66 protein-coding genes are annotated in these 50,853 nt (G+C 64.3%); 36 read left to right on the plus strand and 30 right to left on the minus strand.

From position 1 onward, the window contains the following. Positions 1-231: DUF2239 family protein (locus GPJ75_RS12870; protein ID WP_163268738.1), on the plus strand; the 231-nt coding region annotated here is incomplete at its 5' end. A gap of 328 nt (positions 232-559) precedes the next feature. Here the strand turns inward: GPJ75_RS12870 and GPJ75_RS12875 are convergent. Continuing rightward, complete coding sequence (locus tag GPJ75_RS12875; protein ID WP_163268740.1) at positions 560-1,453, minus strand: hypothetical protein; 894 nt, start codon at positions 1,451-1,453, stop codon at positions 560-562. A 145-nt stretch (positions 1,454-1,598) separates the two neighbouring features. Here GPJ75_RS12875 and GPJ75_RS12880 point away from each other — a divergent pair, with 145 nt between their 5' ends. Then, positions 1,599-2,081 carry a hypothetical protein gene (locus GPJ75_RS12880; protein WP_163268742.1) on the plus strand — a complete coding sequence of 161 codons (483 nt, stop codon included), beginning with the start codon at positions 1,599-1,601 and terminating at the stop codon, positions 2,079-2,081. 140 nt (positions 2,082-2,221) lie between these two features. Here GPJ75_RS12880 and GPJ75_RS12885 read toward each other — a convergent pair whose 3' ends face one another. Both GPJ75_RS12885 and GPJ75_RS12890 read right to left on the minus strand, forming a co-directional pair. Continuing rightward, a complete protein-coding gene (locus GPJ75_RS12885) occupies positions 2,222-2,509 on the minus strand; it encodes a YciI family protein (RefSeq protein WP_163268744.1) in 288 nt (95 codons plus the stop codon). Between the two features lie 79 nt (positions 2,510-2,588). Next, positions 2,589-3,230, minus strand: a complete 642-nt coding sequence (locus tag GPJ75_RS12890; RefSeq protein ID WP_163268746.1) for a TetR/AcrR family transcriptional regulator — start codon at positions 3,228-3,230, stop codon at positions 2,589-2,591. 377 nt (positions 3,231-3,607) lie between these two features. On the opposite strand from GPJ75_RS12890, the gene GPJ75_RS12895 reads away from it, so the two are divergent. Both GPJ75_RS12895 and GPJ75_RS12900 read left to right on the plus strand, forming a co-directional pair. Further along, positions 3,608-4,000: a hypothetical protein gene (locus tag GPJ75_RS12895; protein WP_163268748.1), complete on the plus strand. Its 393-nt coding sequence runs from the start codon at positions 3,608-3,610 to the stop codon at positions 3,998-4,000. 109 nt (positions 4,001-4,109) lie between these two features. Beyond that, positions 4,110-4,919 carry a methyltransferase, TIGR04325 family gene (locus GPJ75_RS12900; RefSeq protein WP_163268750.1) on the plus strand — a complete coding sequence of 270 codons (810 nt, stop codon included), beginning with the start codon at positions 4,110-4,112 and terminating at the stop codon, positions 4,917-4,919. On the opposite strand, the gene GPJ75_RS12905 is transcribed toward GPJ75_RS12900, so the two are convergent. Further along, on the minus strand, positions 4,900-5,397 hold the full coding sequence (locus GPJ75_RS12905) for an Lrp/AsnC family transcriptional regulator (RefSeq protein WP_163268752.1): 498 nt from the start codon (positions 5,395-5,397) through the stop codon (positions 4,900-4,902). The genes GPJ75_RS12900 and GPJ75_RS12905 overlap by 20 nt on opposite strands. Before the next feature lie 103 nt (positions 5,398-5,500). Between GPJ75_RS12905 and GPJ75_RS12910 the strand changes: the two genes are divergently transcribed. Continuing rightward, complete coding sequence (locus GPJ75_RS12910; RefSeq protein WP_163268754.1) at positions 5,501-6,370, plus strand: EamA family transporter; 870 nt, start codon at positions 5,501-5,503, stop codon at positions 6,368-6,370. A gap of 8 nt (positions 6,371-6,378) precedes the next feature. Here GPJ75_RS12910 and GPJ75_RS12915 read toward each other — a convergent pair whose 3' ends face one another. The 4 genes from GPJ75_RS12915 to GPJ75_RS12930 all read right to left on the minus strand — a co-directional run bounded on the left by GPJ75_RS12915 (position 6,379) and on the right by GPJ75_RS12930 (position 9,252). Continuing rightward, positions 6,379-7,104, minus strand: coding sequence for an amino acid ABC transporter ATP-binding protein (locus tag GPJ75_RS12915; protein ID WP_163268755.1), 726 nt, complete (start codon positions 7,102-7,104; stop codon positions 6,379-6,381). Further along, positions 7,082-7,741: an amino acid ABC transporter permease gene (locus GPJ75_RS12920; protein WP_163268756.1), complete on the minus strand. Its 660-nt coding sequence runs from the start codon at positions 7,739-7,741 to the stop codon at positions 7,082-7,084. The genes GPJ75_RS12915 and GPJ75_RS12920 overlap by 23 nt, the downstream gene beginning before the upstream one ends. Further along, the gene (locus tag GPJ75_RS12925) at positions 7,738-8,409 is read right to left on the minus strand and encodes an amino acid ABC transporter permease (protein WP_163268757.1); all 672 of its coding nucleotides are present in this window, start codon (positions 8,407-8,409) and stop codon (positions 7,738-7,740) included. The genes GPJ75_RS12920 and GPJ75_RS12925 overlap by 4 nt, the downstream gene beginning before the upstream one ends. 75 nt (positions 8,410-8,484) lie before the next feature. After that, positions 8,485-9,252 carry a transporter substrate-binding domain-containing protein gene (locus tag GPJ75_RS12930; protein WP_246249057.1) on the minus strand — a complete coding sequence of 256 codons (768 nt, stop codon included), beginning with the start codon at positions 9,250-9,252 and terminating at the stop codon, positions 8,485-8,487. Between the two features lie 329 nt (positions 9,253-9,581). Between GPJ75_RS12930 and GPJ75_RS12935 the strand changes: the two genes are divergently transcribed. The 4 genes from GPJ75_RS12935 to GPJ75_RS12950 all read left to right on the plus strand — a co-directional run bounded on the left by GPJ75_RS12935 (position 9,582) and on the right by GPJ75_RS12950 (position 13,496). Further along, positions 9,582-10,361 carry an NIPSNAP family protein gene (locus tag GPJ75_RS12935; protein ID WP_163268759.1) on the plus strand — a complete coding sequence of 260 codons (780 nt, stop codon included), beginning with the start codon at positions 9,582-9,584 and terminating at the stop codon, positions 10,359-10,361. A 194-nt stretch (positions 10,362-10,555) separates the two neighbouring features. After that, positions 10,556-12,448, plus strand: a complete 1,893-nt coding sequence (locus tag GPJ75_RS12940) for an ABC transporter ATP-binding protein (protein ID WP_163268760.1) — start codon at positions 10,556-10,558, stop codon at positions 12,446-12,448. 240 nt (positions 12,449-12,688) lie between these two features. Next, positions 12,689-12,901, plus strand: a complete 213-nt coding sequence (locus GPJ75_RS12945) for a cold-shock protein (protein WP_159593408.1) — start codon at positions 12,689-12,691, stop codon at positions 12,899-12,901. A gap of 382 nt (positions 12,902-13,283) precedes the next feature. Then, positions 13,284-13,496 carry a cold-shock protein gene (locus GPJ75_RS12950; protein WP_159593410.1) on the plus strand — a complete coding sequence of 71 codons (213 nt, stop codon included), beginning with the start codon at positions 13,284-13,286 and terminating at the stop codon, positions 13,494-13,496. A gap of 285 nt (positions 13,497-13,781) precedes the next feature. On the opposite strand, the gene GPJ75_RS12955 is transcribed toward GPJ75_RS12950, so the two are convergent. Beyond that, positions 13,782-14,492, minus strand: coding sequence for a hypothetical protein (locus GPJ75_RS12955; protein WP_205602530.1), 711 nt, complete (start codon positions 14,490-14,492; stop codon positions 13,782-13,784). 406 nt (positions 14,493-14,898) lie between these two features. Here GPJ75_RS12955 and GPJ75_RS12960 point away from each other — a divergent pair, with 406 nt between their 5' ends. Beyond that, positions 14,899-15,387 carry a BA14K family protein gene (locus GPJ75_RS12960; RefSeq protein WP_163268762.1) on the plus strand — a complete coding sequence of 163 codons (489 nt, stop codon included), beginning with the start codon at positions 14,899-14,901 and terminating at the stop codon, positions 15,385-15,387. 97 nt (positions 15,388-15,484) lie between these two features. Here the strand turns inward: GPJ75_RS12960 and GPJ75_RS12965 are convergent, their stop codons facing one another. The 3 genes from GPJ75_RS12965 to GPJ75_RS12975 all read right to left on the minus strand — a co-directional run bounded on the left by GPJ75_RS12965 (position 15,485) and on the right by GPJ75_RS12975 (position 17,641). After that, positions 15,485-16,126: an MBL fold metallo-hydrolase gene (locus GPJ75_RS12965; protein ID WP_163268763.1), complete on the minus strand. Its 642-nt coding sequence runs from the start codon at positions 16,124-16,126 to the stop codon at positions 15,485-15,487. A 226-nt stretch (positions 16,127-16,352) separates the two neighbouring features. Further along, entirely contained in the window at positions 16,353-16,628 is a 276-nt protein-coding gene (locus GPJ75_RS12970; protein WP_163268764.1) for a hypothetical protein, read from the minus strand. Positions 16,629-16,747: 119 nt separating this feature from the next. Continuing rightward, complete coding sequence (locus GPJ75_RS12975; protein WP_163268765.1) at positions 16,748-17,641, minus strand: branched-chain amino acid aminotransferase; 894 nt, start codon at positions 17,639-17,641, stop codon at positions 16,748-16,750. 237 nt (positions 17,642-17,878) lie between these two features. On the opposite strand from GPJ75_RS12975, the gene GPJ75_RS12980 reads away from it, so the two are divergent. Continuing rightward, the gene (locus tag GPJ75_RS12980; protein WP_163268766.1) at positions 17,879-18,412 is read left to right on the plus strand and encodes a MarR family winged helix-turn-helix transcriptional regulator; all 534 of its coding nucleotides are present in this window, start codon (positions 17,879-17,881) and stop codon (positions 18,410-18,412) included. After that, positions 18,409-19,146, plus strand: coding sequence for a response regulator (locus tag GPJ75_RS12985; RefSeq protein ID WP_163268767.1), 738 nt, complete (start codon positions 18,409-18,411; stop codon positions 19,144-19,146). The genes GPJ75_RS12980 and GPJ75_RS12985 overlap by 4 nt, the downstream gene beginning before the upstream one ends. A gap of 124 nt (positions 19,147-19,270) precedes the next feature. On the opposite strand, the gene GPJ75_RS12990 is transcribed toward GPJ75_RS12985, so the two are convergent. Both GPJ75_RS12990 and GPJ75_RS12995 read right to left on the minus strand, forming a co-directional pair. Then, a complete protein-coding gene (locus GPJ75_RS12990; RefSeq protein ID WP_163268768.1) occupies positions 19,271-19,636 on the minus strand; it encodes an SPW repeat protein in 366 nt (121 codons plus the stop codon). A 373-nt stretch (positions 19,637-20,009) separates the two neighbouring features. Further along, positions 20,010-21,212, minus strand: a complete 1,203-nt coding sequence (locus GPJ75_RS12995; RefSeq protein ID WP_163268769.1) for an MFS transporter — start codon at positions 21,210-21,212, stop codon at positions 20,010-20,012. Positions 21,213-21,495: 283 nt separating this feature from the next. On the opposite strand from GPJ75_RS12995, the gene GPJ75_RS13000 reads away from it, so the two are divergent. From GPJ75_RS13000 to GPJ75_RS13010, 3 genes are all read left to right on the plus strand, one after another. After that, positions 21,496-22,959 carry a sensor histidine kinase gene (locus GPJ75_RS13000; protein ID WP_163268770.1) on the plus strand — a complete coding sequence of 488 codons (1,464 nt, stop codon included), beginning with the start codon at positions 21,496-21,498 and terminating at the stop codon, positions 22,957-22,959. 19 nt (positions 22,960-22,978) lie between these two features. Next, a complete protein-coding gene (locus tag GPJ75_RS13005; protein WP_163268771.1) occupies positions 22,979-23,338 on the plus strand; it encodes a GFA family protein in 360 nt (119 codons plus the stop codon). Between the two features lie 136 nt (positions 23,339-23,474). Further along, positions 23,475-24,023, plus strand: coding sequence for a DUF2380 domain-containing protein (locus GPJ75_RS13010; protein WP_163268772.1), 549 nt, complete (start codon positions 23,475-23,477; stop codon positions 24,021-24,023). Positions 24,024-24,039: 16 nt separating this feature from the next. Here GPJ75_RS13010 and GPJ75_RS13015 read toward each other — a convergent pair whose 3' ends face one another. The 3 genes from GPJ75_RS13015 to GPJ75_RS13025 form a co-directional block, all read right to left on the minus strand. Next, positions 24,040-24,393, minus strand: coding sequence for a tRNA-binding protein (locus GPJ75_RS13015; RefSeq protein ID WP_163268773.1), 354 nt, complete (start codon positions 24,391-24,393; stop codon positions 24,040-24,042). Between the two features lie 4 nt (positions 24,394-24,397). Then, positions 24,398-24,898, minus strand: coding sequence for a type III secretion system chaperone family protein (locus GPJ75_RS13020; RefSeq protein WP_163268774.1), 501 nt, complete (start codon positions 24,896-24,898; stop codon positions 24,398-24,400). Between the two features lie 329 nt (positions 24,899-25,227). Continuing rightward, the gene (locus GPJ75_RS13025) at positions 25,228-25,524 is read right to left on the minus strand and encodes an accessory factor UbiK family protein (protein ID WP_163268775.1); all 297 of its coding nucleotides are present in this window, start codon (positions 25,522-25,524) and stop codon (positions 25,228-25,230) included. Between the two features lie 262 nt (positions 25,525-25,786). On the opposite strand from GPJ75_RS13025, the gene lgt reads away from it, so the two are divergent. Both lgt and GPJ75_RS13035 read left to right on the plus strand, forming a co-directional pair. Then, positions 25,787-26,638 carry a prolipoprotein diacylglyceryl transferase gene (gene lgt, locus GPJ75_RS13030; RefSeq protein WP_163268776.1) on the plus strand — a complete coding sequence of 284 codons (852 nt, stop codon included), beginning with the start codon at positions 25,787-25,789 and terminating at the stop codon, positions 26,636-26,638. A 127-nt stretch (positions 26,639-26,765) separates the two neighbouring features. Then, complete coding sequence (locus GPJ75_RS13035; RefSeq protein WP_163268777.1) at positions 26,766-27,866, plus strand: class I SAM-dependent methyltransferase; 1,101 nt, start codon at positions 26,766-26,768, stop codon at positions 27,864-27,866. Positions 27,867-27,897: 31 nt separating this feature from the next. Here the strand turns inward: GPJ75_RS13035 and GPJ75_RS13040 are convergent, their stop codons facing one another. Then, the gene (locus GPJ75_RS13040; RefSeq protein WP_163268778.1) at positions 27,898-28,284 is read right to left on the minus strand and encodes a type II toxin-antitoxin system VapC family toxin; all 387 of its coding nucleotides are present in this window, start codon (positions 28,282-28,284) and stop codon (positions 27,898-27,900) included. Further along, positions 28,281-28,526, minus strand: coding sequence for a type II toxin-antitoxin system Phd/YefM family antitoxin (locus tag GPJ75_RS13045; protein ID WP_163268779.1), 246 nt, complete (start codon positions 28,524-28,526; stop codon positions 28,281-28,283). The genes GPJ75_RS13040 and GPJ75_RS13045 overlap by 4 nt, the downstream gene beginning before the upstream one ends. A gap of 180 nt (positions 28,527-28,706) precedes the next feature. Here GPJ75_RS13045 and pgeF point away from each other — a divergent pair, with 180 nt between their 5' ends. From pgeF to GPJ75_RS13060, 3 genes are read left to right on the plus strand one after another with little or no spacing between them, the layout of a single operon-like run. After that, positions 28,707-29,501: a peptidoglycan editing factor PgeF gene (gene pgeF / locus GPJ75_RS13050; RefSeq protein WP_163268780.1), complete on the plus strand. Its 795-nt coding sequence runs from the start codon at positions 28,707-28,709 to the stop codon at positions 29,499-29,501. Further along, the gene (locus tag GPJ75_RS13055; protein ID WP_163268781.1) at positions 29,501-30,652 is read left to right on the plus strand and encodes a M24 family metallopeptidase; all 1,152 of its coding nucleotides are present in this window, start codon (positions 29,501-29,503) and stop codon (positions 30,650-30,652) included. Before pgeF ends, GPJ75_RS13055 begins: the two co-directional genes overlap by 1 nt. Positions 30,653-30,700: 48 nt before the next feature. Further along, positions 30,701-31,273 (plus strand): hypothetical protein, encoded by a 573-nt coding sequence (locus GPJ75_RS13060; protein ID WP_205602531.1) that lies wholly within the window; start codon positions 30,701-30,703, stop codon positions 31,271-31,273. Between the two features lie 46 nt (positions 31,274-31,319). Here GPJ75_RS13060 and GPJ75_RS13065 read toward each other — a convergent pair whose 3' ends face one another. Beyond that, the gene (locus GPJ75_RS13065; protein WP_163268782.1) at positions 31,320-31,730 is read right to left on the minus strand and encodes a hypothetical protein; all 411 of its coding nucleotides are present in this window, start codon (positions 31,728-31,730) and stop codon (positions 31,320-31,322) included. 467 nt (positions 31,731-32,197) lie between these two features. Here GPJ75_RS13065 and GPJ75_RS13070 point away from each other — a divergent pair, with 467 nt between their 5' ends. After that, positions 32,198-33,130 (plus strand): ribose-phosphate pyrophosphokinase, encoded by a 933-nt coding sequence (locus GPJ75_RS13070; RefSeq protein ID WP_159587054.1) that lies wholly within the window; start codon positions 32,198-32,200, stop codon positions 33,128-33,130. A 10-nt stretch (positions 33,131-33,140) separates the two neighbouring features. Here GPJ75_RS13070 and GPJ75_RS13075 read toward each other — a convergent pair whose 3' ends face one another. Further along, positions 33,141-33,527: a DUF488 domain-containing protein gene (locus tag GPJ75_RS13075; protein WP_163268783.1), complete on the minus strand. Its 387-nt coding sequence runs from the start codon at positions 33,525-33,527 to the stop codon at positions 33,141-33,143. A gap of 248 nt (positions 33,528-33,775) precedes the next feature. Here GPJ75_RS13075 and GPJ75_RS13080 point away from each other — a divergent pair, with 248 nt between their 5' ends. From GPJ75_RS13080 to GPJ75_RS13110, 7 genes are all read left to right on the plus strand, one after another. Next, on the plus strand, positions 33,776-34,447 hold the full coding sequence (locus GPJ75_RS13080) for a 50S ribosomal protein L25/general stress protein Ctc (protein WP_163268784.1): 672 nt from the start codon (positions 33,776-33,778) through the stop codon (positions 34,445-34,447). Positions 34,448-34,477: 30 nt separating this feature from the next. Then, entirely contained in the window at positions 34,478-35,191 is a 714-nt protein-coding gene (gene pth, locus GPJ75_RS13085) for an aminoacyl-tRNA hydrolase (protein ID WP_163268785.1), read from the plus strand. Between the two features lie 160 nt (positions 35,192-35,351). Further along, complete coding sequence (locus tag GPJ75_RS13090; RefSeq protein ID WP_163268786.1) at positions 35,352-35,711, plus strand: hypothetical protein; 360 nt, start codon at positions 35,352-35,354, stop codon at positions 35,709-35,711. After that, complete coding sequence (locus GPJ75_RS13095) at positions 35,698-36,141, plus strand: PIN domain-containing protein (protein WP_163268787.1); 444 nt, start codon at positions 35,698-35,700, stop codon at positions 36,139-36,141. The genes GPJ75_RS13090 and GPJ75_RS13095 overlap by 14 nt, the downstream gene beginning before the upstream one ends. A 14-nt stretch (positions 36,142-36,155) precedes the next feature. Further along, positions 36,156-37,259, plus strand: a complete 1,104-nt coding sequence (ychF, locus tag GPJ75_RS13100) for a redox-regulated ATPase YchF (protein WP_163268788.1) — start codon at positions 36,156-36,158, stop codon at positions 37,257-37,259. Between the two features lie 98 nt (positions 37,260-37,357). Then, the gene (locus GPJ75_RS13105) at positions 37,358-37,822 is read left to right on the plus strand and encodes a MaoC family dehydratase (protein WP_163268789.1); all 465 of its coding nucleotides are present in this window, start codon (positions 37,358-37,360) and stop codon (positions 37,820-37,822) included. After that, the gene (locus GPJ75_RS13110; protein WP_163268790.1) at positions 37,819-38,286 is read left to right on the plus strand and encodes a MaoC family dehydratase; all 468 of its coding nucleotides are present in this window, start codon (positions 37,819-37,821) and stop codon (positions 38,284-38,286) included. The genes GPJ75_RS13105 and GPJ75_RS13110 overlap by 4 nt, the downstream gene beginning before the upstream one ends. Positions 38,287-38,339: 53 nt before the next feature. Here the strand turns inward: GPJ75_RS13110 and GPJ75_RS13115 are convergent, their stop codons facing one another. The 5 genes from GPJ75_RS13115 to GPJ75_RS13135 all read right to left on the minus strand — a co-directional run bounded on the left by GPJ75_RS13115 (position 38,340) and on the right by GPJ75_RS13135 (position 42,297). Further along, positions 38,340-38,885: an adenine phosphoribosyltransferase gene (locus GPJ75_RS13115; protein WP_163268791.1), complete on the minus strand. Its 546-nt coding sequence runs from the start codon at positions 38,883-38,885 to the stop codon at positions 38,340-38,342. Positions 38,886-39,077: 192 nt separating this feature from the next. After that, a complete protein-coding gene (locus GPJ75_RS13120) occupies positions 39,078-39,902 on the minus strand; it encodes a cytochrome c1 (protein ID WP_163268792.1) in 825 nt (274 codons plus the stop codon). A gap of 29 nt (positions 39,903-39,931) precedes the next feature. Continuing rightward, entirely contained in the window at positions 39,932-41,209 is a 1,278-nt protein-coding gene (locus GPJ75_RS13125) for a cytochrome b (RefSeq protein ID WP_163268793.1), read from the minus strand. Between the two features lie 20 nt (positions 41,210-41,229). Beyond that, the gene (gene petA, locus GPJ75_RS13130) at positions 41,230-41,793 is read right to left on the minus strand and encodes a ubiquinol-cytochrome c reductase iron-sulfur subunit (RefSeq protein ID WP_163268794.1); all 564 of its coding nucleotides are present in this window, start codon (positions 41,791-41,793) and stop codon (positions 41,230-41,232) included. 192 nt (positions 41,794-41,985) lie between these two features. Beyond that, on the minus strand, positions 41,986-42,297 hold the full coding sequence (locus GPJ75_RS13135; RefSeq protein WP_163268795.1) for a DUF6665 family protein: 312 nt from the start codon (positions 42,295-42,297) through the stop codon (positions 41,986-41,988). Positions 42,298-42,380: 83 nt separating this feature from the next. Here GPJ75_RS13135 and GPJ75_RS13140 point away from each other — a divergent pair, with 83 nt between their 5' ends. Both GPJ75_RS13140 and GPJ75_RS13145 read left to right on the plus strand, forming a co-directional pair. After that, entirely contained in the window at positions 42,381-42,725 is a 345-nt protein-coding gene (locus GPJ75_RS13140) for a cupin domain-containing protein (protein ID WP_163268796.1), read from the plus strand. Positions 42,726-42,759: 34 nt separating this feature from the next. Further along, positions 42,760-43,392 carry a LysE family translocator gene (locus tag GPJ75_RS13145; RefSeq protein ID WP_163268797.1) on the plus strand — a complete coding sequence of 211 codons (633 nt, stop codon included), beginning with the start codon at positions 42,760-42,762 and terminating at the stop codon, positions 43,390-43,392. On the opposite strand, the gene GPJ75_RS13150 is transcribed toward GPJ75_RS13145, so the two are convergent. The 3 genes from GPJ75_RS13150 to hemF are packed head-to-tail and all read right to left on the minus strand — an operon-like array spanning position 43,389 to position 44,869. Further along, positions 43,389-43,658 carry a helix-turn-helix domain-containing protein gene (locus tag GPJ75_RS13150; protein ID WP_163268798.1) on the minus strand — a complete coding sequence of 90 codons (270 nt, stop codon included), beginning with the start codon at positions 43,656-43,658 and terminating at the stop codon, positions 43,389-43,391. The two genes, GPJ75_RS13145 and GPJ75_RS13150, sit on opposite strands and share 4 nt — an antisense overlap. Next, a complete protein-coding gene (locus tag GPJ75_RS13155; RefSeq protein WP_163268799.1) occupies positions 43,648-43,911 on the minus strand; it encodes a BrnT family toxin in 264 nt (87 codons plus the stop codon). The genes GPJ75_RS13150 and GPJ75_RS13155 overlap by 11 nt, the downstream gene beginning before the upstream one ends. A gap of 43 nt (positions 43,912-43,954) precedes the next feature. Continuing rightward, positions 43,955-44,869 carry an oxygen-dependent coproporphyrinogen oxidase gene (gene hemF, locus GPJ75_RS13160; protein WP_163268800.1) on the minus strand — a complete coding sequence of 305 codons (915 nt, stop codon included), beginning with the start codon at positions 44,867-44,869 and terminating at the stop codon, positions 43,955-43,957. A 103-nt stretch (positions 44,870-44,972) separates the two neighbouring features. On the opposite strand from hemF, the gene GPJ75_RS13165 reads away from it, so the two are divergent. Continuing rightward, complete coding sequence (locus GPJ75_RS13165) at positions 44,973-45,230, plus strand: hypothetical protein (RefSeq protein WP_159587070.1); 258 nt, start codon at positions 44,973-44,975, stop codon at positions 45,228-45,230. Between the two features lie 131 nt (positions 45,231-45,361). On the opposite strand, the gene GPJ75_RS13170 is transcribed toward GPJ75_RS13165, so the two are convergent. Next, a complete protein-coding gene (locus GPJ75_RS13170) occupies positions 45,362-45,823 on the minus strand; it encodes a tRNA (cytidine(34)-2'-O)-methyltransferase (RefSeq protein WP_163268801.1) in 462 nt (153 codons plus the stop codon). Between the two features lie 295 nt (positions 45,824-46,118). Here GPJ75_RS13170 and GPJ75_RS13175 point away from each other — a divergent pair, with 295 nt between their 5' ends. The 5 genes from GPJ75_RS13175 to GPJ75_RS13195 all read left to right on the plus strand — a co-directional run bounded on the left by GPJ75_RS13175 (position 46,119) and on the right by GPJ75_RS13195 (position 50,816). Further along, entirely contained in the window at positions 46,119-46,400 is a 282-nt protein-coding gene (locus GPJ75_RS13175; protein ID WP_163268802.1) for a hypothetical protein, read from the plus strand. A gap of 30 nt (positions 46,401-46,430) precedes the next feature. Continuing rightward, on the plus strand, positions 46,431-48,281 hold the full coding sequence (locus tag GPJ75_RS13180; RefSeq protein ID WP_163268803.1) for an ABC transporter ATP-binding protein: 1,851 nt from the start codon (positions 46,431-46,433) through the stop codon (positions 48,279-48,281). A gap of 2 nt (positions 48,282-48,283) precedes the next feature. Continuing rightward, positions 48,284-50,164, plus strand: a complete 1,881-nt coding sequence (locus GPJ75_RS13185) for an ABC transporter ATP-binding protein (protein WP_163268804.1) — start codon at positions 48,284-48,286, stop codon at positions 50,162-50,164. Positions 50,165-50,232: 68 nt separating this feature from the next. Continuing rightward, positions 50,233-50,523, plus strand: coding sequence for a ribbon-helix-helix protein, CopG family (locus tag GPJ75_RS13190; protein ID WP_163268805.1), 291 nt, complete (start codon positions 50,233-50,235; stop codon positions 50,521-50,523). Then, the gene (locus tag GPJ75_RS13195) at positions 50,520-50,816 is read left to right on the plus strand and encodes a type II toxin-antitoxin system RelE/ParE family toxin (RefSeq protein WP_163268806.1); all 297 of its coding nucleotides are present in this window, start codon (positions 50,520-50,522) and stop codon (positions 50,814-50,816) included. The genes GPJ75_RS13190 and GPJ75_RS13195 overlap by 4 nt, the downstream gene beginning before the upstream one ends. Positions 50,817-50,853 lie beyond the last annotated feature (37 nt).

Genomic DNA, 50,853 nt, shown 5'->3' on the forward strand with positions numbered 1-50,853 from the left:
CTGGTCGAGGCGGCGCGCGGGAGCGAGGCCGGGCGCGCGGGCGCCCGCAAGGCGCAGGCGGCCGGCGACCGCTTCATGATGGCGATGGCCGGCGACCTGCCGGGATACGAGGAAGCCGCGCGCGCCCTCTACGCCGCCGACGCCGACCGCTTCCGCCACCACATCGCCGGCTGGCCGGCCGACGTGCGGGGGTATGCCGAGCGGCTGGCGGGGGCGGCGTTTGGGGCGTGAGGGGGAGGAAGAGGACCGCGGCGCGCAACGGCCGGCGGGTTGTGGGGTGTGGCGGGCGCGCTGGACCCGCATGCCGCCGAGGATTCGCCACCAGCCATGTCCCGATGTGCAAAGGCTCCAGCTTTGGGAGGCGCAGCGCGTCGGCAAAAATCTGACCCCATTCCGGTCGTTACAGTGAACTAGCCGATCGGCTGCTTTGGATGGAAACTTGCCGTCCCGGCCAACTGCCGAGAACGACAAATAGATCAAGAATTCCTGACCTTTCTGACACGCGTCCGAACTCTTTTAAAAGAGCCATCGGCTAGCGACAGGGGCGCTGGAACCAGTTCTACTCGATTTCTGAAGGAGCGGGGATTTCCGAACCTTGCAACCCGTCGGGAATCTCGGGCTCAGCTTCGATGTTGAGCCCTTGCACCGCCGACAAGATCTCGGCAGATCGCTTCAAAGTGGCATTGTCGAGGGCTTTTCCGTCGAGCATTTCCATTATCGCGTTAAGTAGCTTCTGCTCGAGTTTATCGAGCAAGTGGTAGTAGCCAGAGAAGCCGAATTTTTCGATGTAGTCCTTGTATTCAGGCAGCGCCACGAGCATCAGCGGCTTCAGCGTATCCTCCTTCTTGAGGACTTTCGTCGTTCCGAGAGCGAGGCTTTTGAGGATTACTACCGAGTGTGTCATCACACCCGTGTAAGCGGAGAAAAGTGCCCAGACATCAGGCGACAGAAACGGTTGCTCGGAAAGGGCTGACGCCTGCGATGCCGCCTTCTCCAGATCAACCCCACTCATCTTGTCTAACATCGCTCCGAGGGCCTGAGTTCTGGTGTCGCCTTTATCGGCCGCCTTGAATAGCTCCTCCAAATTTACGCTGGATAAAAGACCTGCTGCGAGCTTCATGCGATCGATCGCGATTTTGGCTGCCCAGAGCTTTTCCACCGCTTGCAATCGACGGGCATCCAGCGCCATTTGTCGGGTTGATCGCAGTGAGAGAGTGGTGTCACTCAATGTCCTAAGCTGACGGTCTCTTTCCCTCAGATCGGCGGCGAATTGTTCCTCGCTGCGTCGCAGTTCAGATTTCAATGTCTCAATCTGCTGATCAAAATGGTGCTGTACGAACCCGGCAACATATTTCCCAACGGCCACGCGGATGGCGGGCACTGCTAGCGGCAAGAGTATTGTAGCAACCGTGCCGAGGACCATAAGAACCCATGTCCATATCGTTGAACTCATGCTCAGCTCCCTCAAATTCAACCTCTTGATATTCAACCTAAACCTAGCGTAGTCTTAAGAGGCGAACGTTCCTAGATATCAAATCTCTGAACTTGCTAGCAACGACGGCGGCAGTCAGATCGATCTTCGCCCGGAATCGCGCTGAATGTTTGAGTTGGCTGCTCCGTCATGGCTTACCGCCGCAGGGATTGCTTGTGACATTTCAGGAGCGGTCGCGCTTGCAAGAGGGCTGTTTTTTGTCCCAGATGAGAAGCTGAGGCGACAGGCCGGCAGCTACTACGGTTCGAATCCATCGGCATATCGAGCATTTGTCGAGCAGCGGCTTGATACCCGCTTCGGCCTAGCTCAACTCGTGGTCGGCTTCACGCTTCAGGCAGTTGCCGCCGTGGGGGTTTCAGTTCCCTTCGCCGTCGCTGCCGTGATTGCGGGACTTATCCCCTTTGCTTGGTTGATCTATTTGCACAATTTTTCCTACTGGGTGGTGCGTGACACGCTCCAAATGACCGTGCGCGAGGACAGTCTTGAGCGGATCTGGCGAGAGGAGCATTTCCCTGACATTCCAGATTTGTTGTGGGCGCAGGTCATCTGGAATGAGGGCATTACATTTGCAAAGGGGCCTGACCAGTAACCCTGTTGCAAAGCGCGCGTCACGTCTCGGCAGGTTAGCACTGAATTCCTGGCACCGGAGTGTGCAGCCGCAGCGTCGCCTCAAACATCCGCGCCACCAACTGTAGGCGCGATGCTGGCACCCCACCTGCCTCACCCCATTCACCCCAAGAGAAACCCCAGCCGCTCCTCCGCCCGGTTCGGCGTGATTTCCAGGATTTCCGCGCCGACCACGTTTTCCGCGACGAACGGGTCCTCGTTCACCCTTGCCTGGAGCGCTGGGAGGGTGGTGGCGTGGGCCAGGAGGGCGCCGCCGGCGTTGGGCTGGAGGCTGCCGACGAGCAGAAAGACGCCGTCTTCCATGCCGCGCTGGATCCATGCCTTGTGGCCTTCCATGAATTGCGGGGCCTTTGCCTTGTTTTCGGAGAACCTGAGGAGGACGACGAACATGGGGGGTTCCTTTGGGTTTTTCGGGTGGGATCGGCGGTTGTGGTGAGGCGGGGTTTTGCGGTTGCGCCTTCGGGGCGGATCATCGTTTCGGGGGATCGGCGATCCGGTGCGGCCCGTTGTCTCGCCGCGATTTCGGGCGGGGGAGCGGTTGCCGCTTTTGCCGGAATTGCTCCAGCCAGGCGCACATCTGGTCGACCTCGCTGCGGATGAAGCTTTCATCGTGGAAGGCGTTGGCCAGCGTGGCGACGCCCTGGCTGCGGGCGAGGATGTGCATTGCGAGCGCATCGGCTTCGGCCTTTAGCCCCAGCAATGCGAACTGGCGGCGCAGCCAATCGCGGAAGAGGGTGAAGATCCTGCCAGCCTCGGCCTGCGCGACGTGATCGAGCTTGGCGAGCTCGGCGCAGAGCGTGCCGACGGGGCAGCCGTAGAGCATGATCTTCGTGCGGTTTGCGACGAGGATTTGGATGAAGCTTTGGATGCGGTCGGCGGGGTGTGCGCCTTCGGCCTCCCACCGGTCCAGCATCTTTTGGGTGTTGGAGAGGCGCAGGGCGATGACGGCGTCGAGGATGTCGTCCTTGGTCTTGAAATGATAGTAGAAATTCCCGCGCGAGATGTGCACGGCCGCGGCTATGTCGGCGAAGGAGGTGTGCTCGTAGCCCTTCCGGTAGAAGAGCTCGTCGGCTGCCTCGACGATGTGCTCGCGGGTGGTCGCCGCGCTCATGCTGGGGCTCCGGTTTGGGGCGGTTGCGTTGGGTGGGAGATTAGGACGGGCGTCCTAGGGCGGTCAAGGGGCGGATTTGCGGTGTCGTTGGTTTTGGAAATCGGGAGGGGCGGCGCCCCTTCGCCGGGACCCCCACTCCTCACCACAAGGGAGGGAGGCCTCGACGCCTCAGAAATCCCCTCCCCCTTGTGGGGCGCGGCGGTGAATCGTCGCTATGAAGCTGAGACGCATCCGGTTAGCCCCGCACCCACCAACGTGCCTCGGACTAGCGCCCTACCCTCCACGAATGGGGTAGAGGGATGCGGCGGGTTGGCCACTTCACCGAATTGACCGCCCGCGACCGTGAAGCCACCATTCAGGCCGCGGAAACCGTTTGAATGTTGGGGGCGATGGTCATTGGGCGGATAGCGGGACTTGTTGTCGTTGCACTCGTTGCGATGGTCTTCTCGGCCCAGCTCGCCTCGGCGCATGGGAGCGAGGACCACGCCGCCGAGCTTCGCCCGCAAGCGGCCGATGTGGGGATGGAAGATCCGCATCCGCGGCCCGCGGGGGTGTGCGCTTCGGCTGGTGGCGCCCAGATCCTGGAGCCGCGCCATCCCTGGTTCGATAGCGGCTTGTGTTTTTACAGTTGCGCCTCGCCGGCGGGCCTGTTGCACGAAACGGCCTTCTCCATCGCCCGCTCCGGCCCGGTTCCCTCGGGGCCGGCCTCCATGCGGCTGGCCAGCCAGGACACCTCCCCTCCCCGCAAGCCTCCGCGCTCCGGCGGCTGACAAGACACCTCATCCGAAAGTGTTCATTCAGCAGCGGCGCGTGCCCGCCTTTTCGCTGTGTCGCCCGGAAAAACCGCCGGGGGCGCCGCGCCGCAGGGGAGTTAAGCCTATGAGATCACTGATGCACTTCAATGCGTCCGGCATCAAGAGAGCGGCGCGGCCGCTTCGATCCGCCGTCGCCAGGCTGCACATGGTTGCCCGCCGCGCCGAACTGACGGGAACCTATCCGGACTTCGACAGCGCGCTGGCGGCGGTGCCGAAATGGGCGGTGGCCGGCTACGACAATGACGAGACCGTCGGCGTGGGGCTGGAAAAGATGAGCAGGATCATCGACTGGGATTACCCGGTCATGTTCTGGCTGGAGCGGGAGTTGCTGGCGCGCGGGAACGGGTGGACCAATCTGCTCGATGCCGGCGGGCATATCGGGACGAAATACCGGGCCTTCAGCCGCTTGATGGACCTTTCGCGGGTGAACTGGGAGGTCTACGATCTTCCTCCCATGATCAGGGCCGGTGCCGAGATGGCGCGGCGGGATGGGCTTGAAGGGAAGCTTTCGTTCTGCAGCGACGTTGCGAAATCCAGGAAGGCGCACATCCTCCTGTGCTCCGGCCTTCTGCAGTATCTGGACGAACCCTTCCCGCAGTTCATCTCCCGCCTCCCCGCGCCCCCCGAGGCGATGATCCTGAACAAGGTCGCCCTCAGGGACGGCAAGACGATCTTTTCGCTGCAAAGGGGCGGCCCGGCCTTTCTTCCCTACCAGATCCGCGAGAAAGGGGTGTTTTTGAACGATCTGGAAACGCTCGGTTACGATGTCGTCGATTGCTGGCAGATACAATACCTCGCCCACGCGATCGCCAGCCACCCCGAGCTCGGCTGCAGCGAAAGCTGGGGGTTCATGCTCAGGAGGAGGGTGGGGTAGCCGGAGTGTCCGGCAGCCTGAGCGGCGGCAGGCGGCGGGGGACGGGGGAGGACTGGACGATGGAGGTGTTGGTCATGGCGAAGGGCATCACCTTGTCGATGAGGCGCTCCAGGTCCTCCACCGAGGCGAGGAAGGCGCGGGCGATGAAGCAGTCCTCGCCGGTGACGCGGTCGCATTCGACGATCTCCGGCAGGCCGGCGAGCACCTCGGCCACCTTGGGAAGCTGGCCCGGGACCGGGCGGATGCGCAACCAGGCGGCGAGCGGCAGGCCGAGGGCGGCGGGGTCGATCTCCACCCTGTAGCCGGCGATCACGCCGACCTCCTCCAGCCGGCGGATGCGCTCGGCCACGCTCGGCGCCGACAGGCCCACCCGCCGGGCGAGCGCGGCGGTGCTGATTCGCGCATCGGCGGCAAGCGCGGCGAGGAGCTTCATGTCGGTCGGGTCGAGCGGGCCGTTTTCATATCGAAGGCGTTTCATGCCGGTGGCCTTATATTTGGGTGGTAAGGCTTGGGTTTTTCCTTTCGGTGGATATATGCACAAGGATATTCACCTTTCATAGTGATGGCAAAGGAGTTTTCCGATGCCATCTTCGACGGGGACGCTGGAAAGGGCGGCAGAGACCGTTCCGCCGCATGCCTGGTTCGGGGTCAGCGCCGTCTTTCATTATCTGGGGCCTTCGTTCGCGGTGCTTTTGTTTCCGGCGGTGGGCGTGCTCGGCGTTGCCTGGTTCCGCATCGCCTCGGCGGCACTGATCTTCGCGCCCTTCACGCGGCCGTGGCGGACCTTTCGCGAGGCGGACGGGCGGACGCGGCTCTTGCTTGTTGGGCTGGGCGTGTGCCTGGCGGCGATGAACACGGCCTTCTACCTGGCGCTCGACCGGCTGCCGATGAGCCTGGTGGCGGCGATGGAGTTCGTCGGCACGCTGGGCGTCGCGCTCTACGGGCTTAGAACGCGGCGCAACCTTGCGGCGCTGGTGCTTGCGGTGGCCGGCGTGGCGATCCTGATCGACGTGAGGTGGGCGAGCGACCCGCTGGGGCTCGCCTTTGCGGCTTTGAACGGGGCGCTGTTCGTCGGCTATATCGTGCTCGGCCACGCGGCGGCGGGGAGCGGGGCCGGCGCCGGGGTGGAGCGGCTGGGGGCGGCGATGACTGTCGCCCTCCTCATCCTCATGCCGATCGGGTTTGCGGAAGCCGCGCGCGCTTTCGGTACGATTGAGCTGGTGCTGGCGGGTATCGGCGTCGGCGTGTGCTCGTCCGTCATCCCCTATATCGCCGACCAGCTCGCCATGTCGCGGCTGCCGCGGGCGACGTTCGCGCTGTTCCTGGCGCTGTTGCCGGCGACGGCGACGGTGATCGCGGCGATCGTGCTGGCGCAGGTGCCGAGCGGGCGGGATATCCTCGGCGTGGCGCTGGTGATGGCCGGGATCGCGGTGCATAGAGCGCCGGGGTGAGTTCTATCTCATTGGACCCCGAGGAATTGCTTTAATTCCGGCGTTTTCGGCTTGGCGAAGACGTCTTCGGGCGGGCCGATCTCGTGGACGCGGCCCTGGTGCATGAAGACGACGCGGCTGCACACGTCGCGGGCGAACTTCATCTCGTGGGTGACCATGAGGAGGGTCATGCCTTCGGCGGCGAGTTCGCGGACGACGGCGAGGACCTCGGCCACCAGCTCGGGATCGAGCGCCGAGGTGACCTCGTCGCACAGAAGGGCGATGGGCTCCATGGCGAGCGCGCGGGCGATGGCGACGCGCTGCTGCTGGCCGCCGGAGAGCTCGTCCGGATAGGCGTCGAACTTCTCGGCGAGGCCGACGCGCTCCAGCATCTTCCGCGCCATGGCCTCGGCCTCGCGCTTCGGCGTCTTCTTCACCACGGTCTGCGACAGGATGACGTTGCCGCCGGCCGTCAGGTGCGGGAAGAGGTTGAACTGCTGGAAGATCATGCCGACCTTGAGGCGCAGCGCCTTCAGGTGCACCTCGTCGGGCAGGAGTTGGCTGCCGGCGACGGAGATGGAGCCGCCGTCGATGATCTCAAGGCCGTTGATGCAGCGGAGAAGGGTGGATTTGCCGGAACCGCTCTTGCCGATGATGGCGATCACCTCGCCCGGCTTCACGTCGAGGTCGATGCCCTTCAGCACCTCGTTGTCGCCGAAACGCTTGCGGACGTCAGTGATTTCGATGAGCGGCATTGAGCTTCCTCTCCAGTGCCTGGCTCGACTTCGAAAGCGGCCAGCAGAGCGCGAAATAGATGAGGGCGACGAGGCCGTAGACGGTGAAGGGCTGGAAGGTGGCGTTGGTGACGACGGTGCCGGCCTTGGACAATTCGACGAAGCCGATGATGGAGGTGAGCGCGGTGCCCTTCACCACCTGAACGGAGAAGCCCACCGTGGGCGGGATGGCGACCTTCAGCGCCTGGGGCAGGATGACGTAGCGCATCTGCTGCACATAGCCCATGCCGAGGCTGGCCGACGCCTCCCATTGGCCGCGGGCGACCGCCTCGACGCAGCCGCGCCAGATCTCGGCGAGGAAGGCGGCGGTCCACAGGACGAGCGCGATGCCGGCGGCAAGCCAGGCCGGCACGTTGATGCCGAAAAGGCCGAGGCCGAAGAAGGCGAGGAAGAGCTGCATCAGCAGCGGCGTGCCCTGGAAGAGCTCGACATAGTATCTCGTGAAGGCTGTCGAGATGCGGTTTCCGCCGATGCGCAGGAAGAGAAGGAGCGCGCCGACGATGCCGCCGCCGAGGAAGGAGACGAGCGAGAGGACGATCGTCCAGCGGGTGGCAAGCAGCAGGTTGCGCAGGATGTCCCAGGTGGAGAACTCCATCATCGGGCCGGCCTCCGCGCGAAGATCATGGCGCCGATGGCGGCGAGCGCCTGGCGCAAGAGGATGGCGAGGGCGAGGTAGATGGCGGTGGTGACGAAATAGGCCTCGAAGGCGCGGAAGGAGCGCGACTGGATGAAGTTGGCCGCGAAGGTGAGATCCTCGGCGGCGATCTGCGAGACGACCGCCGAGCCCAGCATGACGATGACGACCTGCGAGGAGAGCGCCGGCCAGATGCGCTGGAGCGCGGGCACCAGCACGACATAGCGGAAGGTCTGGATGGGCGACATGGCAAGGCTGGCGCCGGCCTCGAACTGGCCGCGCGGGGTCGCCTGGATGCCGGCGCGGACGATCTCGCAGCTATAGGCGCCGAGATTGACGACCATGGCAAGGTTGGCCGCCTCGAGCTCGGAAAGCCTCAAGCCCAGCGAAGGCAGGCCGAAGAAGATGAAGAAGAGCTGGATGAGGAAGGGCGTGTTGCGGATGAGTTCGACATAAGCCGAGACGAGCGGCTTCAGCCAGGCCGGGCCGAGGGCGCGCGCCCAGGCGCAGGCCGTGCCGAGCGCGACGCCGAAGAGGCCGCCGACGGCGATCAGCTCGATGGTGACGAGGATGCCCTTGAGGAGGACCGGGTAGTACTCGGTCAGCCACGTGAAGCTGAAGGTGTAGGTCACGGGAGGTGGCCTCTTGGCATGAAATCGGTTGCGGAGAGGCCGGCGCGGAGGGCGCCGGCCTCTGCATCTTCTGGGTTACAGCTCTTCCGGCAGCCCCGCGCCCAGCCATTTCTGCGAGATGGCGTCGAGCGAGCCGTCGGTTTTCGCCTCGGCGATGATGGCGTTGACCTTTTCGACGAGCGCCGGCTCGTTCTTGTTGAGGCCGATGTAGCAGGGTGAGTTCTTGATCAGGAACTTCATCTCCGGGCGCTTCGGCGGGTTTCTTTCCAGGATGGCGGCGGCGACGACGTTGCCCGTCGCGACGACGTCCACCTGGCCGGAGAGGAAGGCGGAGATGGTGCCGTTGTTGTCCTCGTAGCGCTTGATGACGGCGTCGGACGGGGCGATCTCGGTCAGCTCCAGGTCCTCGATGGCGCCGCGGGTGACGCCGACGGTCTTGCCGGCAAGGTCTTCCGCGCTCGACACGGCGACATCGTCGGGGGCGAAGACGCCGTTGAAGAAGGGGGCGTAGGCATCGGTGAAGTCGATCACGGCCTCGCGCTCGGCGTTCTTGCCGAGGCTGGAGATGACGAGGTCGACCTTGCCCGTCTGCAGGTAGGGGATGCGGTTGGCGCTCGTCACCGGCACGAGCTCGGCCTCAACGCCGAGCTTTTCGGCGATGAGATTGGCCATGTCGATATCGTAGCCGACGGGCGCCATGTCGGTGCCGACGCTGCCGAAAGGCGGGAAATCCTGCGGCACGGCGACGCGCAGAACACCGCGCGACATGACATCTTCAAGCGCATCCGCCATGGCGGGCGCGGGCGCGACGGCGACGGTGGCCATGATCGCTGCACCGGCCATTCCCAACAATGTCCGACGGTTCATCTCGGTCTCTCCTGTTATTTGTTCCGGGTTATTTGTTCTGCCTATCCGCTGCCCTTCTGCAACTGGCGTGCCAGCTGCCCCAGGCTGCGGTGAAAAGGCCGTACTTTGCCGGTGCGGGGAGGAGATCGCGCGGGCCGGATGTGGCCGGGAGGCGGCGCAAGCCTGCACAATTGGCTGCGTGCCTAAAAATTAGGCAGCGGAAGAGGCCGGAGTGCCACACCCGGCGCCTGCTCCGTCCTCCTGAACGAATGGTGTCAGCAGGCCTCCGCTATTGTCGGGTTCCCTTTCCTGAACCGGATCCGCCCATGACCGCGTTGCAGACCGACACCTCCCCAGCCGCGTCCCCGGAGCGGGAAGGCCCCTTTCAGACGGTGGTCGAGTTGCGCAGCTACCGGCTGCGCCCCGGGCAGCGCGACACGCTCATCGCCCTCTTCGACCGCGCGTTCGTGGAGAGCCAGGAGGCTTGCGGCATGTCCGTGCTGGGCCAGTTCCGCGACCTCGACCGGCCGGACGAGTTCGTCTGGCTGCGCGGCTTTGCCGACATGGAGACGCGCCGCGCGGGGCTGGCCGCCTTCTACGGCGGCCCGGTCTGGAGCGCACATCGCGACGCCGCCAACGCGACGATGATCGATTCCGACGACGTTCTTCTCCTCAAGCCGGCGGGCGATGGCGCCGGGTTCGACCTGGCGGGCGTGGAAAGGCCAGCGCCGGGCGGAGGCGAGGCTTCTCCCGCCGTCTTTGCCGTCTGCGTCTTTCCGCTGGCGCTCCATAGGGCCGACGCCTTTCCCGCGTATTTCTCGCAAAGCCTGATGCCGGCGTTCGCCGAGGCCGGAGCGCCGGCGGGTGCGCGCTTCGTGACCGAGGAGAGCCCCAACACCTTCCCGCGCCTGCCGGTGCGCGAAGGGGAGCGGGTTTTCGTGTGGATCGCGCGCTTCGACGACGCTAAGGCGCACGCTGCCTTCACGGCACGTCTTGCCGAGACCGCGGGATGGCGGGAGGCGCTGGAGAGCGGCTTCGGCGGCCATACGGCCGGGCCGGCGATGCGGTACAGGCTTTCCCCTACCATGCGATCGTTGCTGCGGTAGCACGATTTTTTTTTTGCCGCGCCCCTTCGCGCCCCCCTCTGTCCTGCCGGACATCCTGAATTTCAGGCGATCTTGCCCACTGCCGCAACCTGTGCTCTATTCGCCGCCCTCGAGTGAGCTCGAACGGGAGAGTGAAATGAGAGCCTTCATGTCCGAAAAGAAAGCCGTTTATCCTCAACAGGACATGAAGCGTTATGCATTCACGACTCCGGAAGGCGGCGTCGCTAGGAGACGCGCCCCGTAGCCTACTGAAGAGCCGGCTGCCGCAGGCAGCCACCGTCAACCCATCGGCTGAAACCGAACCAGTCCAGAGCCCGACATCCGCGACCCGGCCTGAAGACCCGGCGGCGCCTTCGCGCGCGCGGAAATTCCTGTCCTACTACAGGCCGCACCTGCCGCTGCTGGCGGCCGACCTTGCCTGCGCGTTGCTGGTTTCGGCAACGGCGCTCTTCCTGCCTCTGTGCGCCAACTACATCACCAAGAGACTGGTGCAGCTTCCCGACGCGCCGGAGGCGCTGAACCAGATCTACCTGGTGGGCGCGGCCATGATCGGCCTTCTGGTGCTGGAGGTGCTCGGCACCCTGTTCGTCGATTATCAGGGGCACGTGATGGGGGCGAAGATCGAACGGACGGTGCGCAAGGAGCTGTTCGAGCACTGCCAGAAGCTGGCCTTCAGCTTCTACGACCGCCAGCGCGTCGGCCAGCTGATGAGCCGAATTACGAACGATTCGTTCTGGCTGGGCGAGCTCTTCCATCATGGACCGGAGGATCTGGCGATCGCCGTGCTCAAATTTACGGGCGCGATCGCCATCCTCGCCTATATCGACCTGCCGCTAACGCTGCTCATCCTCGCCGTGACGCCCTTTGCCGTGCTCTTCGCGCTGCATTTCAACCGGCGCATGAACCGGGCGCTGCAGCGCAGCAAGGAGCGGATCGCGGCGGTGAACGAGCGCGTCGAAGATTCGCTCGCCGGCATCCGGGTGGTCCAGTCCTTCGCCAACGAGCAGCTCGAGATACGCCGCTTCGAGGAGGAGAACGCCCGCTTCTTCGACAGCCGCAGGGACGGCTATCGCAGCGAAGCCTTCTTCTCCGTCGGGAACACGACCTTCGCGCAGCTCATCACCATCGCGGTGATCGTCATCGGCGCCATCCGCGTGGTGAACGCCGAGCTCGGAGTTGCCGACATGCTGACCTTCCTTCTGTGCGTGGCAGTGCTGGTCGACCCCGTTCAGCGCCTGGCGAATTTCGTGCGGCTCTGGCAGGAGGGCTATACCGGCTTCGTGCGGGCGATGGAGATCCTCGACGTAGAGCCGGAGATCGAGGACCGACCGAACGCCGTCGATCTTGCCCAACCCCGCGGCGCCATCGCGTTTCGCCAGGTCGGCTTCCGCTACGAGGAGGATGGGCCGCACGTCTTCAAGGACCTTACCTTCGACATCGCGCCCGGCGAGTTCGTGGCGCTCGTCGGTGCCTCCGGGGTCGGCAAGAGCACCCTGTGCGCGCTGATCCCGCGCTTCTACGACGTGCGGGAAGGCGCGATCCTGATCGACGGGATCGATGTCCGCCAGGTGAGCCTCAAATCGCTGCGGCAGAACATCGGCGTTGTGCAACAGGACGTCTACCTGTTCGCCGGAACGGTGGCGGAGAACCTGCGCTATGGGCGGCCCGAGGCCGCGGACGAGGAGATCGTCGCCGCCGCGAAGGCCGCCAATGCCCACGATTTCATCATGGCGCTGCCCAACGGCTACGACACGGATATCGGGCAGCGCGGCGTGAAGCTCTCCGGTGGCCAAAAGCAGCGCCTGACCATCGCGCGGGCGTTCTTGAAGGATCCCTCGGTCCTGATCTTCGACGAGGCCACGAGCGCGCTCGACAACGAAAGCGAGCGGGCCGTCCAGGCGGCGCTCGTCGACCTTGCCGAGGGACGGACGACCATCGTCATCGCGCACCGGCTCTCCACTGTGCAGAGGGCTGACCGCATCCTGGTGCTGACCGAGGAGGGGATCGCCGAAGAGGGAACCCACGAAGCGCTTATCGCCGCCGATGGGGCATATGCGGGCCTCTATAGGGCGCAAGCCAGCATCTGATTGGCATGCGGAACACCGGCTGCGCCCCACGGCGCAGCCGGGCCCTCCATGAGGGCAAAGCGCATCTTGCTTCCGATGCGATTCCGTGCAATTGATATTGGGCGCTCGGGTGGTTGCAGACCCGGAGACTGGACGCTTTTTTGATTGGACGGCCCCTTTCCCCGACATCGTAAGCTCTCGACGAAATGAACTGCGCGCAGTGCGCAGACGCATACCAACCAACGGGAAAAGGAGTTTCCCATGGCCCAGACCGGCACCGTAAAGTTCTTCAACGCCACCAAAGGCTTCGGCTTCATCACGCCCGATGACGGCGCGAAGGATGTCTTCGTTCACATCTCCGCAGTCGAGGCCTCCGGCATGCGCTCGCTCGTCGACGGGCAGAAGGTTTCCTTCGACGTCGAGCCCGACCGCATGGGCAAGGGCCCGAAGGCGGTCAACCTCTCCGAGGCGTAAGCCCGAGGCCGCTCACGCGGCACGGCTACGGCGAGTTTTGCGAAAGGCGCGGCGGATCATCCGTCGCGCCTTTTGCTTTATGGGCACCCGCGAGGTGGGCGGCCGACACAAAACTTTCCCTTGCCCGCCCTCAAAAAATAAGGGAAGATTTTGCCCGTTCGGGCATTTGCCGGCCCGGAGACTGGAATAGCATGCCCCGGCATACGACACTAGAAAGGCTCCCGGGATGTCGCGTGTCACAAGAAATCCGGCAGGGTTCCCCGCGCGAAGCTGACTGTTTCTTCTCCCCCAGTAAAGGACCGAGACACCGCTGGACCATGGCCCCCGCAAGAGACTGTGGTCTGGACAAGACGATGAATGACGGGAGAAAGGATCTCTTCCCATGCCGCAGAGTGGAACTGTAAAATTTTTCAATCATGCCAAGGGATTCGGCTTCATCACGCCGGATGACGGGGAGAAGGACGTGTTCGTGCATATCTCCGCGGTGCAGGCTTCCGGCCTGCCCGGCCTCGAGGACGGCCAGAAAGTGACCTTCGACACCGAGCCGGACAAGCGCGGCAAGGGCCCGAAGGCCGTCAATCTTTCCATCGGCTGAACAGGCCTCGGCCGCCCGGGACGGCGGCAGGAACGCTTGCGCCGGCCTTTAAGGCCGGCGTTTTTTCTTTGGGCCGTAACCGAACACGGACGCACGGCGCCTCCTGGAGCCACATTACGCGCCGCAGCACTCACCTCTATAAAAGCATTATCAGACATAGCGTAACCTTAGTGTTTTGAATGGAAATCCCCGCCCCCGGAAACCGCGACAGGTGAGAAAAGCCGAGCGCTCGCACGGACAGGCGGCCCCTCTGCCGCCTGTCCGCGTGAGATATTACCTGAGGCTTCAGGCGATGGAGAAACCGCTCACCTCGATGCCTAAAGCGCTAACATCCGCAAAAGGCGTCACGTCTGTTATCGTATGGATCGAAACGCTGAAGCTCATTTCGGCTCCGCTCTCGCCGTCATGGAAGATGCCGAACCAGGTTTGCGCGTCGACCACGCTATGGCCGGTCAGCCCGGACGCGCCATGGCCCTCGCCGGCTTCAACTTCGGAAGCATGCTCCGGCTGCGGCGGGGCTTCCGTGGTGCCATTATCGCCCGGCTCCTCGGCGGACTGGTGCATCGCGTATTGCTCCGGCGTGAGGATCATGTCGCCGATCCGAGTGTCCCCGTTCTCCAGAGCCTCGGTTCCGCCATGCCCGGCCTCCTGATTGGCCTCCGTTTCGGTCGGGTAAAACGCTGCCTGCTGCTCCGGCGTGAGGATCATGTCGCCGACCCGGGTGTCCCCGTTCTCCAGCACCTCGGTTCCGCCATGGCCGGCCTCCTGGTTGACCTCCGTTTCGGTCGGGTAAAACGCTGCCTGCTGCTCCGGCGTGAGGATCATATCGCCGACCCGGGTGTCCCCGTTCTCCAGCACCTCGGTTCCGCCATGGCCGGCCTCCTGGTTGACCTCCGCTTCGGTCGGGGCGCGCGGGATGGCCGGACCATCGGAGTTGCTCTCTTCCGCGGCATGTTTCGCTGGGGCGGGCGGGCATATTGCCAGGAGCGGAGGCATCTCTGTTGTCGGCGCAATCCCGGGCTCTGGTATATTACGTGTCATAGCAATAACCTTTAATATCTATAACAATTTCATGGTTAAACCGCCATCCGACGAGTCAAAATTTGCGAGTCGAAAGACAACGGAAAGCTAACATGGGCTTCAGAAGGGGGCAAATCATGAATTTGAGTTTCAGGCGGCGGTTTCCGGCGCGGAATGCGAAGTATCGCAGCGGTAGAGGCGGTAGCGGACGGAGCGGTGGGACTATACGGCCATCCTTCTCGTCCTGATGGTGAGGAGGTAACAAACGCGTCTGTTTCCGCCGCATTTACCGTTCAGGTGCCGTTCAGCAAGAGGGCGCTAGGTCTCGCCTGAAGCCGCAAACGATCCCCCCTGGCGGCGTGTTGAAGATGAGGTGAGTTCGATGAAGAACATTCTCAAAACCGGCGTCCTGTCCCTGGCTGTCGCCGCCACCGCGCTGACATCCATCCCGGCCGAGGCCGGCGACTGGCGGCGCGGCGGCTACTATGGCGACCACCACCGCTATGAGCGCCATGGCGGATACGAGCGGCACTACGTGCGGAAGAAGAAGAGGAGGAGCGACGGCGACATGGTGGCCGCCGGCGTGATCGGTTTGGCGGTCGGCGCGATTGCCGCCGGTGTCCTGACGCAGCAGCGCCAGCCCGAACGGGTCTATATCGACCCGCCGCGGCCGGCACCGCAGCCCAGCTACCGCTACGGGCGCGATTACTATCCCGCCGCCCCCACCTACCGCCGCACGGTGAGCTATACGCCGGAGCCCTGGAGCCCCGAGTGGTACCGCGCCTGCGACGCGCGCTACCGCAGCTTCGATGCGAACTCGGGCACCTTCATGGGCTATGACGGCCAGCGCCACTTCTGCACGCTGCGCTGAGCCCGTGCGTCCGTTCGGGCGCTCCAAGTCTTTGAACCTACGCATCGGCCCGAAGATCGATTCCGGTTTTCGGGCTGATGCTGTGAGGGGCGGAGCCTTACACCAGAAACGGATTGCTTCGCCGCTCGTCGCCGAACCGGCCGCCTGGCCCATGGCCGCACAGGAAGCCGATCTCGTCGCCGAGCGGCAGAAGCTTTTCCTTGATGGAGCGGATGAGGGCGGCGTGGTCGCCGCCCAGCAGGTCCGTGCGGCCGATGGAGCCGTTGAACAGAACGTCGCCCACATGGGCGAACTTGGCATCGGCGTTGTAGAAGACGATGTGGCCCGGCGCATGGCCGGGGCAATGCAGAACCTTAAAAGAGTGGCCGGCGAAGGAGATGGTCTCGCCCTCGGCAAGGAACCGGTCGGGCGCAACGTTGCGCACCGGGCCGGGCAGGCCGAACATTTGCGCCTGTGTTTCGAGGTTTTCGAGCAGCTCGCGGTCGGCCTCGTGCGGGCCGACGATGTCGACGCCGAGCGCCTCCTTAAGATCCATCGCCCCGCCGGCATGGTCGATATGGCCGTGGGTGAGCCAGATGGCTTCGATCGTCACGCCTGCCTTGTCGATGGCCTCGCGGATGCGCTCCACCTCGCCGCCGGGATCGACCACCACCCCTTTCTTTTCCTCGTCATCGAACAGGATGGTGCAGTTCTGCTGGAACACCGTGACGGTGACGATGGCGGCTTTGAGGGTGGTCATGGCGGTGTCTTCTCTTTTAGATCGTGATGCCTCTTCGCGGAATTGGCATCACGATCTATCTCTTTGTTTTAGCATGATCTTATCCGAAAACCGGCATCCACTTTTCGGGATCATGCTCTAGGGTCCGAGCCAGAGGGGGTCTGAAGACTGGCGCCAACGCCCCTGCCCTATCATAACAGAACGGGCGGCTGGCGCCGCCCGCTCGCACTCCATTTCCGGAGAAAGGTCAACTTTTCTTCATGCCGCCCATGACGGCGCCGACGATCGCGCTCAAGACGCCGCCGCCGACGACGCCGCCTACGGCATCGCCCAACAGGCCGCTCAACGCACCGGCATCGCCGCCGAGAGAGGAAAGCAGAACGCCGCCGCCCACCCCGCCGACGGCGCCGCTGATGAGCTTGGCAGCGTGTCCCATCGCCGCGTTCTTGAACGCCGCACCGACAGCCTCGCCGCCGATGATGCCGGCGATCGCCTGCACGATGATCGGAAGAAGTGCTTCCATAACTATCCCTCCAATAGCGCCGGCCTCGCGGGCCGGCGCCATCATGAAACGCCGAATTAGACCAAAGTCAAATACGGGAGGGCTGGATCAGCGGCCGGCGAGTGGGCGGCCAGGCGCCCCTATTCCGCCGCCATGCGCTGGCTGGGGCGCACTTCGTCGGCATAGTCGTTCATCAAAAGACGAGCGATTTCACCGACTTGGAAGCTATAGGGCCCGATCTCGGAAACCGGCGTCACCTCCGCCGCGGTACCGCACAGGAAGCACTGCTCGAAGCCTTCCATCTCCTCGGGCATGATGGCCCGTTCGACCACCTCGATGCCCCGGCGGCGCGCCAAACCGATGACCGTGCGGCGGGTGATTCCATCCAGGAAGCAGTCCGGCGTCGGCGTGTGCAGCACCCCGTCCTTGACGAAGAAGACGTTGGCGCCGGTAGCCTCGGCCACCCGTCCACGCCAGTCGAGCATCAGGGCATCGGTGTAGCCTTTGGCCTCGGCCGCGTGCTTGGACAGCGTGCAGATCATGTAGAGGCCGGCGGCCTTCGACTTCGAGGGCGCGGTGCGCGGATCGGGGCGGCGGTACTCGGCCATGTCGAGACGGATGCCCTTCAGCCGCTGCTCCGGATCGAAATAGCTCGGCCATTCCCAGATGGCAATGGCGAGGTTGATGCGGTTGTTCTGCGCCGAAACGCCCATCATCTCGCTGCCGCGCCAGGCGATGGGGCGCACATAGGCGTCCTGAAGCCCCTGCTTGACGAGGAGCTGCCGGCACGCCTCGTCGATCTCCTCGACGCTGAAGGGGATGCGGAAACCGAGGATGCGGGCCGATTCGTGCAGGCGCTCCGTATGCTCGGTGAGCTTGAAGATCTCGCCGCCATAGGCGCGCTCGCCCTCGAAGACGGCGCTCGCGTAGTGCAGCCCATGGGTGAGTACGTGCACCTTCGCATCCGCCCACCTGACGAACTCGCCATTGAACCAGATAAAGCCGTCAAGCTGGTCGAAAGGAACCGATGCCATCGTAACCTCTCCTGCGGGCACACGCCCCCTGAACAACACCCAATACGGAACTGGCGAAAAACCGATTATGCCGGAACACCGCACCTTGACGCAAACGCATTTGCAGGAAGTTCCGGAAAACCCGCCTCGACGCACCTTTTTGTTCGCCATGGGCCGAAAAGCTTGGCAAAAATTATCAAACGGTCTTAATTATGTCAATATGGCTGACATAATTTTCGTTCACCGGGAAAAACAACGATGAAAAGCCCCATGAAGCCGAGCCAGCCGCAAGAGGCGACACAGGAAGACGAGGCGGTGGATTTCGCTCTCATCGAACTCCTCTTCTTCGCCTACCGGGACTTCACGTCCGACCCTGATGCGATCCTGGCGCGCTATGGCTTCGGGCGGGCGCATCACCGGGTGCTGCACTTCGTCAACCGGCGGCCGGGACTGACGGTGGCGGAACTTCTTGAAGTGCTGAGAATTACCAAGCAGTCTCTCGCACGTGTGCTCAAGCAGCTCATCGATACCGGTTATGTGGTGCAGGTGCAGGGACCGCGGGACCGGCGCCAGCGCGAGCTCTACGCCACAAAGAAAGGCCACGCACTCGCCCTGGCGCTGGCCTTGCCACAGTCCCGCCGCATCCATACGGCACTTGAGGAGGCAGGCATTGAGGACCGTGCCGCCCTCGAGCGCTTCCTGAAGGCGATGGTGAACCCGGAGCTCAGGGCGCAGGTCGACAGGTCACCTTCCGGCGGCGACCGTACGAGCGAGAGAGGGAAGATGGAATGATCGAAGGCAACGTTGTCGAAAATGGCGCAGGCGTGGTGCCGAATGGCGCGCTGCCCGACGACGCCCCGCATCTGCTTGTCGTCGACGACGACAAGCGTATCCGCACGCTTCTTCACCGCTTTCTGGGCGAAAACGGCTTTCGGGTGACGATTGCCGGCGATGCGAAGGAGGCACGCCGCAAGCTCGAAGGGCTGGATTTCGACCTCATCATCCTCGACGTGATGATGCCGGGAGAGGACGGCGTGGCGCTGACGCAGAGTCTGCGGACACAAAAGACGATGCCCATCCTGATGCTGACGGCGCTCTCGGAGACGGAAAACCGCGTCACCGGGCTGGAAGCCGGCGCCGACGACTATCTGCCGAAGCCCTTCGACCCGCGCGAGCTGGTGCTTCGGGTCAACAGCATCCTGCGCCGCAGCGGCCAGCAGATGCCGCCCAAGCTGGAGCAGGTGGTATTCGGCCCCTACACGTTCCAGATCCCCCGGCGCGAACTGAAGCGCGGCGGCGAGCCGCTGAAGCTTACCGACCGTGAACGCGAGATCATGGCCATCTTCGCCGAGCGCGCCGGAGAGACCATCCCCCGCCACGAGCTCGTCGGCGATGAATCGGAAGTGGGCGAGCGCACCATCGACGTGCAGATCAACCGCCTGCGCCGCAAGATCGAGCGCGACCCGTCGAACCCGGTATGGCTGCAGACCGTGCGCGGGGTGGGGTATCGGCTGAGCGTGGAGTAGCTGGTCAAGGCGATTTCCGGATGGGGCGCGCGAAGGACGCCGTCACCTCCAGCCGCGCAAAATACACCTGCCCCGACCGCCGGGGCGGTCGGGGCATACCCGCCAGCGGCGGGAAGTACGCCGGTCAGGCCGCCGATGTCCGGTGGCGCGCGAACCACAACTCCAGGCCCGCGAGCACCGCGACGATCACCCCGGCGATCACATGCGCCCAGACGGCGGCGGTGATCGCGGCGAAGCCGAGGAGCCAGGGCGAGATAATCGCCCAGATGCCGAGGACGAGGTTTGCCCATTCCTCCCACTCGGCGAACGAGACCAAGGCTCCGATGGCGACCAGCCCGATGAGGGCACCGACCACCCAGGCGTTCCAGGCGGCGGTCGTTTCGGCCGCGTAGCCCATCATCCAGGGCGTAAGCACAAGGGCAATGCCGACGACGAGGTTGACCACGTCGAGGGCGGTTTCCTGGGTACCACGTGTAACGTCGCTTGCCATGACGACTGCTCCTTTCATTCAACAGGCAACGGAGCCCGCGCCGCTTGCGCCTGCTCGGTTTTCGGCAGGGTCGCGGACGGCGCGTGGGCGTTGTCGCAGGTCTTGGCGATGTCTTAGGGAGGCCAGTTGTCGACGGTCTGCAAACGGGGTTGGATTTTCCGGCAGACCGGGTGTCCGGTCAAAGCCGATGCCTGACCGGTGGATAGAAGAAACATCGAACGTCCTCATAGCCACATCCTCTTTCGAGCAACATGGTACGAGGGCGCCAAAGAGCTGGCGCCCCTTGACGGTGTCGGCTCCATTTTCGGCAGCCGACACAGAAAATTTGGGTGCGAACGGCGCAAGTTTCAAGAACGCGGCCGAGGCAGCTTCCTCATGCCGGCTGGAGCCGCGCGCGCGGGAGCGATGGGAAGGCGAGCGCCACCGCCACCGCGCCGAGCCCGACGGCGAACGAGCCGATGAAGAGCCAGGCATAACCGCCGAAGGCGTCGAACACCCAGCCGCCGGCGAGCGGGCCAAGCGCCATGCCGAGGCTCGACAGCATGGTGGCCGCGCCGAACACGGTTCCCATGACGGCCTGGCCGAAATAGTCGCGCGCCAGCACCGCATAGAGCGGCATCACGCCGCCATAGGCCGCGCCGAAGATCACGGCAAGCGCATAGAACTCGCCGAGCCGGCTGACGAAGACATAGGCACCGATCGCCAGCGCCTGCACCATCAGGCCGGCGATCAGCACCGGCTTGGCGCCGATACGGTCGCCGAGCACGCCGAAAAGGACACGGCCGCCCAGGCCCGCCAGGCCCTCGACGCTGTAGATGCTGACCGCGGCCATTGGCGCGATGCCGCAGACGAGGGCATAGCTGACCATGTGGAAGATCGGCCCCGAATGCGCCGCGCAGCACGCCATGAAGGTGAAGCCCAGCACCAGGAACCGCGGCGAGCGCAGCGCCTGCGCGGCCGATACCCTGGCACCGGCCGAAGCAGCGCCGAAATCGGCATCGGCGCCCGTCGCGGCCGGCGGGCGGCGGACCAGGAAGGCTGCTGGTATCAGGAGCGCCCAGGCGGCCATGCCGATGACCAGCATGGCGGTGCGCCAGTCATAGGCCGTGATCAGCCAGCGCGCGAAGGGCGAGATGGTGAGCGGCGCCACGCCCATGCCCGCCGAGACGAGCGAGACGGCAAGACTGCGGTTCGTGTCGAACCACGCCGTGGCGGCGGCGATCATGGGCGCGAAGAACGCGCTGGCGGCGAGGCCGACGAGAATGCCGTAGGTCAACTGGAATTCGAGCGGCGATTGCGTCCGGCTCGCCAGAACCAGGGCAAGGCCGAGAAGCAGCGCGCCGGCAAGAACGACGACGCGCGTGCCGAAGCGGTCGCTCGCCATGCCCCAACCGAAATTGCCGAGGGCCATTACCAGGAAATTGAGGGTCATGGCACTCGATATGGCGGCGCGCGACCAGCCGGTCTCGGTCGACATCGGGTCGAGGAAAACCGCCAGCGAGAACATCGCCCCGATGGCGACACAGGTCATCAGCGCGCCCGCGCCGACGATCACCCAACGATAAGGAATAGACATATCCGATTGTCCCCTTGGTCTTCACAATCATCGTTCCGACACCACTTAGCGGTATGCGTGCAGCGTCGCTTGCGGCCAAAGGACGATGGGCCGGCCGCCGACCCGACATTTTTTCGGGCTGCGCCCATGGCTGGATAGGATTGACCTCCGTGACGCTGCCGGAAAACGCGGCTAGACTGCCGGACAGGCGACGTCCCGCTTTACGCGGGCCGCCGCGGCGGGGTAATGCGCCAGTGCGAGCATTGCCGGTTGACTCCGGCATCCGCGGCACGCGGAAGAGTGAATGGCAAGATACGACCTATCCTGGGGCGAGAGAGACGACCTGCTGGCGCGCGTGGTGCGCGGGCTGCATGCGGCACGCAAGGTTTGGCGGCGAGCGGGGCGCGGCATGTCGCGCTACCTGCCGAAGCGGCTTTACGCGCGCTCGCTCATCATCGTCATCGCGCCGATGATCCTGCTTCAATCGGTGATCGCCTTCGTCTTCATGGAGCGCCACTGGCAGACGGTGACGCAGCGCCTCTCCCAGGCCGTCACGCGCGACATCGCCGCCGTCATCGACGTGATCGAAACCTATGAGGATGCGCCGGAGAGAGCGGGAGAGGAAACCGGAGACGGAGCGGCAGGAGAACAGGTAATAGATTATTCCGAGGTCATCCGCATCGCCCAGGAGCGGCTGGCGCTGCAGATCAGCATCGAGCCGCCGGACCCCTTTCCGGCGCCGGGGCCGAAACCCTTCTTCTCCATCCTCGACCGGGCGCTCAGCGAGGAGATCACGCAGCAGATCAACCGGCCCTTCTGGCTGGATACGGTGGGCAATTCCAACATCATCGAGATACGCATCCAGCTCGAGGGCAAGGTGTTGCGCATCTTTGCCCGGCGCAGCCAGGCCTATGCCTCCAATACGTCCATTTTCCTTTTGTGGATGGTGGGCACGTCGCTTGTGCTGCTCACCATTGCCGTCGCCTTCCTGCGCAACCAGATCCGGCCCATCCTGCAACTGGCCGAGGCTGCCGACAGCTTCGGCAAGGGGCGACCGACGCCGAGCGGCTTCCACCCGCGCGGGGCCGAGGAGGTGCGCCGCGCCGGCTCCGCCTTCCTGTTGATGCGCGAACGCATCGAGCGCCAGATCGAACAGCGCACCGCCATGCTGACCGGGGTGAGCCACGACCTCAGAACCATCCTCACCCGCTTCAAGCTGCAGCTTGCGCTGGCCAAGTCGAAGGCGGATATCCATGCGCTGGACCAGGACATCGAGGACATGCGCCTGATGCTGGAAGGCTATCTCGCCTTCGCCCGCGGCGAGGCCGCCGAGGACCCAGGCAAGTTCGACCTCGCCGCCTTTTTCGACAAGATGCGGGAGGAAGCGCGGTTGATGGATTGCGGGTTCGAGGCCTCGCTGTCGGGCAAGCGCGAAGTGCTGGTGCGCCCTAACGCGTTTTCGCGGCTGTTGACCAACGTGATCAACAACGGCTTCCGCTATGCCTCCACCATCTCGGTCGACGCGGTGCACGGCAAGGGGAACCTTGTCATCACCATAGACGACGACGGCCCCGGCATCCCGCCGGAGAAGCGCGAGGAGGTCTTCAAACCCTTCGTGCGGCTGGATGCGGCGCGCAACCAGGACGAAAGCGGCACTGGGCTCGGCCTGTCGATCGCCCGCGACATCGCCCGCGGCCACGGCGGCGATATCACGCTCGAAGACAGCCCGCTGGGAGGGCTGCGTGTGGTGATCCGGGTGCCGGCTTAGGGAAACGGGAGGCCGGACCATGCTCGAAGCGACCTGTCATTGCGGCGCGGTGAAGATTCGAGTGTCGGTAGAGCCTGCGTGGCTAAATGAATGCAATTGCTCGATTTGCCGGCGGTTGGGGACGCTCTGGGCATATTATCACCCGAGCGAGGCCACCTTCGTCGAGGGCGCGGGCACGACGGCCGCCTATCTCTGGGGCGACCGCGGGCTGGAATTCCACCACTGCCCGACCTGCGGATGCACGACGCATTGGGAGCCGGTGCGGAAGGAAGGAGCGGAGCGCATGGCGGTGAATGCGCGGCTGATGGACCCGAAGGCGATCGCCGGCATCAGGGTGCGACACTTCGACGGGGCGGAGAGCTGGAAATATCTGGATTGAGGCGCCCTGTCCGCCACGGCTATGGGAGCAGACACCAACATCTCCCAACTGCGTATCGCCTGTGGTCGCAGGCGATACGAAAGGACCGTTGGTTACCGCCACCTACCTGTTATCCTCCGATATTTCGGAGAGATGGATGCTCGAAGCACGAGGTGCCGGTGTGCGAGTTCGATCCTGCGCTGCAATCTACGGCAGGTTCTTGCCGATACTGGCTGCCGCTGCCGGAATCATATCAGCCGAGGTGAGTGGCGCTGCCGAGCCATCGGCCCTCGCAATCACCAATTTCGATTTCAGGGATACGTCGGGTGAAGTCAGGGACCAGACCGCCGAGCACGAAAGGCGGTTGGGGGAGTTGGATGTTGCGTTACAAAAGGGTCTTTCCGGCGCCGAAAGAATCAAGGCGGTCTCGTTGACCTGTCGGAGCGCCAGGTGCACGGCGAGAGCCGTCGGCCTGGACGCACTTTCAAGGCAGGCGAGAAAAGCCGGTGCGAAATATCTGCTGATTGGAGAGGTTCACAAGATGAGCACCCTGGTCGGCTGGGTGAAGTTCGCAGTGCTGGATTTGAACAGCAATAAACCAACCTGCGATAGGTTCTTGAGCTACCGGGGCGACACCGATGAGGCGTGGCGGCGAGCAGCGGCGTTCGCTGTGCGTGATATCCAAATGCACTGCATTCCGAGGTAGCTGCCGGAACTGCGATCTAGTGTAACCGGCTGCCGTTCGGCACTTGCCTGTCCACGCCTGCCAGCACCACCGCGCCCTCCTCGTCGGCAAAGCCCAGCGTGAGCACCTCGGACATGAACTTGCCGATCTGGCGTGGCGGGAAGTTGACCACCGCCATGACCTGGCGGCCGACGAGGTCTTGCGGCGTGTAGTGCACGGTGATCTGGGCGGAGGATCTTTTCACGCCGATCTCAGGGCCGAAATCTATTCTGAGCTTGAAGGCGGGCTTGCGCGCCTCCGGGTAGGGCTCGGCCTCGACGACGGTGCCGACGCGGATGTCGACCTTGAGAAAATCGTCGAAGCCGATTTCCGGTGCCTTCCCGCCGTTCATTGCCTCACGCCGTGCCGAAGGTCTCGAACAGCACGCTGTGGAGCGCGTCCTGCGCCGAGGTGCCGGACCAGATGACGTACTGGAAGGCCTGATAGTAGCATTCACAGGCTTCGAGCGCGCTGTTGAGCATCACCTCCACCTGCAGCCCCGTCGGCTCCACACCGCCGGCCAGCACCAGCGACTGGCGGAACATGATGACGCCCTCGCGCTCCCACAGGTCGAAATGGCCGAACAGCATCTGCTCGTTGATGAGGGAGAGGAGTCGCATCACCTCGAGCGCACGGTTCTCCGGCACCTTGAGGTCGAAGGCGCAGGCAACGTGCAGCGCCTCGAACTCCTCCATCCAGGAGAAGGAGACCTGGTAGTCCGTCCACGTGCCGGCGACCGAGATGGCAATCTCGTCGTCGCCGTTGCGCTCGAAGCTCCAGTCGTTCGTGTGGGCGACATGCTCGATGACATCAACCGGATGGGCGTCACGCGCCATGTCGAGTTCAAGAAGGCTCATAAATCTGCTTTCCCGTTTTTGGAGGCGCTGCGCGCCCCACCACCTGGCACATGCGGTTTGAAGCACGCGACCGACGCAATTCGATACTGAGCGGAGCGAGGAGAAAAACGAGAGACTTAAGAACGGGCCCGCCCCAGCCCGGCACATGACTGTTTCGAATCATGTAGCAAATTCAGTCTATTGATGAGAGAGGCCGTGGCCAGTCCTTTTTTCGATTAGACAATCGACGGTGTGGATAGTTCGCTCCGCGACGCGATTGCCCACGGCTTCTAAGCGACTCTCGCGCCAGCATTTTTTGCAATTGCACACAGGCTGGCGACGGCAACGAATTATTTTTTGGACCGCCCGCCGGAGGCCGGCTTCCTGCCTCCTTCGCCGGCAGAAAGTTGTGCTTCCAACGCCTCGATTCGTGCTTGAAGGGCAGCGTTCTCCTCGCGCGCCTTGATCGCCATCTCGCGCACCACTTCGAAATCCTCGCGCTGGACGAGGTCCATGGAGTGAAGCATGCGCTCGGCCTGGGTGCGGAAGAGCGTCTCGAACTCGCGACGGACGCCTTGCGCGGCGCCGGCCGCGTCGGTCATCATCTTGGCGAATTCATCGAGGATGCGGTTGGTGCCGTTGGTCATGTCGTCGCCTCTCCTGATCCCATGATTTGAGGTAGGGCCCGGCGGCGGCGAATGCAAGCGGAGAGGGGGAGTGGTGGGGAGTGAACTGTGAATAGCGAGTAGTGAGTAGCGAGTAGTGAGCAGACGCTATGAGGGGCACATCCCTCACGCTCCATCTTCCCTACTCACTATTCACTACTCACTAATTCACTCCCGCCTTGACCGCAGCCGCCCCTTGCGCCTAGCTGCGCCCACCGACGGCGGCGCGAAACAGGAGGCACGATTGAGCGACTATCTTCTCCTGCCGCTGGCCGCGCTCCCCTTCCCGCAGATTGACCCGGTGATCTTCCAGATCGGGCCCTTTGCGGTGCATTGGTACGGGCTCGGCTATATCGCCGGCATCCTGTTCGCCTGGTGGTATGCCAAGCGGCTGGTGGCAACGCAGCGCCTGTGGGCGCACGATACGCCGCCCATGAAGCCGACGGACCTCGACGATTTCGTCGTCTGGGCGGCGATCGGCGTGGTGCTGGGCGGGCGGCTCGGCTACGTGCTGTTCTACGACCTGCCGCGCTACCTGGCCAATCCGCTCGACATCTTCGCCGTGTGGCAGGGCGGCATGTCGTTCCACGGCGGCATGCTGGGCACGATCCTCGCCATGGTGCTGTTCGCCCGCTCGCGCGGCATCAACGCCTGGAGCATGATCGACACCATCGCCGCCACCGCGCCCGTGGGCCTTGGCCTCGTAAGGCTGGCGAACTTCATCAATTCCGAGCTTTGGGGCCGGCCGACGGACATGCCCTGGGGCATTGTCTTCCCCGACGGCGGGCCGCTGCCGCGCCATCCGAGCCAGCTCTATGAAGCCGCGCTGGAGGGGCTGGTGCTCTTCCTCGTACTTCGCCTTTTGACCCATTCGCGGCTGAGGCTGAAGACGCCGCGCTTCGTCGGCGGCGCTTTCATCGCCGGCTATGGGCTGTCCCGCATCTTCGTCGAGTTCTTCCGCGAGCCGGACGCGCATATCGGCTATCTTGCGGGCGGTTGGCTAACGATGGGCATGGTGCTGTCGACGCCGATGGTGCTGGTCGGCCTCTGGGCCATGATGACGGCACGCGCGCCTGCCATAGTGCTGCGATCCTGACAGATGGTATCATCTGTTTGGGTCAGACCACTAGACCGGTTCCCGGTCTAACTCTTTGTTTTGTCGCAATTCCGGACGGAAAACCGGTTTCCACTTTTCCTGGAATTGCTCTAGCACGCCAGGAGCCATGACGGAGCTGGAGGAAAAGATCGCCCGCCTTATCGAGGCTGCGGGGCCGATGAGCGTCAGCGACTATATGGCGCTCTGCCTGTTCGACCCCGAGCACGGCTATTATACGGCGCGCGAGCCCTTCGGCCGCGGCGGCGACTTCATCACCGCTCCGGAGGTGAGCCAGATGTTCGGCGAGCTTGTCGCCGTGTGGCTCTATGCGGCGTGGCAGGCCTGCGGCGCGCCCGAGGACGCAATCATCGCCGAGATCGGCCCCGGCCGCGGCACGCTGATGAAGGACATGCTGCGCACGCTCGCCCGGCTCGACGGCGGCTTTGCCGCGCGGCATATCGCCATGGTCGAGGCAAGCCCCCGGCTTGCCGCCGTGCAGAAGGAAGCGCTTTCGGGAGCGCCTGCGCCGGGAACACATGGGCAACCGCAGTGGTATGGGCGCGTGGAGGACCTGCCGGAGAGGCCGCTTTTTATCGTCGGCAACGAGCTCTTCGACGCCCTGCCCATCCACCAATACGTGAAAAGCGCCGCCGGCTGGCGCGAGCGGGTGGTGGGCGTCGGCGAGGAGGGGGCGCTTGCCTTCATGGCCGGCGCCGGCGTGCCGGACCCGGCGATGCTTCCGCCGGGAGCCGACGCCGCGCCCGAGAGCGCCGTCTTCGAGGCCGCCCCGGCGCGCGAGGCGCTGATGGAGACGGTTGCCGGGCGGCTGGCCGTGCAAGGCGGCGCCGGGCTTTTCATCGACTACGGCTACGAGGGGCCAGCACTGGGCGACACGCTGCAGGCGGTGCGTCGCCATGCCTACGACGACGCGCTGGCCCATCCCGGCGAGGCGGATCTGACGGCGCATGTGGATTTTGCCGCGCTTGCGCGGATTGCCCGCGGAGAGGGACTGGCGGCACGGCTGATGCCGCAGGGCGCGTTTCTCCTGGGATTGGGGCTTCTTGGGCGCGCCGGGCGGCTGGGCGCGGACAGGAGCGCAGAGGAGCAGGAGCGCATCCGCGGCGAGGTGGAGCGGCTGGCAGGACCGGAAGCGATGGGGACGCTGTTCAAGGTGCTTGCGGTGATGCCGAGGGGCGTTGCCGTTCCGCCGTTCGACGGGGGTGGCTAGCGAAGTGTTCGGGTGATCGAGCTGGAGGGCTCTACACGCGCTGCACCGGCCCCGGATACCGTGCCAGATGCGAATCGGCGGTCAGCAGCGTGATCCCCTCGACAGTCGCCTGCGCGACCAACATCCGGTCAAACGGATCCTTGTGGATTGGCGGGAGACTGCCTACGGCTGTCGCATGCTCGCTGGTGATCGGCAGTTCGAGATAGCCGTTATCGACGAGCCCGCGGCGCAGAACGCTGGAATCCACTTGGAAATCCCTGCGGCCTAGGCTGCTTTTGATCGTGACCTCCCAGAGGCTTGCCGCGCTGAAGACGAGCTCGTTCGAGGCCTTCTCCAGCAATTCCCGAGCTGCCGCGGAAAGACGGTCGGGCTCGCCTGCCGCCCACAGGAGCAGTTGTGTATCCAGGAGCAGTTTCAACTCTTGTCGCCAAAAAGCTCGGCGATCTCTTCTTCGCCCATGCGGTCGAAATCGTCCGGCACCTTTATGTGGCCGGAAAGGAACCCCAACCGACGGATCTCGCCGGCGCCGGGGGCGGCCAGCCCGGTCACCTTCACCAGCGGCTTCCCGGCTTTGGCGATGATGAAGGGCTCGCCGCCGGCAGCGCGTTCGACCAGGCGCGACAGATGCGTCTTCGCTTCATGGATGTTCACGGTGCGCATTGGCCCTACCTATAGACTTAGTCATATAAACTTAGTCTAGTCCTGCGCCACGTGCAAGCCCTCCGAGGAGAAGCCCATTACCCCCAGGCGATTGCACCGCCGCGCCCCGACGCGGATTGACTTGCCCCCTCCCCTGCCCCACGATCCGCCGCCGAACGAAGCAGGATCGCAAGGCGGCGCATGCTGGATATGACGAGGCCGGAACCGCTCCGGTCGCCCCTCCTCGACGGCGCACGCGCAAAGGGCGTGAAGCATGGTTTCTTCACCCGTGCCGGCGGTGTGTCGGAGGGTATCTATCGCGGCCTCAACATCGGCCTTGGCTCGGACGATTCGCGCGAGGCGGTGCTGGAAAACCGGCACCGCGTGGCGGCCTGGATGGGCGTGCCGGCGGAAAACCTGTGCACGCTGCACCAGTGCCATTCGGCCGATGTGATGGTGGTCGAGGCGCCGCTGGGCGAGATGCGGCCGAAGGCCGATGCCATGGTGACGCGGCTGCCGGGGCTGGCGATCGGCGTTTTGGCGGCCGATTGCGGGCCGGTGCTTTTCGCCGATGCGGAGGCGCGCGTCGTCGGTGCGGCGCATGCCGGCTGGAAGGGCGCCTTGACGGGCATCATAGAGAACACCGTTGCCGCCATGGAGCGCCTGGGCGCCGAGCGCGAGCGGATCGTCGCCGTGCTGGGCCCGGCGATCAGCCAGGACAACTACGAGGTGGGGCCGGAATACCGGGCGCGCTTCACGGATGCCGATGCCGCGAACGCGCGCTATTTCCGCCACTCCGCGCGGCCCGGCCATGCCTTCTTCGACCTGAACCGCTATACGCTCGACCGGCTCGCGCGGGCCGGCGTGACGGTGGGGATGCTCGACCGCTGCACCTACGCGGAGGAGGAGCGCTTCTATTCCTACCGCCGCGCCACCCATCGCGGCGAACCCGATTACGGACGCCAGATTTCGGCGATATGCCTGGAGGAGTTCTGATGGCGCTTCACTTCGACCGTGCCGAATTCGACGCCCGCCGCGACCGGCTGGTCATCGAGATGTCCGAGCGCAAGCTGGACGCGCTGCTGCTCTTCGCCCAGGAGAGCATGTACTGGCTGACCGGCTTCGACACCTTCGGCTTCTGCTTCTTCCAGTGCCTGGTGGTGAAGGCCGACGGCGAGATGGTGCTGATGACCCGCTCGGCCGACCTCAGGCAGGCGCGCCATACCTCCATCATCGACAATATCGTGGTGTGGAACGACCGTCACGGCGCCAATCCGGCCACCGAGCTGCGCGATCTCCTGAACAACCTCGATCTTCTGGGATGCCGCATCGGCGTCGAATACGACACGCACGGGCTGACGGCGAAGAACGGGCGGATGCTCGACGAGCAGCTGCAGACGTTTGCCAAGATCGAGGATGCTTCCGACCTGGTGGCCCGCCTCAGGCTCCTGAAGAGCCCGACGGAGGTGGAGAAGGTCAAGCGCGCGGCAAAGCTCGCGGACGACGCGTTCGATGCCGCCCTTCCGCTGATCAAGCAGGGCGGCGACGAGGCGGCGATCCTGGCGGCCATGCAAGGGACGGTGCTCGCCGGCGGCGGCGACTATCCGGCCAATGAGTTCGTCATCGGCTCGGGCGCCGACGCGCTGTTGTGCCGCTACAAGGCGGGGCGCAGGAAGCTGACCAAGAACGACCAGCTCACGCTGGAGTGGGCCGGCGCCTACCATCACTACCACGCCGCCATGATGCAGACGGTGCTGACGGGCAAGGTTTCCAAGCGGCATCAGGAGCTGTTCGAGGCCGCCCGCGACGCGCTTGTCGCCTGCGAGAAGGCGATGGCGCCGGGCAACACCTTCGGCGACGTCTTCGACGCCCACGCCCGGGAGATGGAGGCGCACGGGCTGACCAAGCACCGGCTGAACGCCTGCGGCTATTCTCTGGGCGCACGCTTCGCCCCCTCCTGGATGGACCCGCCGATGTTCTACAGCGGAAATCCGGAACAGATCGCGCCGAACATGACGCTCTTCGCGCATATGATCATCATGGATTCCGAATCCGGCTGCGCCATGTGTCTCGGCCGCACCTACCTCACCACGGAAGCCGCGCCGGCGCCGCTTTCTCGTCACGGGCTCGAATTGATCGTAAAGTAAGACTTTTGTGGTAGCGCGGATGGGCTTGAAGCGGGGAAGAGAGACGCAATGAGGCGGTTTGCAACGATTATCGGCCTGATGCTGCTGGCGCCGCTTTTCAGCGCCTGCGCGGGAACGGACATCAACGGCCTCAACCCGCAGCCCGGCCGCGGGATTGCGGCGGTAGAGGCGCAAGGAGGCGGTGCCGGTGTCGCGAACCCGGCAAGCGAGGCGGGCGCGCAGACGGCACAGGAAGACCAGGCGGTCGCCGCCGTCAACACCGACGCGCGCGTGCAGTTCGCCCCGGTGATCGGCGCCACCGAGGAGGCCCTGCCCCCGCTTTCCAGCCGGCTTTCCGCACGGGCCCGCCAGCGCGGCATTCCCATTGTGCAGGGCGCCGGCGCCACGCATGTCGTCAAGGGCTATTTCTCCGCCATCGCCGACGGCAACGAGACCACCGTCATCTATGTCTGGGACGTGCTCGACCCTTCGGGCAACCGCCTGCACAGGATCCAGGGCCAGCAGAAGGTGCCCGGCGCCCAGGGCGACGGCTGGTCCTCGGTCACCGGCCAGACGATGGAAACGATCGCCGACAGGACCATCGACGACCTGGCGGCGTGGCTTGCGCGGGGCACGGGCTGACGGCGTTTCGGAACACCGGCAAAACCCCATGCACCGCGCTCGCCCATCAACTGATCCAGGAGACGCAGACTACAGCGATTCCGTGACTTCTGAACTGCTTGACGCAGTCCGCGAAATGCGCGCCGCTTGTGGCAACGTCGTCTACCAGCAGTCCAAAGGTGCCTTCGAGCGCGTGGCCCACGTAACTCGACCTGAAATGCATACTCTGCTTCGGATGACTGGAGCGACCTCCCGCCACCCTTGTGACGAGAGGCGCGCAGTATCCGATGTTCAGCTCATCGGCGACATAGCGCGCGACCAATGAGCCGAAATTCTCCTTCTTGGAGGAACTGCCGCCTGGCACACCACAAATAAAGTCGTATGGCTTGCCGTTCGTGATTGTGGACGCACAGGCTGCGACTTCCCGTGCGATCCCCCGCACGGTCGTTTCATCCGGTACACCTTTAAGGTTGCGCATCGCTGCAACCTGTAGTCGTTTTATGGGCGTCCTCCAGCTTCGTGGAGAAAAAAAAGAGATATCAGAGCGGCTCCGGCGCCTTATACTGGACAGCAAAGTTTCATCAAGAAATAAGTAATTTGGGTTTTTATTAAGTAAATACTCTTCAGTTAAATCAACAAACCTAAGAATCTCAGTAGAATCATCTGAAACGCATATACTACTACTTCTCATGCTACCTGCCCCACCAGTGGTAAACATTGAGTTATACATTCGTGTACCACAATATTACAGAATATGTCAAACACGCACAAATTGGCGGAGAGGCAGCTCCTGACTACCCGCAGCACATAGGGAAACGGAGCTATCGAGGCTGCGGCCGAGGAAGCGTCCATTTCGGCGGAGGATTTTTTCCGCCGAAGCTTGCAATAGCCGGCCACCCCGCTAAAAGCCGGGGCAGAAGTCGAGGCGTTGGCCGGGAACATTCCATGAAGCTCTTTGCGGGCAATTCCAACCGGGTTCTGGCGGAGGCCGTCGCCCGCTATCTCAACATCTCCCTTGGAAAAGCCACGGTGCGGCGCTTCGCCGACCAGGAGATATTCGTCGAGGTGCAGGAGAACGTGCGCGGCGAGGACGTCTTCGTCCTCCAGTCCACCTCCTATCCCGCCAACGACCACCTGATGGAACTGCTCATCATGATCGACGCCTTCCGCCGCTCCTCGGCGCGGCGGATCACGGCGGTGCTTCCCTATTTCGGCTATGCGAGGCAGGACCGCCGCACCTCCGGCCGCACGCCCATCTCGGCCAAGCTGGTGGCCAACCTGATCACCCGTGCCGGCGCCGACCGCGTCTTGACGCTGGATCTGCACGCCGGCCAGATCCAGGGCTTCTTCGACATCCCGACCGACAACCTCTTCGCCGTGCCGGTGATGGCGCGCGACATCAAGGCCCATTACAAGCTGGAAAACGTGATGGTGATCTCGCCGGACGTCGGCGGCGTGGTGCGGGCGCGGGCGCTTGCCAAGCGCATCGACGCGCCGCTCGCCATCGTCGACAAGCGCCGCGACCGGCCGGGCGAATCCGAAGTGATGAACGTCATTGGCGACGTGCGCGGCCGCGACTGCATGCTGATCGACGACATCGTCGATTCCGGCGGCACGCTGTGCAACGCGGCCGAGGCGCTTTTGAACAGCGGCGCCGCCAGCGTAACGGCTTACATCACCCACGGCGTGCTTTCAGGCGGCGCCGTGGCACGCATTTCAGCGTCCAAGCTGAAGGAGCTGGTCATCACCGACTCCATCCAGCCCACCTCCGCCGTCGAGGCGTCGAAGAGCGTCCGCGTCGTCACCATCGCCGACCTGATCGGTGAGGCGATCTCGCGCACGGCGACGGAAGAATCGGTGTCGAGCCTGTTCGATTGAGGCCACGCCGTCAGCCGATCACGGCACCCCGTTCCGCCAGAAGCGCGCGCAGCACCGAACGGTGGCAGCGGGATTCGTCTTCACAGTAGCAGCCGATCGAGAAATCCGCATCGCGCGAGAGCGCGGCAATAAGGTCCAGGGTGTGCCGGGGCGCGGGCGCATTCATCTCCACGCGGAATGCCTTGACGAAGGCCGCCCACTCGCGCTCCGTCTTCGCGGCCTGGGCCTTCGCGACCAGTTCGGCGCTGGGCGAAAGCTCCGGGTACCAGACGTCGAACCAATCGTCGGCGGAAAAGCGCTCCTTGCGCACACCGCGCGGCGGGCGCCGCACGGTGCCGATGCGCGTCCCTTCCCCTGTAAGGCGCGGTGTGCCGAGACGAACGATGCGCAGGGTCATGCTTAAAGCTCCGCTTGAATGGCGGGGCGACGATAGCATATTCCGACGACGCCCCGGTACGGCCCCGGTAATCCTTGCGCACGCCCTTGCACCCGCCCCTCCCATCCGCTATAGACCCGCCGTCCGTGCAGACACCCTTGGAGGCAGCGCGGGTGGAGGCCGGCCTTGCGCGATGCGTCTGGCGGCTTTCTCGTTTTCAGGGCTCGTTTACGCCCGGAAAACGCTCCGAAACTTGAAAGGAAAAGCCAATGAGCCGTCAGTCCTATGAGCTGAAGGCCGAGGCGCGCGAACGGGTCGGTAAGGGGTCCGCCCGGGCAATTCGGCGCAGCGGTAAGATTCCCGCCGTCATCTACGGCGACAAGAAGCCCCCCATGACGATCGCCCTGCCCTACAAGGAAGCGTTCCTGCGCATCCATGGCGGCGGGTTCCTGACCACCATCGCCACCATCGACGTGGACGGCGAGAAGATCCAGGTCCTGCCCAAGGATTACCAGCTCGACCCCGTGCGCGGCTTTGCCGAGCACATCGACTTCCTGCGTATCGGCCGCAACACCATCGTCACCGTCAACGTGCCGGTGCACTTCACGAATGAAGAGCTGGCCCCCGGCATCAAGCGCGGCGGCGTCCTGAACGTGGTGCGCCACGAGGTGGAGTTCACTTGCCCGGCGACCGCCATCCCCGATCATATCGAGATCGACCTGACGGGGCTCGACATCGGCGATTCCGTGCACATCTCGGCGGTGAAGCTGCCCGAGGGCGTGGCGCCGACGATCACCGACCGCGACTTCACCATCGCCACGGTCGCCGCCCCCGCCGGCCTGAAGGCCGAGGAAGAGGAAGCGGCTGAAGCCGAGGCCGAAGAGGCCGAGGAAGAGGCGGAAGAGAAGGAGACGGAAGGCGAGGAAAAGGGCGAGGAATAGCCCTGTCCCCTCCGTCGAGGGTAATTTCCCATGCTCCTCATTGCAGGGCTCGGCAATCCCGGCCAGCAATACGAGAACTACCGGCACAATGTCGGTTTCATGGCGGCGGATGCCATATTCCGCCGCCATTCCTTTTCGCCCTGGTCGAAGAAATTCAGCGCGCTGGTCTCTGAAGGCCGGCTGGGCGGGGAGAAGGTGCTGCTGATCAAGCCGCAGACCTATATGAACCTCTCCGGCCAGGCGATCGGCGAGGCGATGCGCTTTTACAAGCTCGAGCCCGCCGATCTCATCGTCCTCTACGACGAACTGGATCTGGCGCCGGCGAAGGTGCGCGTGAAGGTTGGCGGCGGCGCCGGCGGCCACAACGGCATCAGATCCATCGACGCCCATTGCGGCAAGGACTACCGCCGCGTGCGGATCGGTATCGGCCATCCGGGCGACAAGGCGCGTGTCACCGGCCATGTGCTGGGCGATTTCGCCAAGGCCGACCGGGACTGGCTGGAGCCGCTGCTGGAGGCGATCGCCGACAATGCCGAGATGCTGGTGAAGGGCGACGATTCCGGCTTCATGAACAAGGTGAGCCTGGCCGTCAAAGGCAAGGCGGAGCCGGCCGGAAAAGAGCGGAAACCGGCCGCCAAGGGGCAGAGCCATATCCGCCAGGCACGGCCGCAGAAGCCGACCGCGCCCGTGCCTGAGACCGGGCCCATGGCGGCCATGCTGAAGAAGCTCTTCGGCAAGGAGTAGACGGACCGCTGGTACGACCTGGCCTTCGCCAAGGCATTGAAGAACGGCGCGGTGCATGCGCGCTATACGGTGCGGCGGGATTGATCGAAGATCGTCTCCGGCCTATATAGAAGACACGAAGCTCGTGTTTTCGTGAGATCGTGAAGGCTAGAGGACGGCGATGAGGAATGTCACCATTTCCCTGGACGACGAGCTGCACCACACGACGCGCGTCGAGGCGGCGAAGGCTGGCAAGAGCATGTCGCGATACATTGCCGACGTCTTGGAAGCGGCGGCAAGAACGGCGCCCGAAAGAGCAGCAGAGGGCAATCCTCAAGCTGAAGCTCTGGAACGCATCTTTGCCGGCCCCATGTGGGACGCTACCGAGAACGGCCGCACGCCTACAGCGGACGAGCGTAATGAACGCAAAAGCGTGAAGGCGCGCCTGGAAGCGCTTCGCCAGATTTGGGAGTCGCCCACACTTCCCTTGTCCGAGAATGGGCGCATGCCCGACGCAGACGAGCGCAATGCCCGCCGCTAAAGTGTTCATCGACAGCACGACCCTGCTTTACACGCTTGATCGCAAGGAGCCGAAGAAGCGGCTAAAGGCTGTCATTTGGCTGGCCGCCTTGGCCGAAGGCGGGATCACCAACCTGCAGGTCCTGAACGAAGTGGCAAGCGTGCTGACGAAGAAGCGTGCCAGATTTGACGGTATCGATATACCCGCAAGGATCGACAATTTCACCACCTTCGGGAAACGTCCGCTGACATGGCAGGAGGTTCTGCATGCGCGCGGCTTGCATGAACGTTATGGCTACTCCTGGTGGGACTGTCTGCTGCTTGCCTCCGCGCTCGAACTCGGCTGCGCCCATTTCCTCTCCGAGGATTTGCAGGACGGGCAGACGATCGAAGGCTTGACGATCATCGACCCTTTCGCCCATAGCCCTGAGCGAATTCTGGCATCCCCTTAAGGAACTTCGAAATCATGGGTTTCAAATGCGGCATCGTCGGCCTGCCCAATGTCGGCAAGTCGACGCTCTTCAACGCGCTGACGAAAACGGCCGCGGCACAGGCCGCGAACTACCCCTTCTGCACCATCGAGCCCAACACGGGCGAGGTGGCCGTGCCGGATCCGCGGCTGAAGAAGATCGCCGGGATCGCCCAATCGAAGGCGGTCGTGCCGACGCGTATTTCCTTCGTGGATATCGCCGGGCTGGTGCGCGGCGCCTCCAAGGGCGAAGGGCTGGGCAACCAGTTCCTGGCCAACATCCGCGAGGTGGACGCCATCGTGCATGTGCTGCGCTGCTTCGAGGATGACGACATTGCCCACGTCGAAGGCCGTATCGACCCGATGGCCGACGCCGAGACGGTGGAGACGGAGCTGATGCTGGCCGACCTTGAAAGCCTGGAGCGGCGCATCGTGCAGACGCGCAAGCGCGCCACCGGCAAGGACAAGGAGGCGATCGCCGTCCTGCCGATGATGGAGAAGGCGCTGGCGCTCCTGCAGGACGGCAAGCCGGTGCGCCTGCTTCTTCCGGGGCTTGCGGCCGAGGACCTGCATATCCTGCGTTCGCTCGATCTTTTGACGTCGAAGCCGGTGCTTTACGTCTGCAACGTCGCCGAGGGCGATGCGGCGGGCGGCAACGCGCACAGCGCGGCGGTGGAGAAGATGGCCGAGGCGCAAGGGGCGAAATCCGTGGTGATCTCGGCGGCCATCGAGGCGGAGGTGGCGCAGCTTCCCGACGAGGAGGCGGCGGAGTATCTGGAGGCGATGGGGCTCGAGGAGCCTGGTCTCGACCGGCTGATCCGCGCCGGCTACGAACTGCTGGACCTCATCACCTTCTTCACCGTCGGCCCCAAGGAGGCGCGCGCCTGGACCGTGCAGAAGGGCGCCAAGGCGCCGCAGGCGGCGGGCGAGATCCATACGGACTTCGAGCGCGGCTTCATCCGCGCCCAGACCATCGCCTATGACGACTTCGTGCGGCTGGGCGGCGAGACGGCGGCGCGCGAGGCCGGCAAGGCGCGCGACGAAGGCAAGGAATACGTGGTGGCAGACGGCGACGTGATGCTGTTCAAGTTCAATGTGTGACTTGTGCCGGCAGGCCTTGCATTGACCGCCTGGTAAACGGAGCCGTGCCGCCGATGGTCGATTAGGGCCGCTGGCCTTGTATCGGGAAGGGAGATGCGATGAGCGGGAAGCGCTGGGCCTACGAGGACTTTTACGAGGGCTGCGTCATCGCCCTGCCCGAGAAGCGCGTCGGCAAGGAGGAGATCGTCGCTTTCGCCTCCGAGTTCGACGCCCAGCCGATGCATCTCGACGAGGAAGCGGGCAAGGCGAGCCTGCTCGGCGGGCTCGCGGCTTCGGGCTGGCACACCTGCTCGATATTCATGCGCATGATGTGCGAGGCCTTCCTGCTCGATTCCACCTCGCAGGGCTCGCCCGGCATCACCGACATGCGCTGGCAGCGCCCGGTGCTGGCCGGCGACCGGCTTTCGGGCGCCTCGACGGTGCTTTCCCGGCGGCTTCTGAAGTCGCGGCCCGATCTCGGCCTCGTCACCTTCCGGCACGAAGTGAAGAACCAGAATGGCGAGAGGGTGATCCTGTGCGAGAACCCGATCCTGTTCCGCCTGCGCGAGAAAGGTGCGGCATGAGCCTTGAGGCCTACCTGCGGCTCGGCGAGACGGTCACGCTCGGCAGCCACACCTTCACGGCGGACGAGATCAAGCGTTTCGCCGAAAAGTACGACCCGCAGCCCTTTCATCTGGACGAGAAGGCGGCACAGCAAAGCGTGTTCGGCCGGCTGTGCGCGTCGGGTTGGCATACCTGCGCCATGTGGATGAAGTACAACCTGCAAAACGCGCGGACCGATGACGGCGCCTGGCGCGAGCCGGGCCCGCGGCCGGAATTCGGTCCCTCGCCGGGGTTCTCCAACTTGAAATGGCTGAAGCCGGTCTATGCCGGGGATACGATTACCTTTACCCGCACCGCGGTGTCGCACCGGGCGCTGGCCTCGCGGCCTGGGTGGCGGCTTTTGTCGTTGAAGGCGGGGGCGTTCAACGGCGACGGGCAGGCGGTGCTGGAGTTTGATAATGCTGTGCTTTTGAGGGTTGGGTAGGCGAGTCAGGACGGACGGGGACCTGGCGCCTCCAAGGCACCCGATAGACAGCCTCAATCCCCCTCGAACGAAATCAGCGTGCGCACGTCCACGCCCAGCGCTTCGAGCTTGGCGCGGCCGCCGAGGTCCGGCAGGTCTATGACGAAGCAGGCGGCGACGATGTCGGCGCCCATCTGGCGCAGAAGCCGGACGGCGCCTTCGGCCGTGCCGCCGGTGGCGATGAGGTCGTCAACGAGGATCACCTTCTCGCCCGGCTCCACCGCGTCGACGTGCATTTCCATCTCGTCGAGCCCGTATTCCAGGCTGTAGGCGACGCGCACCGTCTCGTGCGGCAGCTTCCCCTTCTTGCGGATGGGGACGAAGCCGGAGGAGAGCTGGTGGGCGATGGCACCGCCCAGAATGAAGCCGCGCGCCTCTATACCGGCGATCTTGTCGATCTTGGAGCCGGCATAGGGGTGAACGAGCTCGTCCACGGTGCGGCGGAAGGCGCGCGCGTTGCCCAGAAGCGTGGTGATGTCGCGGAAGAGGATTCCCGGCTTCGGATAGTCGGGAATGGTGCGGATGGCGGAAAGAAGCGTGTCTTCGAGGGAAGGTTTCATCGGCAGCCCCGGTCCGTTGCAACCCCTTTTGCCCTTTTGCGCGCCAAAAGAAAAGGGCGCCCGACGGCGCCCCTCGCCTTTTGTCGTGGCCTTAAACCAGTTCATCGTTTCATGGAATCGGTGAACTGGTCCAAGTCGTTGTTTTGTCGCAATTCCGGACGGAAACCGGTTCCCACTTTTTCTGGAATTGCTTCAGTGGACTTCGGCCCACACCTTGCGCTTCGTGAGGTAGACGAGGCCGCCGAAGAGGACCAGGAAGACCATCACGGTGAAGCCGGTTGCCTTGCGCGCCTCCATGTGCGGCTCGGCGGCCCACATCATGAAGGCGGCGATGTCGCGGGCGTACTGGTCGACCGTCTCCGGGCTGCCGTCCTCATAGGTCACCATGCCGTCCGAGAGCGGGGGCGCCATGGAGAGCGAGACGGCACTCAGGAAATAGGGATTGTAATAGGTGCCCTCGGGTACCTCGTGGCCTTCCGCGTCTTCCTCATAGCCGGTCAGAAGCGCGTGGATGTAATCCGGACCGCCCTCGGCATATTGGGTGAAGATGTCGAAGAGGAAGGTGGGAAAGCCGCGCTCGACGGCGCGCGCCTTGGCGAGAAGCGAGAAGTCCGGCGGCGCGGCGCCATTGTTGGAGGCCGCCGCCTGCTGCGGATTGGCGAAGGGCGCAGGGAAATGGTCGGACGGCGTGGCGGGACGGGTGAACATGTCGCCGTTCTCGTCCGGGCCGTCTTCGACCTCGTATTCGGAGGCGATGGCGCGCGCCTGCTCCTCGGTGTAGCCGAGATCTTCAAGGTTGCGGAAGGCGACCAGGTCGAGCGAATGGCAGGAGGAGCAGACCTCGCGGTATACCTTCAAGCCGCGCTGCAGTTGGCCCTTGTCGTAGGTGCCGAAGGGGCCGTCGAAGCTCCATTCGAGCTGCGGCGGCTTCTTCAGCGGGTATTCCGCCGCATCCGCGGAGGTGACCATGGCAATGCCGAGGCCGAGCGCAGCCAGCCCGTTTAGAAACGTCTTCATTTCCAAGATCCTTTTGCGCATACGCTCGCTCATGCCTCGCCGGCGGCCGGGGTGCCGGGCTTGTTCTTCTCCAGCACCGCCTCGGTGATCGAGTTCGGCGGCCGGCGCGGCGTCTCTACGAGGCCGAGGACCGGCATGACGACGACGAAGAACGCGAAATAGTAGAGCGTGGCGGCCTGTGCCATGGCCACATAGGTGCCCTCCGCCGGCCTCGAGCCGAGCCAGCCGAGGAAGATGGCATCGGCCACGAAAAGCCAGAAGAAGAGCTTGTACCACGGCCGGTAGACCGCCGAGCGCACCTTCGAGGTGTCGAGCCAGGGCACCACGAACAGGACCGCGATGGCGCCGAACATGGCGAGCACGCCACCGAGCTTGGAATCGATCGGTCCGATGTTGAAGGTGATGGCGCGCAGGATCGCGTAGAAGGGCAGGAAGTACCACTCGGGCACGATGTGCGCCGGCGTCTTGAGTGGGTTGGCCTCGATATAGTTGTCGGGGTGGCCGAGATAATTGGGGATGTAGAAGACGAAATAGGCGAACACCAGGAAGAAGACGACCATGGCAAAGCCGTCCTTGATGGTCGCGTAGGGCGTGAAGGCCACCGTGTCGGTCTTCTGCTTCACCTCGATGCCGGTCGGGTTGGACTGCCCGGTCACATGCAGCGCCCAGATGTGCAGGACGACGACGCCGGCGATCATGAAGGGCAAGAGATAGTGCAGCGAGAAGAAGCGATTAAGCGTCGGGTTGTCGACGGCGAAACCGCCGAGCAGAAGCTGCTGGATCCAGTCGCCGACGAGCGGGATCGCCGTGAAGAAGCCGGTGATGACGGTGGCGCCCCAGAAGCTCATCTGCCCCCACGGCAAAACGTAGCCCATGAAGGCGGTGGCCATCATGAGGAGGTAGATGATGCAGCCGAGAATCCACAGAAGCTCGCGCGGCGCCTTGTAGGAGCCGTAGTAGAGGCCGCGGAAGATATGCACATAGACGGCGATGAAGAAGAAGGAGGCGCCGTTCGAGTGCAGGTAGCGCAGAAGCCAGCCGGAATTGACGTCGCGCATGATCTTCTCGACGGAGTTGAAGGCGATCTCCGTGTTGGCGGCGTAATGCATGGCGAGCACGATGCCGGTGAGGATCTGCACCGCCAGCATGAGGGTGAGGATGCCGCCGAAGGTGTAGGCGTAGTTGAGGTTGCGCGGCACCGGGTAGGCGACGAAGGAATCGTAGACGAGGCGCGGCAGCGGAAGGCGCGCATCCATCCAGCGCCCGAGGCCCGTCTTGGGGGTGTAGGTAGAATGTCCACCGCTCATCTTGAAATACGCTCCCTTGCCTACCCGATCTGAACGACCGTGTCGGAGATGAATTCGAATGCCGGGACGGCCATGTTTTCCGGCGCGGGCCCTTTGCGGACGCGCCCTGCCGTATCGTAATGCGAGCCATGGCAGGGGCAGAACCAGCCGCCGAAATCGCCCTGCTGGCCAAGCGGCACGCATCCCAGATGCGTGCAGATGCCGATCATGACCAGCCAGTTCTCCTTGCCCTCGCCGGCCGAGCGATCGATGTCCGTGGCCGGCGCGTCGGCCGGCAGGTTGTCGTTGCGGGCGATGGGATCCTTGAGATCCTCGAGAGGCACCTGGCGGGCCGCCTCGATCTCCTCATCGGTGCGGTTGCGGATGAAGACGGGCTGGCCGCGCCACTTCACCGTCAACGACATGCCGGGCTCGACGGCCGAGACATCGACCTGGATGGAGGCCAGCGCCCTGGTGGAGGCGTCGGGGCGCATCTGGTCGATGAACGGCCAAATGGCGCCGGCCGCACCCACGGCGCCGGCCGTGGCCGTGGCCACGTAGAGAAAGTCGCGACGGGTGTGTTCGGTCGAATCGGTAGCGTTCACGGAGCTGCGGTCCTTTTACCTGATGCCTGCCGGGAAGAAGCGCATGTCGACACGCACCTGCCCCTCGGATTCGCCACGACGGGCCGGCCGTTCCCCCGGCAATTGGCGATGGTTTCTATGCTCGACGGTCTGACTTGTCCAGACGCCGGAGAGACGCAGGGCAGATTGTCGCGGGGATAACAACCCTCGCCGCTACCGCGCGCCGAGCCGCACCAGGACCGCACGCGGGATGGCCAGGTGGCGCACCACCTCGTCGTGCCGTTTCAGCCCACACATCTCGCGCTGGATGAAGTAGGCATAGACGGCATCCGCCGCCTCGCGCAGCAAGCCGGCGCGTTCCGCACCCACGCCGTTATGCGCGGCAAGGCGGGCCAGGCTCTCCTCGGCGCGCCGGCCAGCGCGGCCAAGGGCGGCCGCCATCTCCTCGGCAAGCTCGTAGTCGAGCGTGGCAATGCCGGTGCGGGGCTTGGGCGAGGCGCCCGATGAGGCCGGGGGACGCGGCATGAAATTCTCCTGACGATCTGCGACCGTTCCGTCTCGACATAACGCCTCGACAGAAACCGGAGGCGGGGCATATTGTGCCCATCATGGCGCATGTCATCAACCGCGAGAGTTGGGCCGACCTGCCCGAGGGCTGGCACGGCGAATGGGAGGGCGGCCCGTTCCAGGCCGGCATCTCCGTCATTTTCTTTGCAAGTGAGAAGGTCGGTGCGGGGCCGCGGCTTCACACCCACCCGTATCCCGAGACCTTCATCGTGCGCCGGGGCCGCGCCCGCTTCACGGTGGACGGCAAGGCGATCGACGCGGAGGCGGGACAGATCCTGGTGGTGCCGGCCGGCACGCCGCACAAATTCGAAAACCTCGGGCCGGGGGTGCTGGAGACCACCGATATCCATGCCAGCGAGCGGTTCGTTACCGAATGGCTGGAGTGACGGCGGCGCGGGTGCCGCAGAAAGGAACTTCCCGATGACGCTTCTGGAGCTTTCGGCGTTCAGCCTTGTCGCAGCCCTTCTGGTGATCTCGCCCGGGCCCAACGGTGTGCTGATCGCCAAGACCGTGCCGACCTCCGGCAAGGCGGCGGGCTTTGCCAACATCGCCGGCTTCTTCGCCGCCTTCTACCTGCACGGCGCGCTGTCGATCCTCGGTATCTCCATCATCCTCATGCAGTCGGCGCAGGCCTTCTTCGTCGTCAAGATGCTGGGCGCGGCCTATCTGTGCTTCATCGGCGTCAAGGCGCTGTGGCAAGCCTGGAAGGGCGTGACCGCGCCGGCGCATGTAGCCCCGGCCAGACGCAGGCGCACCCTGGCGCGTGCCGTCGCTGAAGGCTTCCTCACCAACGCGCTGAACCCGAAGGTGTCGATGTTTTACCTTGCAGCCTTCCCGCAGTTCATCCCCGCCAGCGCCGACGGCGTGACGTGGGCATTCCTGCTGGTGGCGATCCACTCGCTTATCAACATCGTGTGGTTTTCGGCCCTGGTGCTGCTTTTCTCGACGCTGAAGGGGCTCGGCGGCCAGCCCAGCGTGCAGCGGTGGGTGAAGGCCGTGACGGGAGCGGTCTTCGTCGCTTTCGGGCTGAAGCTGGCAACGCTGAGGCCCTAAGCCGCGTTGCGGCGCTCCAGCCGTTCGCGCATGCCCTGCGGGTCGGCAAAGATGAGATCGATCAGCGTTTTCGCCGTTGCGTCGGGCTCTGTGCGCCGTTGCTCCCAATTGCGGAGCGTGGCGAGCGGGATGCCGAGTAGCGCGGCGAAATCGGCCTGATTCATTCCAAGCAGAGCGCGCACGAAATTTAGCTTCGCGGGCGCGTCGAGCGGGCGTGTATTGCTCTCGTCCCACTCGGGGTTGTCGTCCCAATCTTCATCGACCATGTTTCCTGACCTCCCGGTCATTGGCTTTTCTTACGGAGATAATTCGAAAGACCGCGTCGCGTATCGTGAAGGCGCAAACGTGAAGCCTGTCTCCCACATATCCGTACGACACATACCGGTCTTCGCCATATTCTCGCCTGTCATCCAAGAAGGTTGCCACCTGATTTCGGATAACTTCGCGGCCAACGGCGAGTGAAAGCCCGCGTTCCCGGCGGTTCTTTTCGTCCTTTTCCGGATCGAACGCTATCTCCATCTACTGGGGAATATACGCTTCTAGCGTACAATCCGCAAGTCCCTCAAGGCCACTTCACCACCGGCGGCATGCTGGAGAGGATGGCGTCGACGTTGCCGCCGGTTTTCAGGCCGAAGATGGTGCCGCGGTCGTAGAGGAGGTTGAACTCGACGTAGCCGCCGCGGCGCACGAGCTGTTCCTCGCGGTCGGCCTCGGTCCAGTTGGTGTCGAAGTTCTGGCGCACCAGATAGGGATAGATGACGAGGAAGGCGCGGCCGAGATCCTGGGTGAAGGCGAAGTCGGCGTCCCAGCCGCCCTTTTCCTCGGGGCTCTTCAGCCAGTCGTAGAAGATGCCGCCGATGCCGCGCGGCTCGTCGCGGTGCGGAAGATGGAAATATTCGTCGCACCAGCGCTTGAAGCGGTCGTAGTCGGCGATCTGGCCGTGCCGGCCGCAGACGAAGCGCATTGCCTTGTGGAAGGCGACCGTGTCGGGATCTTCCTGGGTGCGGCGGCGGTCGAGCACCGGGGTAAGGTCGGCGCCGCCGCCGAACCATTGGCGCGTCGTCACCACCATGCGCGTGTTCATGTGCACAGCCGGCACGTTGGGGTTCTGCGGGTGGGCGATGAGCGAGATGCCGGAGGCCCAGAAGCGCGGATCCTCCTCGGCGCCGGGAATCTGCTGGCGGAATTCGGGCGAGAATTCGCCGTGGACGGTGGAGGTGTGCACGCCCACCTTCTCGAACACGCGGCCATGCATGAGCGACATCACGCCACCGCCGCCCGCGCCCTCCTCGCGCTGCCAGGGCGTGCGCTCGAAGCGGCCGGGCGCGCGGGTCGAGAGAGGGCCGGTGAGCGCGTCCTCAAGTTCCTCGAAAGCGGTGCAGAGGCGGTTGCGCAGGGTCTCGAACCAGGCCTTCGCCGCCGCCTTCTTGCCCTCGATATCCTCGGGCAGTCCGGCCGGTATGTCGGGTCTTTCCATGATCGCTCCTCCGGCGTCCGGCGCCGCGCATGGCGGACAAAGGACTCGCATTTTCCTCTCGCGATCCCTAATCTCCCTGTCCAACGGGTCAAGGAGTTCTTTCGTGCGTGTGCCCGCCAAGCCTCCGCTCGAGGGCCTGAAGCATGCCCTCGACAAGAAGCGCGCCAACGGCCATCGCCTGCCGCGCGACGGCTTCCTGCGCGAGACCTTCTCGCTGCCGCGGGCCGAGGCCCGAGCCAAGGCGCGCGAATGGCTGGAACGCTGGCCCAAGCAGGCCTACTGGACCGAGATCGAAAGCTGGTGCGAGCGCCCCGGCGACGTGATCGAATTCACCATGCGCCGGCTGCCGAGCGCTGATTAGCTTTACAGTTGCGATTTAGCATCGTGCCCCTTCGCGCCCCCTTGACCTCAACCTAAGTTGAGGGTGTAGCCGGCCATCCTTCGATTGCCGTGAAGGAGAAGCCGCGCGTGCTGGATGATGGCAGAACCACCCTACCCCACCTGCCTGCGTGCCTCGCCGCAGGCCATGGCGACGGCGACGGCGAGATTGAGGCTGCGCGCCTTCTCGTGCATGGGAATGACGAGCCGGTGATCGGCCGCCTCGTGCACCGCCTCCGGCACGCCCGACGATTCGCACCCGAAAAGAAGGATGTCGCCCTCGCGGAAGCAGAAGGCCGTGTAGGGCACGGCGGCGGCTGTGGTGAACAAGATGAGCCGCCGTTCCTCCTCGCGCCGCCAGTGGTCGAAGGCTTCCCAGGAAGTGTGGCGGTTGAGGGAGGCGATCTCCAGATAGTCCATGCCCGCCCGTTTCAGCGCCCGGCTCGACAGGTCGAAGCCGGCAGGCTCGATCAGGTCCACCGTCAGGCCCAGGCATGCAGCGATGCGCAGGATGGCGCCGGTGTTGCCGGGAATGTCCGGTTGGAAAAGGGCGATGCGGATATCATTTCCGTTCATGGCGTGACCAATTGTAGCCTTCGGGCCACAGTGGCCGGTGAAGGTGATTATATGGCGGCGGAGCCTCTGGCCATCCCCGGCCTCTTCGGATATAAGGCCGCCGCAACCGACGTAAACTGCTGGAGACAGACATGGATAACCGGATGTTCGTTTCCATCGTCCGTGAACGCCCCTCGCGCGGGGCCGGGCTCACGGCCTGACGGCGGTTTTCGTTCCGAAGCCTACTTCTCCCCTGTAGAACACGCACGAGCGAATCCGCCGGAACCATTTCCGGAATTCCGCAAGGATTCGCTCCATGTCTGCAAAATTTCCCAAAGGGCGCAAAGCGCCCAAAACACCCATCGCCCCCGCCGCGACCGCACTGCCGCCGGACGGTGCCGGCATGGCTCCTGCCAAGACCCTGTCAGGAGCCTTCTCCGCTGCCCTTGGCGCAAAGGCGCAAAGGGCGCATTCGGGATCAAAGACGCCGCTGGAGAAAGGCGCCGACCCGAGGCAGCTCGCCGGCAAGGCGGGTGCCCGACCTATCAAGAATTCAAAGCCCGGCGCACCGACCGTGCCGCGCAAGGGGCACCGCTGAGTGCCCGACGAGGCTATCGAGGATAAAACGATGCTGAGCTGGTTCGAAAGACGCCTTCCCCCCTTCCCGGCCGATGAGCCGGAAGAGCCGCCGAAGACGCTGATCGCCTTCTGCCTGCATTTCATCAAGGGCGCATGGGGGTATCTGACGCTCCTGGCGATCCTGACGGCGACGATCGCGATTACCGAGGTGTGGATGTTCTCCTTCCTCGGCAACATCGTCGACTGGCTGGCGGACCGGAACCGGGAGACCTTCCTTGAGGAGGAGGGCTGGAAGCTGGCGGGTATGGCCTTCGTCATCCTGGTGTTCCTGCCCCTGACGGTGGTGCTCCACTCGTTGACCAACCATCAGGTGCTCCTGGGCAACTTTCCCATGCGCATCCGCTGGCAGGTGCACCGCTATCTGCTCAAGCAGTCGATGACGTTCTACCAGGACGAGTTTGCCGGCCGCATCGCCACAAAGCTGATGCAGACGGCGCTCGCCGTGCGCGAATGCGTCATCAAGCTGATCGACGTGCTGAACTATGTGACGGTGTATTTCGCCGGCATGCTGGTCATCGTGGCATCCGCCGATCTGCGGCTGGCCGCCCCGCTCGCCGTCTGGCTCATCGGCTACATCGTGCTGCTGCGCAACTTCGTGCCGCGGCTGGGGCGCGTGGCCAAGGAACAGGCCGACGCGCGCTCCGTCATGACCGGCCGCGTGGTCGACAGCTACACCAACATCCAGACGGTGAAGCTGTTCTCCCACGCCCGCCGCGAGGCGGCCTATGCGCAGGAGGGCATGTCCGGCTTCCTGAAGACGGTCTACAAGCAGATGCGGCTGGTGACGGGACTCTATGGGCTGCTTTACTTGCTCAACTCGCTGTGCCTGTTCACTGTCGGCGCCCTGTCCATATGGCTGTGGATGGGCGAGATGGTGTCGATCGGCGCCGTCGCCGTGGTGCTCGGCCTCGTCTTGAGGCTCTGGGGCATGTCGCAGTGGATCATGTGGGAAATGACCATGCTGTTCGAGAACATCGGCACCGTGCAGGATGGCATCGGCTCGATCTCGCTGCCGCGCGTGGTCGACGACCGGCCGGACGCCAAGGAACTGCGCGTCGGAAAGGGCGAAATCGCCTTCGACCGCATCCGCTTCCACTACGGCAAGAAGGGCGGCGTGATCGAGGACCTGTCGCTGACCATCCGGCCGGGCGAGAAGGTGGGCCTCGTCGGCCGCTCGGGCGCCGGCAAGTCGACCCTGGTCAACCTGCTCCTGCGCTTCTACGACCTTGAAGGCGGGCGCATCCTGATCGACGGGACGGACATCGCCGACGTGACGCAGGATTCGCTGCGCGCACAGATCGGCATGGTCACCCAGGACACCTCGCTGCTGCACCGTTCCGTGCGCGACAACATCCTTTATGGCCGGCCTGACGCCGACGAGGCCATGGTGCGCGAGGCGGCAAGGCGCGCCGAGGCACTGGACTTCATCAAGGACCTGTCCGACATAAAGGGACGGAAAGGGTTCGACGCCCATGTCGGCGAGCGCGGCGTCAAGCTGTCCGGCGGCCAGCGCCAGCGCATCGCCATCGCCCGCGTCATGCTGAAGGACGCGCCGATCCTGATCTTGGACGAGGCAACGTCGGCGCTCGATTCGGAGGCCGAAGCCGCGATCCAGGAGAACCTGGCGGCGCTGATGCAGGGCAAGACGGTGATCGCCATCGCCCACCGCCTGTCGACCATCGCGGCGATGGACCGGCTGGTGATCATGGACGAGGGCCGCATCGTCGAGGAGGGTACCCACGACGAACTGATCGCCAGCGGCGGCATCTACGCCCAGCTCTGGCAGCGCCAGTCGGGCGGGTTCCTCGATGTCGAACAGGCGGCGGAGGCAGCGGAGTGACGATGGACGCGGACGAAGAAGGGCATGGCCTGAACGAGCGCCTGTGGCGGCGCGCCGAAGGGGTGATCGACCCCTTCGGCGACACCGAGCGCGAGGTGCTGCCGACGGATGCGTTCAGGTTCATCCTCTTCTTCGCCACGCAGGCCAAGTGGCCGTTCGTCCTTCTCCTCGTCATCGGCGGTCTGGCGGGCGTGGTGGACGCAGGGCTTTATTGGGGGCTGGGCAAGCTGATCGACCTGCTCGATACCTCGACGCCGGCAACCCTTATCGCCGACCATTGGCCGACGCTCCTGGGGCTCGCCTTCCTGGTGCTTTTCGCGCGCGCCGGCGTCATGCTCGTCAACACGGTGATCGAGGAGCAGGTGATCGCGCCCTCCTTCTATCAGCGGGTGCGCTGGCAGTCTTTCCGCCGGGTGATGGACCAGCCCTACGAGTTCTACCAGAACGACTTCGCCGGCCGCATCGCCACCAAGATCATGCAGGGCGGCGAGGCGACGGGCGACTTCATCGTCTCGGCGCTGCAGACCATGTGGAGCTTCTTCACCTTCCTGCTGCTTGCCGGCACCATCCTGACTGCACTCGATCCCATACTGGGGCTGGTGCTCGGGCTATGGTTCGCGGCCTTCGTGATCGCCGCGCGCTACCTGCTGCCGCCGCTGCGCGAGGCCGGCAGGTGGCGGGCCGACGAGCGCTCGATCCTCAACGGCCGCATGGTCGACGCCTTCACCAACATCATGGCCGTCAAGCTCTACGACAGCGGACGGCGCGAGCACGCCTATGTGCGCGACGGCATGGCCCGCCTGCTCAAGGCCGTGCGCACCCTGACGCGCGCCATCACCCGGGTGCGCGCCGCCGTCTTCATCCTGAACGGCATCATGATGACGGCGGTCGGCACGCTCGCCGTCATGAGCTGGATGAACGGCAACGCCTCGACCGGCGAGATCGCCGCCGCCATGGGCCTCGTCTTCCGGCTCAACCAGATGTCCGGCTACATGATGTTCTCCGTCAACGGGCTCATCCGCGCCTATGCCACCGTGCAGGACGCCACCGGGGTGATCTCGCGCCGGCCCGCCATCCAGGATGCGCCGGACGCGCGGGCGATCGCGCACGCTGCGGGCGATATCCGCTTCGAGAACGTCACCTTCAACTACGGCAGGGAACGCGGCGTTCTGGAAGGGCTGACCCTTCACATCCGCCCGGGCGAGCGCGTCGCCCTTGTCGGCCCCTCTGGGGCGGGGAAGACGACCATCGTCAACCTGATGCTGCGGCTTTTCGACATCGAGGGCGGCCGCATCCTGCTCGACGGCGAGGACATCCGCGAGGTCACGCAAGCCTCGCTGCGCGCCCAGTTCGGCGTCGTCAGCCAGGAGCCGATGCTGATGCACCGCTCGATCCGCGACAACATCGCCTACGGCAAGCCCGGCGCCAGCGAAGCCGAGATCGTGGCCGCTGCCAAGCGGGCCTCGGCGCATGATTTCATCCTTGAGGTTGCCGACCCCAAGGGCCGCACCGGCTACGACGCCCATGTGGGCGAGCGCGGGGTGAAGCTTTCGGGCGGGCAGCGCCAGCGCATCGCCATTGCCCGCATGATGCTGAAGAACGCGCCGATCCTCATCCTCGACGAGGCGACCTCGGCGCTCGATTCGGAGATCGAGGCGGTGATCCAGGAGAACCTTGGACGCCTGATGGAAGGCAAGACCGTGGTCGCCGTCGCCCACCGCCTCTCCACCATCGCCGCGCTCGACCGCGTGATCGTGCTCAACGAAGGCCGCGTCGTCGAGGAAGGCTCGCACCAGGAGTTGATCGCGCGCGGCGGGCTTTATGCGCAGCTTTGGAAGCGCCAGTCGGGCGGGTTCCTGGGCGAGAGGCTGGCGGCGGAGTAGGCGATTTTGCCAATTGTGTTCTAACGACGTATATACGTCGTTATTACGCGAACCCTGGAGTGACTGCGATGAAGGAGACCGTCTTCACTTTAAAGCTGGATTCGGAACTCAAGGAGGCGTTTGTCGCAGAAGCTGAAGCACAAGATCGACCGGCGTCGCAGATCGTGCGGGAACTTATGCGCGGCTATATCGAACGCCAGCGCGAGGAACGGGAATACCGCGCCTTCTTGCAGCGGAAGGTTGAGATTGCCCGAGCCTCTATAGACGCAGGCAGAAGTCGTTCGAATGGTGAAGTCGAGGCGGACTTTGCCGTCCGCCGGGCTGCGGCGCTTGAAAAGGCCGAACGGGCCAAGAGGTGATCGTTCGCTGGCTACAAGAGGCCGAGCAAGATCGCGTGGACATTTTTTCCTATATTGAAGCTGAAAACCCGGCTGCGGCTGCGGAGCTTGACGAAAAATTCACCCGTGTTGCGGACCGTCTAGTGGATTTTCCATATATTGGGCGACCCGAGCTTATACCCGGGACGCGTGAGTTTATTCCTCACGAGAATTACCGCCTCGTATATGAGGTTCGGGAAAACACCGTCTATATTCTCGCGGTGGTGCATACTTCGCGCCAGTGGCTACCGCCGGCGGAAGAAGCGCGGCACTGACGCTTCTCCGGGAGCAATGCCAAGCTGCGGCGGATAT

Origin of the sequence: Chelativorans alearensis, from assembly GCF_010993735.1 — a bacterium.
Classification (GTDB): domain Bacteria; phylum Pseudomonadota; class Alphaproteobacteria; order Rhizobiales; family Rhizobiaceae; genus Chelativorans; species Chelativorans alearense.

Coding starts and splice junctions, on each gene's coding strand:
- GPJ75_RS13025 (WP_163268775.1), bottom strand. CDS start 25,524: ATGACCAACGGCACCAACCGCATCCTCGATGAATTCGCCAAGATGATG.
- GPJ75_RS13155 (WP_163268799.1), bottom strand. CDS start 43,911: ATGGAGATAGCGTTCGATCCGGAAAAGGACGAAAAGAACCGCCGGGAA.
- GPJ75_RS12955 (WP_205602530.1), bottom strand. CDS start 14,492: ATGCCTCCGCTCCTGGCAATATGCCCGCCCGCCCCAGCGAAACATGCC.
- GPJ75_RS13060 (WP_205602531.1), top strand. CDS start 30,701: ATGAGGCGGTTTGCAACGATTATCGGCCTGATGCTGCTGGCGCCGCTT.
- GPJ75_RS12895 (WP_163268748.1), top strand. CDS start 3,608: ATGTTGGGGGCGATGGTCATTGGGCGGATAGCGGGACTTGTTGTCGTT.
- GPJ75_RS13070 (WP_159587054.1), top strand. CDS start 32,198: ATGAAGCTCTTTGCGGGCAATTCCAACCGGGTTCTGGCGGAGGCCGTC.
- GPJ75_RS13005 (WP_163268771.1), top strand. CDS start 22,979: ATGCTCGAAGCGACCTGTCATTGCGGCGCGGTGAAGATTCGAGTGTCG.
- GPJ75_RS13115 (WP_163268791.1), bottom strand. CDS start 38,885: ATGAAACCTTCCCTCGAAGACACGCTTCTTTCCGCCATCCGCACCATT.
- GPJ75_RS13120 (WP_163268792.1), bottom strand. CDS start 39,902: ATGAAGACGTTTCTAAACGGGCTGGCTGCGCTCGGCCTCGGCATTGCC.
- GPJ75_RS12960 (WP_163268762.1), top strand. CDS start 14,899: ATGAAGAACATTCTCAAAACCGGCGTCCTGTCCCTGGCTGTCGCCGCC.
- GPJ75_RS13175 (WP_163268802.1), top strand. CDS start 46,119: ATGTCTGCAAAATTTCCCAAAGGGCGCAAAGCGCCCAAAACACCCATC.
- GPJ75_RS13180 (WP_163268803.1), top strand. CDS start 46,431: ATGCTGAGCTGGTTCGAAAGACGCCTTCCCCCCTTCCCGGCCGATGAG.
- GPJ75_RS12970 (WP_163268764.1), bottom strand. CDS start 16,628: ATGGAAGCACTTCTTCCGATCATCGTGCAGGCGATCGCCGGCATCATC.
- GPJ75_RS12915 (WP_163268755.1), bottom strand. CDS start 7,104: ATGCCGCTCATCGAAATCACTGACGTCCGCAAGCGTTTCGGCGACAAC.
- GPJ75_RS13000 (WP_163268770.1), top strand. CDS start 21,496: ATGGCAAGATACGACCTATCCTGGGGCGAGAGAGACGACCTGCTGGCG.
- GPJ75_RS12985 (WP_163268767.1), top strand. CDS start 18,409: ATGATCGAAGGCAACGTTGTCGAAAATGGCGCAGGCGTGGTGCCGAAT.
- GPJ75_RS12910 (WP_163268754.1), top strand. CDS start 5,501: ATGCCATCTTCGACGGGGACGCTGGAAAGGGCGGCAGAGACCGTTCCG.
- ychF (WP_163268788.1), top strand. CDS start 36,156: ATGGGTTTCAAATGCGGCATCGTCGGCCTGCCCAATGTCGGCAAGTCG.
- GPJ75_RS13105 (WP_163268789.1), top strand. CDS start 37,358: ATGAGCGGGAAGCGCTGGGCCTACGAGGACTTTTACGAGGGCTGCGTC.
- GPJ75_RS13020 (WP_163268774.1), bottom strand. CDS start 24,898: ATGAGCCTTCTTGAACTCGACATGGCGCGTGACGCCCATCCGGTTGAT.
- GPJ75_RS13145 (WP_163268797.1), top strand. CDS start 42,760: ATGACGCTTCTGGAGCTTTCGGCGTTCAGCCTTGTCGCAGCCCTTCTG.
- GPJ75_RS13055 (WP_163268781.1), top strand. CDS start 29,501: ATGGCGCTTCACTTCGACCGTGCCGAATTCGACGCCCGCCGCGACCGG.
- GPJ75_RS12945 (WP_159593408.1), top strand. CDS start 12,689: ATGGCCCAGACCGGCACCGTAAAGTTCTTCAACGCCACCAAAGGCTTC.
- GPJ75_RS13065 (WP_163268782.1), bottom strand. CDS start 31,730: ATGCGCAACCTTAAAGGTGTACCGGATGAAACGACCGTGCGGGGGATC.
- GPJ75_RS12885 (WP_163268744.1), bottom strand. CDS start 2,509: ATGTTCGTCGTCCTCCTCAGGTTCTCCGAAAACAAGGCAAAGGCCCCG.
- GPJ75_RS13035 (WP_163268777.1), top strand. CDS start 26,766: ATGACGGAGCTGGAGGAAAAGATCGCCCGCCTTATCGAGGCTGCGGGG.
- GPJ75_RS13110 (WP_163268790.1), top strand. CDS start 37,819: ATGAGCCTTGAGGCCTACCTGCGGCTCGGCGAGACGGTCACGCTCGGC.
- GPJ75_RS13075 (WP_163268783.1), bottom strand. CDS start 33,527: ATGACCCTGCGCATCGTTCGTCTCGGCACACCGCGCCTTACAGGGGAA.
- GPJ75_RS13185 (WP_163268804.1), top strand. CDS start 48,284: ATGGACGCGGACGAAGAAGGGCATGGCCTGAACGAGCGCCTGTGGCGG.
- GPJ75_RS13170 (WP_163268801.1), bottom strand. CDS start 45,823: ATGAACGGAAATGATATCCGCATCGCCCTTTTCCAACCGGACATTCCC.
- GPJ75_RS12935 (WP_163268759.1), top strand. CDS start 9,582: ATGACCGCGTTGCAGACCGACACCTCCCCAGCCGCGTCCCCGGAGCGG.
- GPJ75_RS13150 (WP_163268798.1), bottom strand. CDS start 43,658: ATGGTCGATGAAGATTGGGACGACAACCCCGAGTGGGACGAGAGCAAT.
- GPJ75_RS12965 (WP_163268763.1), bottom strand. CDS start 16,126: ATGACCACCCTCAAAGCCGCCATCGTCACCGTCACGGTGTTCCAGCAG.
- GPJ75_RS12950 (WP_159593410.1), top strand. CDS start 13,284: ATGCCGCAGAGTGGAACTGTAAAATTTTTCAATCATGCCAAGGGATTC.
- GPJ75_RS13125 (WP_163268793.1), bottom strand. CDS start 41,209: ATGAGCGGTGGACATTCTACCTACACCCCCAAGACGGGCCTCGGGCGC.
- GPJ75_RS13095 (WP_163268787.1), top strand. CDS start 35,698: ATGCCCGCCGCTAAAGTGTTCATCGACAGCACGACCCTGCTTTACACG.
- GPJ75_RS13015 (WP_163268773.1), bottom strand. CDS start 24,393: ATGAACGGCGGGAAGGCACCGGAAATCGGCTTCGACGATTTTCTCAAG.
- GPJ75_RS12995 (WP_163268769.1), bottom strand. CDS start 21,212: ATGTCTATTCCTTATCGTTGGGTGATCGTCGGCGCGGGCGCGCTGATG.
- GPJ75_RS12880 (WP_163268742.1), top strand. CDS start 1,599: ATGTTTGAGTTGGCTGCTCCGTCATGGCTTACCGCCGCAGGGATTGCT.
- GPJ75_RS13080 (WP_163268784.1), top strand. CDS start 33,776: ATGAGCCGTCAGTCCTATGAGCTGAAGGCCGAGGCGCGCGAACGGGTC.
- pgeF (WP_163268780.1), top strand. CDS start 28,707: ATGCTGGATATGACGAGGCCGGAACCGCTCCGGTCGCCCCTCCTCGAC.
- GPJ75_RS13135 (WP_163268795.1), bottom strand. CDS start 42,297: ATGCCGCGTCCCCCGGCCTCATCGGGCGCCTCGCCCAAGCCCCGCACC.
- GPJ75_RS12905 (WP_163268752.1), bottom strand. CDS start 5,397: ATGAAACGCCTTCGATATGAAAACGGCCCGCTCGACCCGACCGACATG.
- GPJ75_RS12980 (WP_163268766.1), top strand. CDS start 17,879: ATGAAAAGCCCCATGAAGCCGAGCCAGCCGCAAGAGGCGACACAGGAA.
- GPJ75_RS13190 (WP_163268805.1), top strand. CDS start 50,233: ATGAAGGAGACCGTCTTCACTTTAAAGCTGGATTCGGAACTCAAGGAG.
- GPJ75_RS12890 (WP_163268746.1), bottom strand. CDS start 3,230: ATGAGCGCGGCGACCACCCGCGAGCACATCGTCGAGGCAGCCGACGAG.
- GPJ75_RS12930 (WP_246249057.1), bottom strand. CDS start 9,252: ATGGCCGGTGCAGCGATCATGGCCACCGTCGCCGTCGCGCCCGCGCCC.
- GPJ75_RS12920 (WP_163268756.1), bottom strand. CDS start 7,741: ATGATGGAGTTCTCCACCTGGGACATCCTGCGCAACCTGCTGCTTGCC.
- GPJ75_RS12975 (WP_163268765.1), bottom strand. CDS start 17,641: ATGGCATCGGTTCCTTTCGACCAGCTTGACGGCTTTATCTGGTTCAAT.
- GPJ75_RS12875 (WP_163268740.1), bottom strand. CDS start 1,453: ATGAGTTCAACGATATGGACATGGGTTCTTATGGTCCTCGGCACGGTT.
- GPJ75_RS13010 (WP_163268772.1), top strand. CDS start 23,475: ATGCTCGAAGCACGAGGTGCCGGTGTGCGAGTTCGATCCTGCGCTGCA.
- GPJ75_RS12990 (WP_163268768.1), bottom strand. CDS start 19,636: ATGGCAAGCGACGTTACACGTGGTACCCAGGAAACCGCCCTCGACGTG.
- hemF (WP_163268800.1), bottom strand. CDS start 44,869: ATGGAAAGACCCGACATACCGGCCGGACTGCCCGAGGATATCGAGGGC.
- GPJ75_RS13045 (WP_163268779.1), bottom strand. CDS start 28,526: ATGCGCACCGTGAACATCCATGAAGCGAAGACGCATCTGTCGCGCCTG.
- pth (WP_163268785.1), top strand. CDS start 34,478: ATGCTCCTCATTGCAGGGCTCGGCAATCCCGGCCAGCAATACGAGAAC.
- GPJ75_RS13090 (WP_163268786.1), top strand. CDS start 35,352: ATGAGGAATGTCACCATTTCCCTGGACGACGAGCTGCACCACACGACG.
- GPJ75_RS13140 (WP_163268796.1), top strand. CDS start 42,381: ATGGCGCATGTCATCAACCGCGAGAGTTGGGCCGACCTGCCCGAGGGC.
- GPJ75_RS12900 (WP_163268750.1), top strand. CDS start 4,110: ATGAGATCACTGATGCACTTCAATGCGTCCGGCATCAAGAGAGCGGCG.
- GPJ75_RS12940 (WP_163268760.1), top strand. CDS start 10,556: ATGCATTCACGACTCCGGAAGGCGGCGTCGCTAGGAGACGCGCCCCGT.